General features: G+C 70.5%; 55 protein-coding genes, 2 tRNA genes and 1 pseudogene (2 of these 58 cut by a window edge). 34 read left to right on the top strand and 24 right to left on the bottom strand.

Annotation, left to right across the window (positions count from 1 at the left end; all coding sequences use genetic code 11):
• Window positions 1-331, bottom strand: partial view of an RrF2 family transcriptional regulator gene (locus QSK32_RS18830; RefSeq protein WP_045740016.1) — the 5' portion only. The gene continues 83 nt to the left of window position 1, outside the view; 331 of the gene's 414 nt are visible here — the first part of the coding sequence; it begins with the start codon at window positions 329-331; the stop codon falls past the left edge of the window.
• Between the two features lie 224 nt (window positions 332-555).
• Between QSK32_RS18830 and QSK32_RS18835 the strand changes: the two genes are divergently transcribed.
• The 4 genes from QSK32_RS18835 to QSK32_RS18850 all read left to right on the top strand — a co-directional run bounded on the left by QSK32_RS18835 (window position 556) and on the right by QSK32_RS18850 (window position 5,145).
• Window positions 556-1,863, top strand: coding sequence for a M16 family metallopeptidase (locus tag QSK32_RS18835; RefSeq protein ID WP_045740015.1), 1,308 nt, complete (start codon window positions 556-558; stop codon window positions 1,861-1,863).
• Entirely contained in the window at window positions 1,860-3,191 is a 1,332-nt protein-coding gene (locus QSK32_RS18840; protein ID WP_045740014.1) for a M16 family metallopeptidase, read from the top strand. Before QSK32_RS18835 ends, QSK32_RS18840 begins: the two co-directional genes overlap by 4 nt.
• Window positions 3,188-4,162, top strand: a complete 975-nt coding sequence (gene nudC, locus QSK32_RS18845) for an NAD(+) diphosphatase (protein WP_083448743.1) — start codon at window positions 3,188-3,190, stop codon at window positions 4,160-4,162. The genes QSK32_RS18840 and nudC overlap by 4 nt, the downstream gene beginning before the upstream one ends.
• A gap of 101 nt (window positions 4,163-4,263) precedes the next feature.
• Complete coding sequence (locus QSK32_RS18850; protein WP_045740013.1) at window positions 4,264-5,145, top strand: phytanoyl-CoA dioxygenase family protein; 882 nt, start codon at window positions 4,264-4,266, stop codon at window positions 5,143-5,145.
• 61 nt (window positions 5,146-5,206) lie between these two features.
• Here QSK32_RS18850 and QSK32_RS18855 read toward each other — a convergent pair whose 3' ends face one another.
• Entirely contained in the window at window positions 5,207-5,449 is a 243-nt protein-coding gene (locus QSK32_RS18855; protein ID WP_045740012.1) for a mycoredoxin, read from the bottom strand.
• 83 nt (window positions 5,450-5,532) lie between these two features.
• Here QSK32_RS18855 and QSK32_RS18860 point away from each other — a divergent pair, with 83 nt between their 5' ends.
• The 3 genes from QSK32_RS18860 (at window position 5,533) to QSK32_RS18870 (ending at window position 8,601) form a co-directional block, all read left to right on the top strand.
• Window positions 5,533-7,674: an ATP-dependent DNA helicase UvrD2 gene (locus tag QSK32_RS18860; RefSeq protein WP_285472644.1), complete on the top strand. Its 2,142-nt coding sequence runs from the start codon at window positions 5,533-5,535 to the stop codon at window positions 7,672-7,674.
• A 130-nt stretch (window positions 7,675-7,804) separates the two neighbouring features.
• Window positions 7,805-8,095, top strand: a complete 291-nt coding sequence (locus QSK32_RS18865) for a hypothetical protein (RefSeq protein WP_245673791.1) — start codon at window positions 7,805-7,807, stop codon at window positions 8,093-8,095.
• A gap of 143 nt (window positions 8,096-8,238) precedes the next feature.
• Window positions 8,239-8,601, top strand: coding sequence for a WhiB family transcriptional regulator (locus QSK32_RS18870; protein WP_045740010.1), 363 nt, complete (start codon window positions 8,239-8,241; stop codon window positions 8,599-8,601).
• A 384-nt stretch (window positions 8,602-8,985) separates the two neighbouring features.
• On the opposite strand, the gene QSK32_RS18875 is transcribed toward QSK32_RS18870, so the two are convergent.
• The 4 genes from QSK32_RS18875 to QSK32_RS18890 all read right to left on the bottom strand — a co-directional run bounded on the left by QSK32_RS18875 (window position 8,986) and on the right by QSK32_RS18890 (window position 12,516).
• Window positions 8,986-9,669, bottom strand: a complete 684-nt coding sequence (locus tag QSK32_RS18875; protein WP_045740009.1) for an alpha/beta fold hydrolase — start codon at window positions 9,667-9,669, stop codon at window positions 8,986-8,988.
• Window positions 9,670-9,673: 4 nt separating this feature from the next.
• Window positions 9,674-11,020: an ABC1 kinase family protein gene (locus tag QSK32_RS18880; RefSeq protein WP_045740008.1), complete on the bottom strand. Its 1,347-nt coding sequence runs from the start codon at window positions 11,018-11,020 to the stop codon at window positions 9,674-9,676.
• 39 nt (window positions 11,021-11,059) lie between these two features.
• Entirely contained in the window at window positions 11,060-12,157 is a 1,098-nt protein-coding gene (locus tag QSK32_RS18885) for a hypothetical protein (protein WP_285472645.1), read from the bottom strand.
• A 197-nt stretch (window positions 12,158-12,354) separates the two neighbouring features.
• Window positions 12,355-12,516 carry a DUF5679 domain-containing protein gene (locus QSK32_RS18890; protein WP_169792401.1) on the bottom strand — a complete coding sequence of 54 codons (162 nt, stop codon included), beginning with the start codon at window positions 12,514-12,516 and terminating at the stop codon, window positions 12,355-12,357.
• A 474-nt stretch (window positions 12,517-12,990) separates the two neighbouring features.
• Here QSK32_RS18890 and QSK32_RS18895 point away from each other — a divergent pair, with 474 nt between their 5' ends.
• Window positions 12,991-13,521 (top strand): M48 metallopeptidase family protein, encoded by a 531-nt coding sequence (locus tag QSK32_RS18895; protein ID WP_045740006.1) that lies wholly within the window; start codon window positions 12,991-12,993, stop codon window positions 13,519-13,521.
• A 99-nt stretch (window positions 13,522-13,620) separates the two neighbouring features.
• Window positions 13,621-14,217 (top strand): hypothetical protein, encoded by a 597-nt coding sequence (locus QSK32_RS18900; RefSeq protein WP_285472646.1) that lies wholly within the window; start codon window positions 13,621-13,623, stop codon window positions 14,215-14,217.
• Between the two features lie 299 nt (window positions 14,218-14,516).
• Here the strand turns inward: QSK32_RS18900 and QSK32_RS18905 are convergent, their stop codons facing one another.
• The gene (locus QSK32_RS18905; protein ID WP_285472647.1) at window positions 14,517-15,752 is read right to left on the bottom strand and encodes a zinc-dependent metalloprotease; all 1,236 of its coding nucleotides are present in this window, start codon (window positions 15,750-15,752) and stop codon (window positions 14,517-14,519) included.
• 90 nt (window positions 15,753-15,842) lie between these two features.
• Between QSK32_RS18905 and QSK32_RS18910 the strand changes: the two genes are divergently transcribed.
• The 4 genes from QSK32_RS18910 (at window position 15,843) to QSK32_RS18925 (ending at window position 20,411) form a co-directional block, all read left to right on the top strand.
• Window positions 15,843-16,871 (top strand): YlbL family protein, encoded by a 1,029-nt coding sequence (locus QSK32_RS18910; RefSeq protein WP_045740003.1) that lies wholly within the window; start codon window positions 15,843-15,845, stop codon window positions 16,869-16,871.
• A 127-nt stretch (window positions 16,872-16,998) separates the two neighbouring features.
• Entirely contained in the window at window positions 16,999-19,941 is a 2,943-nt protein-coding gene (locus tag QSK32_RS18915) for a UPF0182 family membrane protein (RefSeq protein ID WP_045740002.1), read from the top strand.
• A gap of 71 nt (window positions 19,942-20,012) precedes the next feature.
• Window positions 20,013-20,086 (top strand) — tRNA-Met (locus QSK32_RS18920).
• Between the two features lie 251 nt (window positions 20,087-20,337).
• Window positions 20,338-20,411, top strand: a tRNA-Met gene (locus QSK32_RS18925).
• 56 nt (window positions 20,412-20,467) lie between these two features.
• Here QSK32_RS18925 and QSK32_RS18930 read toward each other — a convergent pair.
• Window positions 20,468-20,887, bottom strand: a complete 420-nt coding sequence (locus QSK32_RS18930; RefSeq protein ID WP_045746634.1) for a winged helix-turn-helix transcriptional regulator — start codon at window positions 20,885-20,887, stop codon at window positions 20,468-20,470.
• Window positions 20,888-20,997: 110 nt separating this feature from the next.
• Between QSK32_RS18930 and QSK32_RS18935 the strand changes: the two genes are divergently transcribed.
• From QSK32_RS18935 to QSK32_RS18950, 4 genes are read left to right on the top strand one after another with little or no spacing between them, the layout of a single operon-like run.
• Complete coding sequence (locus QSK32_RS18935) at window positions 20,998-21,831, top strand: alpha/beta fold hydrolase (protein ID WP_285472648.1); 834 nt, start codon at window positions 20,998-21,000, stop codon at window positions 21,829-21,831.
• Window positions 21,828-22,724 (top strand): alpha/beta hydrolase, encoded by an 897-nt coding sequence (locus QSK32_RS18940; RefSeq protein WP_285472649.1) that lies wholly within the window; start codon window positions 21,828-21,830, stop codon window positions 22,722-22,724. Before QSK32_RS18935 ends, QSK32_RS18940 begins: the two co-directional genes overlap by 4 nt.
• Before the next feature lie 35 nt (window positions 22,725-22,759).
• On the top strand, window positions 22,760-23,740 hold the full coding sequence (locus QSK32_RS18945; RefSeq protein WP_285472650.1) for a helix-turn-helix domain-containing protein: 981 nt from the start codon (window positions 22,760-22,762) through the stop codon (window positions 23,738-23,740).
• Between the two features lie 13 nt (window positions 23,741-23,753).
• A complete protein-coding gene (locus QSK32_RS18950; protein WP_045746630.1) occupies window positions 23,754-24,215 on the top strand; it encodes a cupin domain-containing protein in 462 nt (153 codons plus the stop codon).
• A gap of 70 nt (window positions 24,216-24,285) precedes the next feature.
• Here QSK32_RS18950 and QSK32_RS18955 read toward each other — a convergent pair whose 3' ends face one another.
• The 3 genes from QSK32_RS18955 to QSK32_RS18965 form a co-directional block, all read right to left on the bottom strand.
• Window positions 24,286-25,503: a helix-turn-helix domain-containing protein gene (locus QSK32_RS18955; RefSeq protein ID WP_285472738.1), complete on the bottom strand. Its 1,218-nt coding sequence runs from the start codon at window positions 25,501-25,503 to the stop codon at window positions 24,286-24,288.
• An 827-nt stretch (window positions 25,504-26,330) separates the two neighbouring features.
• Window positions 26,331-26,558, bottom strand: a complete 228-nt coding sequence (locus tag QSK32_RS18960) for a hypothetical protein (RefSeq protein WP_285472651.1) — start codon at window positions 26,556-26,558, stop codon at window positions 26,331-26,333.
• 272 nt (window positions 26,559-26,830) lie between these two features.
• Window positions 26,831-28,123, bottom strand: coding sequence for a lamin tail domain-containing protein (locus QSK32_RS18965; RefSeq protein ID WP_285472652.1), 1,293 nt, complete (start codon window positions 28,121-28,123; stop codon window positions 26,831-26,833).
• Between the two features lie 388 nt (window positions 28,124-28,511).
• On the opposite strand from QSK32_RS18965, the gene QSK32_RS18970 reads away from it, so the two are divergent.
• Together QSK32_RS18970 and QSK32_RS18975 are read left to right on the top strand one after the other, a co-directional pair.
• A complete protein-coding gene (locus QSK32_RS18970; RefSeq protein ID WP_285472653.1) occupies window positions 28,512-29,177 on the top strand; it encodes a pentapeptide repeat-containing protein in 666 nt (221 codons plus the stop codon).
• Window positions 29,178-29,194: 17 nt separating this feature from the next.
• Window positions 29,195-30,178 (top strand): annotated as a pseudogene (locus QSK32_RS18975) (TerC/Alx family metal homeostasis membrane protein); the annotation flags it as partial.
• Between the two features lie 248 nt (window positions 30,179-30,426).
• On the opposite strand, the gene QSK32_RS18980 reads toward QSK32_RS18975, so the two are convergent.
• Both QSK32_RS18980 and QSK32_RS18985 read right to left on the bottom strand, forming a co-directional pair.
• Window positions 30,427-31,374 carry a translation initiation factor 2 gene (locus QSK32_RS18980; RefSeq protein ID WP_285472654.1) on the bottom strand — a complete coding sequence of 316 codons (948 nt, stop codon included), beginning with the start codon at window positions 31,372-31,374 and terminating at the stop codon, window positions 30,427-30,429.
• Window positions 31,375-31,533: 159 nt separating this feature from the next.
• Window positions 31,534-32,385 (bottom strand): spermidine synthase, encoded by an 852-nt coding sequence (locus tag QSK32_RS18985; protein ID WP_285472655.1) that lies wholly within the window; start codon window positions 32,383-32,385, stop codon window positions 31,534-31,536.
• Window positions 32,386-32,468: 83 nt separating this feature from the next.
• Here QSK32_RS18985 and QSK32_RS18990 point away from each other — a divergent pair, with 83 nt between their 5' ends.
• From QSK32_RS18990 to QSK32_RS19000, 3 genes are all read left to right on the top strand, one after another.
• Window positions 32,469-33,905, top strand: a complete 1,437-nt coding sequence (locus QSK32_RS18990) for a DUF1800 domain-containing protein (RefSeq protein ID WP_285472656.1) — start codon at window positions 32,469-32,471, stop codon at window positions 33,903-33,905.
• 32 nt (window positions 33,906-33,937) lie between these two features.
• A complete protein-coding gene (locus QSK32_RS18995) occupies window positions 33,938-35,212 on the top strand; it encodes a DUF1501 domain-containing protein (RefSeq protein WP_285472657.1) in 1,275 nt (424 codons plus the stop codon).
• 87 nt (window positions 35,213-35,299) lie between these two features.
• Window positions 35,300-35,674, top strand: a complete 375-nt coding sequence (locus tag QSK32_RS19000; protein ID WP_045746625.1) for a hypothetical protein — start codon at window positions 35,300-35,302, stop codon at window positions 35,672-35,674.
• A gap of 7 nt (window positions 35,675-35,681) precedes the next feature.
• Here QSK32_RS19000 and malQ read toward each other — a convergent pair whose 3' ends face one another.
• A complete protein-coding gene (gene malQ / locus QSK32_RS19005; RefSeq protein WP_045746624.1) occupies window positions 35,682-37,802 on the bottom strand; it encodes a 4-alpha-glucanotransferase in 2,121 nt (706 codons plus the stop codon).
• 62 nt (window positions 37,803-37,864) lie between these two features.
• On the opposite strand from malQ, the gene QSK32_RS19010 reads away from it, so the two are divergent.
• Entirely contained in the window at window positions 37,865-38,119 is a 255-nt protein-coding gene (locus QSK32_RS19010) for a hypothetical protein (protein ID WP_045746623.1), read from the top strand.
• Between the two features lie 24 nt (window positions 38,120-38,143).
• Window positions 38,144-39,403 carry a chitosanase gene (locus tag QSK32_RS19015; protein ID WP_285472658.1) on the top strand — a complete coding sequence of 420 codons (1,260 nt, stop codon included), beginning with the start codon at window positions 38,144-38,146 and terminating at the stop codon, window positions 39,401-39,403.
• A gap of 214 nt (window positions 39,404-39,617) precedes the next feature.
• Here QSK32_RS19015 and QSK32_RS19020 read toward each other — a convergent pair whose 3' ends face one another.
• The 7 genes from QSK32_RS19020 to aroA all read right to left on the bottom strand — a co-directional run bounded on the left by QSK32_RS19020 (window position 39,618) and on the right by aroA (window position 46,499).
• A complete protein-coding gene (locus QSK32_RS19020) occupies window positions 39,618-40,865 on the bottom strand; it encodes a family 16 glycosylhydrolase (protein WP_045746621.1) in 1,248 nt (415 codons plus the stop codon).
• 105 nt (window positions 40,866-40,970) lie between these two features.
• The gene (locus QSK32_RS19025; RefSeq protein ID WP_285472659.1) at window positions 40,971-41,729 is read right to left on the bottom strand and encodes a carbohydrate-binding protein; all 759 of its coding nucleotides are present in this window, start codon (window positions 41,727-41,729) and stop codon (window positions 40,971-40,973) included.
• A gap of 76 nt (window positions 41,730-41,805) precedes the next feature.
• On the bottom strand, window positions 41,806-42,363 hold the full coding sequence (locus tag QSK32_RS19030; protein WP_045746619.1) for a DUF5709 domain-containing protein: 558 nt from the start codon (window positions 42,361-42,363) through the stop codon (window positions 41,806-41,808).
• A gap of 29 nt (window positions 42,364-42,392) precedes the next feature.
• Window positions 42,393-43,109, bottom strand: a complete 717-nt coding sequence (locus QSK32_RS19035) for an ATP-binding protein (protein ID WP_285472660.1) — start codon at window positions 43,107-43,109, stop codon at window positions 42,393-42,395.
• A 176-nt stretch (window positions 43,110-43,285) separates the two neighbouring features.
• Window positions 43,286-44,086 carry a histidinol-phosphatase gene (hisN, locus tag QSK32_RS19040; RefSeq protein WP_045746617.1) on the bottom strand — a complete coding sequence of 267 codons (801 nt, stop codon included), beginning with the start codon at window positions 44,084-44,086 and terminating at the stop codon, window positions 43,286-43,288.
• 65 nt (window positions 44,087-44,151) lie between these two features.
• Window positions 44,152-45,243: a ribosome small subunit-dependent GTPase A gene (rsgA, locus tag QSK32_RS19045; protein WP_083449515.1), complete on the bottom strand. Its 1,092-nt coding sequence runs from the start codon at window positions 45,241-45,243 to the stop codon at window positions 44,152-44,154.
• Window positions 45,216-46,499 (bottom strand): 3-phosphoshikimate 1-carboxyvinyltransferase, encoded by a 1,284-nt coding sequence (gene aroA, locus QSK32_RS19050; RefSeq protein WP_285472661.1) that lies wholly within the window; start codon window positions 46,497-46,499, stop codon window positions 45,216-45,218. The genes rsgA and aroA overlap by 28 nt, the downstream gene beginning before the upstream one ends.
• 134 nt (window positions 46,500-46,633) lie before the next feature.
• Here aroA and QSK32_RS19055 point away from each other — a divergent pair, with 134 nt between their 5' ends.
• The 5 genes from QSK32_RS19055 to rsrA all read left to right on the top strand — a co-directional run bounded on the left by QSK32_RS19055 (window position 46,634) and on the right by rsrA (window position 49,676).
• A complete protein-coding gene (locus QSK32_RS19055; RefSeq protein WP_045746614.1) occupies window positions 46,634-47,311 on the top strand; it encodes an SOS response-associated peptidase in 678 nt (225 codons plus the stop codon).
• A 192-nt stretch (window positions 47,312-47,503) separates the two neighbouring features.
• On the top strand, window positions 47,504-47,896 hold the full coding sequence (locus QSK32_RS19060; RefSeq protein WP_045746613.1) for a WhiB family transcriptional regulator: 393 nt from the start codon (window positions 47,504-47,506) through the stop codon (window positions 47,894-47,896).
• Between the two features lie 32 nt (window positions 47,897-47,928).
• On the top strand, window positions 47,929-48,534 hold the full coding sequence (locus QSK32_RS19065) for an alpha/beta hydrolase family protein (protein WP_285472739.1): 606 nt from the start codon (window positions 47,929-47,931) through the stop codon (window positions 48,532-48,534).
• An 86-nt stretch (window positions 48,535-48,620) separates the two neighbouring features.
• Window positions 48,621-49,412: a sigma-70 family RNA polymerase sigma factor gene (locus QSK32_RS19070; protein ID WP_063775579.1), complete on the top strand. Its 792-nt coding sequence runs from the start codon at window positions 48,621-48,623 to the stop codon at window positions 49,410-49,412.
• Window positions 49,413-49,418: 6 nt separating this feature from the next.
• The gene (rsrA, locus tag QSK32_RS19075; RefSeq protein ID WP_045746611.1) at window positions 49,419-49,676 is read left to right on the top strand and encodes a mycothiol system anti-sigma-R factor; all 258 of its coding nucleotides are present in this window, start codon (window positions 49,419-49,421) and stop codon (window positions 49,674-49,676) included.
• 168 nt (window positions 49,677-49,844) lie between these two features.
• Here the strand turns inward: rsrA and QSK32_RS45740 are convergent, their stop codons facing one another.
• Window positions 49,845-49,919, bottom strand: coding sequence for a 50S ribosomal protein bL37 (locus tag QSK32_RS45740; RefSeq protein ID WP_369700219.1), 75 nt, complete (start codon window positions 49,917-49,919; stop codon window positions 49,845-49,847).
• 124 nt (window positions 49,920-50,043) lie between these two features.
• On the opposite strand from QSK32_RS45740, the gene QSK32_RS19080 reads away from it, so the two are divergent.
• Complete coding sequence (locus tag QSK32_RS19080) at window positions 50,044-50,262, top strand: biotin/lipoyl-binding carrier protein (protein WP_045746610.1); 219 nt, start codon at window positions 50,044-50,046, stop codon at window positions 50,260-50,262.
• Between the two features lie 4 nt (window positions 50,263-50,266).
• Here QSK32_RS19080 and QSK32_RS19085 read toward each other — a convergent pair whose 3' ends face one another.
• Window positions 50,267-51,808 carry a tetratricopeptide repeat protein gene (locus QSK32_RS19085; protein WP_285472662.1) on the bottom strand — a complete coding sequence of 514 codons (1,542 nt, stop codon included), beginning with the start codon at window positions 51,806-51,808 and terminating at the stop codon, window positions 50,267-50,269.
• Window positions 51,809-51,971: 163 nt separating this feature from the next.
• On the opposite strand from QSK32_RS19085, the gene QSK32_RS19090 reads away from it, so the two are divergent.
• Together QSK32_RS19090 and QSK32_RS19095 are read left to right on the top strand one after the other, a co-directional pair.
• On the top strand, window positions 51,972-53,006 hold the full coding sequence (locus QSK32_RS19090; protein ID WP_045746608.1) for an SIS domain-containing protein: 1,035 nt from the start codon (window positions 51,972-51,974) through the stop codon (window positions 53,004-53,006).
• A gap of 28 nt (window positions 53,007-53,034) precedes the next feature.
• Window positions 53,035-54,588 carry a sensor histidine kinase gene (locus QSK32_RS19095; protein ID WP_045746607.1) on the top strand — a complete coding sequence of 518 codons (1,554 nt, stop codon included), beginning with the start codon at window positions 53,035-53,037 and terminating at the stop codon, window positions 54,586-54,588.
• On the opposite strand, the gene QSK32_RS19100 is transcribed toward QSK32_RS19095, so the two are convergent.
• Window positions 54,585-55,643, bottom strand: coding sequence for a glycosyltransferase family 39 protein (locus QSK32_RS19100; RefSeq protein WP_045746606.1), 1,059 nt, complete (start codon window positions 55,641-55,643; stop codon window positions 54,585-54,587). The genes QSK32_RS19095 and QSK32_RS19100 overlap by 4 nt on opposite strands.
• Window positions 55,644-55,740: 97 nt before the next feature.
• Between QSK32_RS19100 and QSK32_RS19105 the strand changes: the two genes are divergently transcribed.
• Together QSK32_RS19105 and QSK32_RS19110 are read left to right on the top strand one after the other, a co-directional pair.
• Entirely contained in the window at window positions 55,741-56,115 is a 375-nt protein-coding gene (locus QSK32_RS19105; RefSeq protein WP_285472663.1) for an RHS repeat-associated core domain-containing protein, read from the top strand.
• Window positions 56,082-56,183: the start of a Hint domain-containing protein gene (locus tag QSK32_RS19110; RefSeq protein WP_285472664.1), read on the top strand. 1,092 nt of this gene lie beyond the right edge of the window; only the first 102 of its 1,194 coding nucleotides appear in the window; its start codon is at window positions 56,082-56,084; the stop codon falls past the right edge of the window. Before QSK32_RS19105 ends, QSK32_RS19110 begins: the two co-directional genes overlap by 34 nt.

Genomic DNA, 56,183 nt, shown 5'->3' on the forward strand with positions numbered 1-56,183 from the left:
CCCACACGTCGTGCAGCGCCGTCGCTGCACCGTGGTAGACGGCCGTGGCGGTGGGGAGCCCGCGAACCGTGGTGAGCGCGCCGCCGACGGCGCGGACCACGTCGCCGACGGTGATCTCCTCGGCGGGGCGGGCCAGGGCGTAACCGCCGTCCACGCCGCGGTGGCTGTGCAGCAGCCCGGCGCGGCGCAGGTCGAGCAGGATGCCCTGAAGGAAGCTGAGCGGGATCTCCTGGGCGGCCGCCAGCCCGGCGGCTTTGACCAGGCGGGGGTGCTCGGCGGTGACCGCGAGCATCGCGCGTACGGCGTAGTCCGTGCGGGCCGAGACGTACAACGCGGGCCCCTCCCACCGATTCTTGGCATAACCTATCTGTTGGATGGGAATGATGGATCAGATGGGTTTGGTGCGTCAAGCCCGGGAGGTCGCGGTAAAAGCCACATATCAGGCTTAATGTGAGGGTGATTACCCTCATCGGGTGACGGGATGCTCTGCGTCATCGTGCGGATGGGGCAAGCTGACTGCCGGTCGGAGCCGCTGGAGCACGCTAGATTCGTACCGTGGCGCCCAATATCAAGATCCCCGCGACGAAATATCCGGTCGAGAGGTTCACTCTCGGCAACGGTCTGCGTGTGGTCCTCTCGCCGGACCGCAGCGCCCCGGTCGTCGGCGTGGCCGTCGTGTACGACGTCGGCATCCGCAGCGAACCGGAGGGGCGCACCGGCTTCGCGCACCTCTTCGAACACCTGATGTTCCAGGGGTCGGAGAACCTGGAGAAGCTCGCCCACTTCCGGCACGTGCAGGGCGCCGGCGGCAGCTTCAACGGCTCCACCCACCTGGACTACACCGACTACTTCGAGGTGCTGCCCTCCGGCGCCCTCGAACGGGCCCTCTTCCTCGAGGCCGACCGGATGCGCGGTCCCCGCCTCACCGAGGAGAACCTGCGCAACCAGGTCGACGTGGTCAAGGAGGAGATCCGGGTCAACGTGCTGAACCGGCCGTACGGCGGGTTCCCGTGGCTCAAGCTTCCGCCGGTCATGTTCGAGACCTTCCCCAACGCCCACGACGGCTACGGCTCGTTCACCGACCTCGAGAGCGCCACCGTCGAGGACGCGCAGAGCTTCTTCGACCGCTACTACGCCTGCGGCAACGCGGTGCTCTCGGTGGCCGGCGACTTCGACGTGGCCGAGGCGACCGCGATGATCGAACGGCACTTCAGCGACGTGCCGGCCCGGCCCGCCCCGGTGCTGCCCGACTTCGCCGAGCCCGACCTGACCGGTGAGCGGCGCGAGTCGTACACCGACCGGATCGCGCCGCTGCCCGCGATCGCCGGCGGCTGGCGGGTGCCGGACCCGATCGCCACCTTCGACGACTACCTGCCGTTCGTGGTGCTCGCCGAGGTGCTCACCGACGGCGACGCCTCCCGCCTGGTGGAGCGGCTGGTCCAGCGCGACCGGACGGCCACCAGCCTGGGCGGCTACATCGGCTTCATGGGCGACGAATACCAGGTCCGCAACCCGACCGCGCTGCTGCTGCAGGCGCACATGCCGCCCGGCGGCGACGCCGCCAAGGTGCTGCAGACCGTCGACGAGGAACTGGACCGGCTGGCCGCCGACGGCCTCAAACCCGGCGAACTGGCCCGCACCCAGGCCCGGATGGCGACCCGCGCGCTCAACGAGACCGACTCGGTGCTCGGCCGGGCACTGCCGATGGCCGTGCTGGAGCTGCAGCGCGGCCGGCCCGGCCTGCTGAACGACCTGCCGAAGCTGATCAGCGAGGTGCGCGACGAGCAGATCGTCGCCGCCGCGGCCACCCTGCGGCCCGAGCGCCGCGCCAGTGTCGAAGTGATCCCGGGAGCCTCCACGTGACCAAGACTCTGCCCGATCTCATCCCGGACGCCCCGCTCAACCTGCCGCCGGAGGCGGAGCGGACCCTGCCGAACGGCCTCACCGTCATCGCCATCCGGCGCTCCTCGGTGCCGCTGGTCGAGGTCCGCCTGCGTATTCCGTTCGGCCGGGCCCCACTGGCCCCGGCCACCCTGCTCTCCCAGGCGCTGTTCACCGGCACCAGCACGCTGAGCAGCATCGACATCGCCGCCGAGCTGCAGGCCGTCGGCGGTGGCCTGGCCGCGGGCCTCGACCCGGACCGGCTGCAGATCTCCGGCAACGCCCTGGCCGGCGGCCTGGACCGGACGCTGGAACTGCTCGCCGGCGTGCTCACCGACGCCACCTACCCGACCGAGGAGGTGGCCACCGAACGGGAGCGCCTGGTCGACCACATCCAGGTCGCGCTCAGCCAGCCGGCGCACCTGGCCCGGGTGGCGCTGCTCAAGAGGATGTTCGGCGACCACCCGTACGCGGTGCAGACCCCGGCGCCGGACGCGATCCGCCCCGTCGACTCCGGCGCGCTGCGCGACCTGCACGCGAGCCGGGTCCGCCCGGACGGCGCGGTGCTGGTACTGGTCGGCGACATCGACCCGGAACAGGCGATCCTCAGCGCCGAGAAGATCCTCGGCGGCTGGACCGGCGCCGCGGCCGACGGCCTGGTCCCGCCGGTGCCGGAGCTGAAGCCGGGCGCGCTGCTGCTGGTCGACCGTCCCGGTTCGGTGCAGTCGTCGATGCGCCTGGCGCTGCCGGCGCTGCCCCGGACACACCCGGACTACGCCGCGCTCAACCTGGCGAACATGGTCTTCGGCGGCTACTTCTCGTCGCGGTGGGTGGAGAACATCCGCGAGGACAAGGGGTACACGTACGGCCCGCACTCGGGGATCGAGCACTTCGTGGCCGGTTCGTCGCTGCTGGCCGCCGCCGAGGTGGCCACCGAGGTGACCGGGCCGGCGCTGCTCGAGACGCTCTACGAGCTGGGCCGCATCGCCAGCCTCGCGCCCGGCGAGGAGGAGCTCGAACAGGCCCGCCGGTACGCCCTCGGCACCCTGCGCCTGGGCATGTCGACCCAGGGCGGCCTGGCCGGGCTGGCGAGCATGTACGCCGGTTTCGGCCTGCGGCTGAACCACCTGCCGGAGTACTCCGCCGCGCTGGCCGCCGCGACACGCGAGGACGTGGCCGCCGCCGCGGCTGAGCACCTGGCCCCGTCCCGGGCCGTTACCGTGGTCCTCGGCGACGCCGACAAGATCGAGAGCCAGCTGGCCGCCCTGACCAGCGTGGAACGAGCAGCAGTGGAGCGCAGCACAGAGTGACCGATTCTGAACAGCCCGACCTGGGCGAGCAGCCCGGCACGCCGCCGCTGGCGCGGACCACCCTGGACCGCGCCGCGCACCGGCGCAAGGACGACGCCTGGCTGGCCGGGGCCTGGTCCCGCGGCCGGGTCCTCGTCGTCGACGTGGCGAAAGGCGGCCGGGCCCTGGTCGCCGACCGCCCGGACGGCGGGGTGGCACTCGTGCTGGTGCCGTCGTCCGAGGCACCGGAGGCCGAGCGCTGGTTCCTGGGAACCGACGCCGACGAGGCGGAGACCCCGCTGTGGATGGTGGACGCCGCGTTGCCGGAGATCGGCGACACGCGGGCGTCCACCCTGCGCGAGATCGGTCATCTCCTCGACGCCCGGGACGCCGGACTGTTCACCGCGGCCGCCGCGCTCGGCAACTGGCACGCCAGCCACCGCTTCTCGCCGCGCAGCGGCAAGCCGACGGTGGCGGTGGAGGCCGGCTGGGCGCGGTCGGACGACGAGGGCCAGTTGATGTGGCCGCGGACCGACCCGGCGATGATCGTGCTGGTGCACGACGGGGTGGCCGGTCCGGAGGGGCGCTGCCTGCTCGGGCACAACGCGGCCTGGCCGGCCGGCGCCGACGGCGTACGCCGGTTCTCCTGCCTGGCCGGTTACGTGGAGCCCGGCGAGTCGGCCGAGGCAGCCGTGATCCGCGAGGTCCGCGAGGAGGTCGGCATCCCGCTGCTCGCCCTGCGGTACGAGGGGAGCCAGTCCTGGCCGTACCCCGGCTCGCTGATGCTCGGGTTCCACGCCCAGGCCTCCCCGGCGGAGCCTCTGGTCCTCGACCCGGAGGAGATCGACGAGGCGCACTGGTTCACCCGGGACACGATCGCCAAGATGATCGCCGGGGGCTATGTGGACCCGGAGTCCGGTGTGCCGATGAGTCTTCCGATGCGGTCCTCCATCGCGTTCTACCTGGTCGACCGCTGGTTGAGCGGGAACTGATGAAGGTCGTGTGAGAAACCTAAGAAGAAAAAATCTCTCCTTAGGCAACCAAACCCCTGGGTCACCGCGTCTTGGCTATCAAAGACGAAGAGGGGGAACCGATGACCCAGGTGGAAGCACCGGCGTGGACGCCGATGTCCGCGGAAGAGCGGGAGGCGTTCGACCGCGATGGATACCTCATCGTGCCGTCGGTGCTGAGTGAGAGCGAGGTCGAGGTCGGTCGGGCCGCGATCCTGGGGTACTACGAGAAGGCGAAGGCCGAGGGCAAGCTCAACGCCTCCGGTGCCCTGCACCAGCTCTCCCCGATCACGCACGTCCCCGAGCTGGCCTTCCTGCTCGACCACCCGAAGTCGTTCCGGTACATCTGGTCGCTGCTCGGGTGGAACCTGCACGTGTACCACTCGCACATCGACGTGCACCCGCAGATCCACGAGAAGCAGAAGGACTGGTGGCACTGGCACCAGGACGGTGGCCGTCAGAACCGGGAGATCGAGACCGACCCGCGTCCGATGCTGTCGGTCAAGCTGGCCTACTGGTTCTCCGACGTGAGCGAGACCGGCCGGGGCAACTTCACCATCCTGCCGGGCAGCCACAAGAGCAACTGGCTGCCCGGACCGCCGAGCCGTGGCGTCCCGTGGCCGCAGCCCGAGGGTGCGATCCAGGTGACCGCGAACCCCGGCGACCTGGTGGTCTTCGACCGCCGCATCTGGCACGCCCGGTCGGACAACTACTCCGACATCACTCGTGTCGGCGCGTTCTTCGGTTACACCCCGCGGTGGATCCAGATCCGCGACGAGAACCAGGACCTGCCGAACCGCCCGGAGTGGGACACCCTGAACGACGTGCAGAAGCAGCTGCTCGGCGCGTTCGGCAACGGTGACGGTGACCACCAGTGGGGTCACTACCCGGAGACCGTGCCGCTGTACGGCGCGCTCAAGGAGCGCGGCCTGCTCGACTCGAGCATCCCGGCTCTGATTCCGTGATCTGATTTCGTGATCTGAGAAAGGAGGGCCGTCCCGGTCTCGGGACGGCCCTCCTTTCTCTTTACGCTGAGATCGCCGCGAGGTGCTGCTTCACCTGCACGATCGACGGGTTGGTCAGCGCCGACCCGTCATCGAACTTGAGAGTGGGGACCGTCTGGTTGCCCCCGTTGACACTGCGCACGAACGCGGCCGACTCCTCGTCCTGCTCGATGTCGACGACCTCGTAGGCGATGCCCTCCCGGTCGAGCTGCGACTTGAGGCGGTGGCAGTAACCACACCAGGACGTCGAGAACATGGTCAGCATCGGTCAGGGCTCCTTCGATACAGGTCACACGGTGGTGCGGCTGACAAGCACAACACCCCGCCCGGGTGTCATGATTCCCTACCGTGCGGACTGATGGGGTGCTGTCCGGGCTAGACCCGGAGCAACGGACGGCGGTGACGGCTCCCGCGGGCCCGGTCTGCATCCTCGCCGGCGCCGGGACCGGCAAGACCCGGGCGATCACCCACCGGATCGCCTACCGGACCCAGTCCGGCGAGATCAGCCCCCGGCACGTGCTGGCCGTGACGTTCACCGCGCGGGCCGCCGCCGAGATGCGGGCCCGGCTCACCTCGCTGGGCACCTCGGCCGTGCAGGCCCGCACGTTCCACGCGGCGGCCATGCGCCAGGTGCGCTACTTCGCGCCCCGGCTGCTGGAGGGCCGGCAGATGCCCGAGCTGGTGGAGAGCAAGGCCCGCCTGGTCGGCCTGGCCGCCGCCCGCGCCGGTGTCCGCGCCGACCGTGCCGTGGCCCGTGACCTGGCCGGCGAGATCGAGTGGGCGAAGTCGTCGCTGGTCGAGCCGGGGGAGTACGCGGTGGCGGCCGCCAAGGCGCTGCGGGAGCCGCCGCACGAGCCGGCCCGGGTGGCTGAGGTGTTCGCCGCCTACGAGTCGTTGAAGCGCCGCCAGGGCGTGATCGACTTCGAGGATCTGCTGCGCGCCGCGGTCTGGGGCATCGAGGAGCATCCGGACGTCGCCGACCAGATCCGCGCGCAGTACCGGCACTTCGTCGTCGACGAGTACCAGGACGTCAACCCGCTGCAGCAGCGTCTGCTGGACGCCTGGCTGGGCGACCGCGACGACCTGACGGTGGTCGGTGACGCCAGCCAGACGATCTATTCGTTCACCGGGGCGACCGCCGGCTATCTGATCGACTTCCCGCGGCAGCGCCGCAACGCGGTGGTGGTCCGGCTGGTCCGCGACTACCGCTCGACGCCGCAGGTGGTGGGCCTCGCCAACGCGGTGATCAAGCAGGCACGGGGCACCGAGGCGAAGCTGCGCCTGGAACTGGTCGGTCAGCGCCGGCCCGGTCCGGAGCCGGAACTCAAGATCTTCCCGGACGAGCAGGGCGAGGCGGCCGCGGTGGCGCGGCGCTGCCGGGAGCTGATCGCGGGTGGCATGCCGGCGAACGAGATCGCGGTGCTCTTCCGGATCAACGCGCAGTCCGAGTCCTACGAGGAGGCGCTCGCCGAGGCCCAGGTGCCCTACGTGGTGCGCGGCGGCGAGCGGTTCTTCGAGCGTCCCGAGGTGCGGCAGGCGATGGTCGCCCTGCGTGCCGGGGTGCGGTCCATCCCGGGTGAGACTCCGCTGGTGGAGGCGGTGCTGGAGGGCCTCGCGGCGACCGGCTGGCACCGGGACAAACCCCCGCCGGGAGGTGCGGCACGCGAGCAGTGGGAGGCGCTCAACGCGCTGGTCACCCTCTCGCAGGAGTACGCGTCCGCGCCGGAGTTCCTGCCCATCGGTGAGGCCGGGAGCGTCCAGCGGCAGGTGACGCTCGCCATGTTCAACGACGAGCTGGCCCGTCGCGCCGAGCAGCAGCACGCACCCACGGTCGCCGGTGTGACGCTCGCCTCACTGCACTCGGCGAAGGGGCTGGAGTGGGATGCGGTGTTCCTGGTCGGGCTCGCCGACGGGACGCTGCCGACGACGTACGCCAAGACGCCCGACCAGCTGGAGGAGGAACGCCGGCTGCTCTACGTCGGGGTGACCCGCGCCCGGCGGCAGCTCTGGCTCTCCTACGGTCAGTCCCGGTCCACGGGTGGCCGTCCCCGGCGCCCGTGCCGTTTCCTGCCGCAGCTGGACCGGTCCACGGCGGCCCCGGAGCGGACGGTCGTGGACCGGAGTCGGAAAACCGACCGTCGTCGTGTTCAGGTGGCTCTCTGCCGGATCTGCGGGGCCACCCTGCTGGCCGGTGCCGACCGCAAACTGGGCCGTTGCCCGACCTGCCCGTCGGACCTCGACGAGGACCTTCACGAGCGTCTGCAGGTGTGGCGTGCGGCCACCGCGGCGGAACTCAAAGTCCCTGCCTACGTGGTGTTCACCGATGCGACGTTGGTGGCCATGGCGGAGCGCCGCCCGGCGGAGCCGGCGCAGTTGCTGGCCATCGCCGGGATCGGCCCTCGCAAGCTCGGCCAGTACGGCGAGGCGGTCTTCGCTCTGGTGGCCGGTGCGAGCCCCGAAGAAGTCGCTCAGAAAAACTTCGAAAACTAGTCCGTTAATTCGTTTGCCCTCCCCTGGAGGGCAGGCATAGCCTCAGGACACACCTTGGCGAGCAGCAGTTCGCCGGGGTCGAATGTCCGTAGTAACGCTGAGTGCAGTGCATATGGAGGAGGTGACCCCGATGAGGCTCGTAATCAACGCCCCAATTGCTCCGTCGATGTCGCTGATCCCTGCCTGGACTCTGTCCGAGTCCGCCCTGCTGCCCGTCGCCGCCGCACCGCTGGCGCTGATGGCTGCTGAGCGGGTCGCGGCACCGCGGGCGCACCAGGCCCACGTCCAGGCCGAGCTGGGCGAAGCGGTTCTGATGCTCGACAGCAACAAGGGCACCACTGGGTTCGAGGGCAGCAATGTCTCCGTCAAGCGTCGCTACACGGATGGCAGCGGTGTCCCGCCTCGAGGAAGGCCGGTCTGACAAACAGACCTCCGGCTCACCTCGAGGCCGCGGAACCCCTAACCGGGATCCGCGGCCTTAATTTTTTGCCGGCTCACCAGCCGGTGCACCACCCGGACGACGATCCAGAAGATCGCTGAAGAAGAGAGAGGTGACCGGGCTTTATGAGTCTGGCGCTGGCCCCACTCGACGTGAGCGTCGAGGTCGAGGCAAACCTGCCCTGCCGCAAGTTCGACCCGGACCTGTGGTTCTCCGACTCCCCGGCCCAGCTGGAGCTGGCCAAGTCCCTCTGCGGCGACTGCCCGCTGCGGGTCGAGTGCCTGGCCGGTGCGGTCGAGCGGAACGAGCCCTGGGGTGTCTGGGGTGGCGAGATCTTCGAGCGCGGCGCCGTGGTCCCGCGCAAGCGGCCGCGTGGCCGTCCGCGTAAGGCGGACGTGGCTCGCGACGCGGAGCTCGCCGTCGAGGTCGAGGAGCGGCTCGCCGCTAACGGTCTCGAGTCCCGCAACTCGGTTCGCCTGGCGGCCTGAGATGACTACCCTCCCCACCCCCGTGATGGAAATCAGAAAGTCGAGCAGCGAAATGAACCCCACTGGAGCGAAGATGAGACTTCTCCAAGAGGCACTCTCGAGAGCCCGAATGCCTCGGCCTCAGCGTGACCGTGCACCTGAGGCTTACCGTTCCGCCCGGCAGATCGCGATCGAGTCCCGCCACCGCGCGGCCCGTGAGCTCAGTGTCTGACCCGGAGTACCGCTGAACCCGCTACCTGGGAGATGAAAAGGCCCGTCCGTGATCTCACGGGCGGGCCTTTCCCTTTTCACGGCTTCACAGCTTCACCGCGGCTGCGGGGGTCGTCGGCTTTCACCGCGACCGCGGATCATCGGCTATCGCCGTGAGTGCGGATCGTCGGCTTTTTACAGCGGTCGCAGGAAGTCGGCGACCGCTGCGGTGAACTCGGCGGGCTTGTTGACGTGGGCGCGATGCCCGCCGCCGATCGTGACGAACGTGCTGCCGGGGATCTCCGCGGCCATCCGTCGCAGGGTGTCCTGATCGAGGAAGCTCTCCGGTCCACCGGCGATCATCAGGGTCGGCACGGTGATCCGGCTCAGGTCGTCCCACCAGGACGGATCCGGGTTGTTGACGACGTCGAGCACGGCCTGCCGTGCCGCCCAGTCGTAGGGGATCGGACCTGTCGGCGGTGGCGGATCGAGCCGGTGCGGCACCGGTGGCGGCGGCTCCTCCAGGATCAGCGCGGTGAACCGGCCGGGATGGGCGAGCGCGGCCCGCCAGGCGACGACACCGCCCGCCGAGTGGCCGGCCAGAACCACGCGGTCAAGACCGAGGGCGTCCAGCACGGCGATCACGTCCTGCTGGGTGATCTTTATGCCGTACGCCGAAGCGCGGCTGCTCGCGCCGTAACCCCGCAGGTCGAGCGCGTACGACCGGAGCGGCAGCGCCGCGGCGACCGTCTCCCAGGAGGTGCCGTCGCTGGAACCGCCGTGCAGCCAGACGACCGGCCGGCCGTCCCCCGGACCGTCCACCGGGCCGTGCACCCGGTAGGCGATCCGCGCGCCGGGCACGTCGACGACATCGATCATCGTCTCAGGATACCGGCGCGAACCCGGGTAGCCATTTCTGCAGGATCTCGCGGTACGGCGCTTCGGCCTCGAGCTGGCAGAGCACCCCGATCGAACCCAGCGTCACCCGGTGGATCAGCAGGTAGGACGGCGGCAGGTTGAGTTTGCGGCTCAGTTGGAAAGCCGGCGAACGCGGGCTGCTGATCCGGGTCGCCTCGCCGCGCAGCCAGCCCCGGGTGAACCGGAAACTGTCCACCGCGACCGGTTCGATCATCGGGCGCAGGAACTTGAGGATGGCCTCCGCGTCGATGTCGTCGTCCCGCTTGATGAAGTTCTCCTCGCGCAGGCCCTCGGTCACCCCCGCCGCGTCGCCGTCGAGTGCCAGCCGGACCAGGCGGCCGATCGGTTCCGGGTGGCCGTCCGGGAGCCGGGCCACCGCCCCGAAGTCGATCACGCCGAGCCGGCCGTCGGGCAGGATCCGGAAGTTGCCGGGGTGCGGGTCGGCGTGCAGCAGCCCGGCCCGGGACGGCGCGGAGAAGTGCAGGATCGCCATCAGGCGGCCGGCCTCGTCGCGTTCCGCCACGGTGCCGTCGGTGATCACGGAGGCCAGCGGGGTGCCGTCCACCCATTCGGTGACCAGGATCTGCGGCGCGGAGGCGATCACCCGGGGCACGAAGATCTCCGGATCGTCCTGGTACGCCGTGGCGAAGGTCCGCTGGGTCTCCGCCTCCATCTCGTAGTCGAGCTCCTCGACCACACGTTCGCGCAACTCGGCGAGGAGCGGCTTCATGTCGATGCCCGGCTGGATGATCTTGAACATGCCGGCCAGCCGGCCGAGCTGCTTGAGGTCGGCGACCAGTGCCTCCCCGGCCCCCGGGTACTGCACCTTGACCGCGACCGGCAGCAGTTTGGGCTTGCCGCCCCGCCGGGCGGGCGGAAGTTTCCACACCGCCCGGTGCACCTGGCCGATGCTCGCGGCGGCGGCCGGGCTGTCGTCGAACTCGGCGAAGTTGTCCCGCCAGTCCGGCCCGAGCTGCTCGGCGAGCGCCTTGTGCACGTTCGCCACCGGCATCGGTGGAGCGGCTTCCTGCAGTTTGGTCAGCGCCTGGCGATAGGGCCCGGACATCTCCTCGGGCATCGCGGCCTCGAACACCGACAGCGCCTGCCCGAACTTCATCGCACCGCCCTTGAGCTGTCCGAGGACGCTGAACAGCTGCTCGGCGGTGCGTTGCTGGATGTCCGCGGAGATGACGTCGGAGGCGATCCCGACGGCACGCTTACCCAGGCCCAGCGCGGTGCGCCCGGCGAAGCCGAGCGGAAGCGCGGCAAGCCTGGCCGTCCGGGAGGCCGCGCGGCGCGGTATGTCCGTCACCAGATCATTGTGACCGACGGATGGCGGTTACTCCGCCCGTCACGAGGTGGTTTGGTGTTTATGCGGTGAAGGTCTGGTGAAGGTGGCCCGGTTGCGCCCGCAGGGACAGTCGGGATGTGGTGGCCAGGTCCTCCGGCGGATCCGCCCCGGCGCGCTGATCTCCACCGACGAACCCGTCGTCCCGGGTGTGCCGCCGTCCAGGAAGGCGAGCGCCTCGGCGACCGCGTAGGCGGTGGCGGCCAGCAGGGTGGTGACCGTGCACGGTTCGGCGGTGTCCGCCGCGCACCCGCCGGGCCGGCCCGGATCCCGGTCCAGCCGGTGCAGGTCGAGACAGCGCAGGCAGGGCTCGCCGGTCACGGGGACGAACGGGCCGACGACCGCGGTGCCGTCCCGGATGCCGACGGCCAGATGCGGCTGCCGCCGGGCGGCGTGACCGGCGGCGATCAGGGCGGTCGGCTCGTCGTGGGCCAGCTGGACGACCAGGGTGGGCGGACGGCGTACCGTGCGGGTCTCGGTGACCGGCGAGGCCCGCAGGATCGCGGCGGTCACCGCGGTGCGCCGGGGACTGCCCGCGTCGGTGGCGAGCAGCGGGCTGCCGGTGATCTCACTCGGCCCGACCGCACCGGACAGATCCGGGTGTACGTGCCCCACACCCGCCTCGGCCAGCGCGACCGCGATCGTGGCGCCGAGCCGGCCCCGCCCGCTGATCACCACCCGGGAGGCGCGGCGACGGCGCAGCACCCGGGCGGGCGAGGGGCCGGCCGGAGCGCGCTGTGCCGGACCGGCCGTCTCCAGGGCCATCGCGGCAGCCTCGCAGAGCAGCAGCTGGCGGGCACGGTCCGGCAGGGCGGCCGGCATCAGCGACCCGGCGGGGATCACCAGCCCGGCCGCCTGGAGTGTGCCGAGCAGCGTGAGCGCGTCGTCGACCGGCACGCCCTGTTCGGCGGCGCGGAGCAGGACGAGTCGTTCGGAGAGCCGGCCGTCGAGCAGATCGAGGACCAGAGCGGTGCGCGGGTCGGCGAGTTCGAGCACGATCGCGTGCGGCGGGCCGAGGCCGAGCTGCAGGTGGGTGGCGGTGCGCCAGACCCGGGCGAGGCCGGGGACAAGGGTCGGACGCGGCAGTGGTGTCCGGTTCATGGATGACAGGTTGTCATCGCCGCGTCGCGCAACGGGGTCGTTATCCACAGCCGCGGGGGCGCCCGACGCTGGGTTGTCCACAGCTTCGGGCTAGTTATCCACAGGCAGCCCGTTAACTCAACGTGCTGGATCCAGCACGGTTACGGCGTACCCGGTAAACGCACCGGGGAGGGCGACCGCCCTCCCCGGGCGGGAGATCACGCCTTGGCCTTGCCCAGGATGCGGTTCATGGTGGTGCCGCAGACCGGGCACTTGCCCTTGGCCATGTTCATGCCGGTCTTGGAGACTTCCACGTTGCCCTGGAAATCGCGCTTCTCCTTGCACTTCACGCAGTAGCCGTTGTACGTGGTGTCGGCCACGGTTCCTCCTACTTAGTCGTATCGTCGGCCGCCCGGCCCGGTGCCTCGTTCGCGGAGCGGGCGCGAACCTTGTCTGCGGCGCTGGGCCCCTGCGGCCACGCAGATGTGGCCACGCTGCCCCGGGGCGGACTCTTACCCAGGTCAGACGGGTTCCATGTCAACGCAGCGTCGGCGGTGTCACCGACGACGTGAGTGTGCCGGTACGAACTATCCTTTTCCGCCAGGTTTGCCGGGACACGCCGATTAATCCTATCATAAAGGCATAAAACGGACGAGTGGGTAGCTGATGGGCTGCGTCGGCGATGGTCTAGGTTGGCGGTTGTCTCGGATGTTGCGGCTGAGGAAAATTTTTTCGGGAATATGCGGTCGAAGTGCGCATATTCCCGACCGTCATCGGCCGTACTCTTGCGGTGACAGGGGTCCGGCGGATTAGCGTCTCAACGTGAACCCGAATCTGGGCCGCGCGAGCCGGTAATGGCCCGGACGCGCAAGCCTGTCGTCGAAGTGCGGCGCAGTCAGCGCCGCCGCCGGACGGTGTCCGCGTATCGCGACGGTGAGCGAGTCGTGGTCCTCATCCCGGATCGTTTCTCCCGGGCCGAGGAGATCGAATGGGTGGAGCGCATGCTCGCCCGTCTCGCCGCCCGCGAAGAACGCCTGCGGTGCACCGATGCCGAGCTCCTGGCCCGTGCCCGTCGCCTGACAGCCCGTTTCCTCGCCGATCACGCCGACCAGGTCGCGCCGGTCAGTGTGCGCTGGGTGACCAACCAGAACGGCCGCTGGGGTTCCTGCACCCCCGACGACGCGACCATCCGGATCTCACACCGGATACAGGAGATGCCCGACTGGGTGATCGACTACGTGCTCCTGCACGAACTCGCGCACCTGGTCGTGCCCAGCCACAACGCGGAGTTCTGGGAACTCGTCAGCCGCTTCCCCAAAGCCGAACGGGCCCGGGGCTATCTGGAGGGCATCGCCGCCTCCCACAGTCTGGTGATGGCGGACTAGTGCCCGTTCGTAGGGCGGACCGGATTCTGTCCGGGGAGTGACGGCCTGGCCACACCTCGGTCCTGCCTCCCCGACGGCACAGGCGCTAGGCTGACGGGTGTGCTGCGGCGGGTGGTGATCGTCCTGTTGGTCCCGGTGCCGTGGAGTCCCCCCGGGGTGGACCTGCGGACCTGGCGCACCGCCCTGGCCGAGGACGTGGTCGACCTGCTCGCCCGGCTGGCCCAGGCCGAAGCCGCCATCGCGGCCACCGCCGCCGACCGTGACCTGGCCGAGGAGATCGCCTGGCCGGGCACCCGGATCTACGAACTCCCCGAACCGACCGTCCTGCCGGCGCTCAAGGCCGCCGCCGCGGACGGATTCGACCAGGCCGCGGTGATCGCCGCGGACGCGCCGGACGTGCCCGGCATGACCCTCGGCAAACTGCTGAGCCCACTGGACACCAAGGCGGTCACGGTGTCACCGGGCGGCGCTTCGGGCGGCCTCTTCGGCATGGCGACGAGCCTGCCCGCGCCGGACTGGCTGGTCGACCACGACCTGGACAGCGCCTCGGCACAGCTCCTGCGGCGCACGGCGCCCCGGCCCGGAGACGTCACGACCACGCCGCCGTGGCGTCGCCTGCGCGGCCCGGCCGACCTGGCGACGCTCGACGTGGCCCTCGAGGGCTGGGAGAACACCCGCACGCTCCTGGGCGGCTGACCAGCCTGCCACCCGCCTGCTCCGACCGAGCGGGCCTCGGCCGGAGCGCTGTCAGCCGACGTGAGTCAACGGTTCGCCCCGGCTGTCCGGAGCGTTACCGGACGGTGGCGCCTGCGTGCTGGCCGACGATGGCACCTGTGGTGTGCGACGGTGCGGCACGGTGACGCGGGGCGTGTGGAGCGGTCGGCGTGGCGTACGAAATCTGGCTGGTTCGGCGGTGTGGGAAAGCAATCACTGTGGGAAAAGCAAATCGCCGTGGAGGACGGACGCGCCCTCCACGGCGACTGACGTTTCCGGGATCAGTCCTCCTTCGGGCCGTCCTCGAGGCCCTCCAGCTCACTGATGTCCCAGTCGGTGCGGCCCCGGGCGAACGCCGCCGGATCGGCGAAGTCCTCGTCGGTGGGCAGCAGGTCGGGGTGGTCCCAGAGGGCGTCCCGGCCCGCGGTGCCTCGCTGCTCGGCCACCGCCGTCCACAACGCTCCGGCCTCGCGCAGGCGGCGCGGACGGAGTTCCAGACCGACCAGGGCGGCGAAGGTCTGCTCGGCCGGACCACCGGCGCCCCGGCGGCGGCGGAACGCCTCGCCGAGTGCGGACCGCGACGGCAGACGGTCGCCGGCGGCGCTGTCCACCACCTGGCCGACCCAGCCCTCGACCAGCGCGAGCGCGGTCTCCAACCGGGCCAGGCTGGCCTTCTGCTGCGGGGTGTCCTCCGGCGTGAAGATGCCCTCGAGCGCCATCGCCTGCATCGATTCGGGGTCGCTCGGGTCGACCCGGCTCATCGCCTCCTCGATCGCCTCGCGGTTGACGGTGATGCCGTTGGCATACGTCTCGACGGCGGTCAGCACGTGCGAGCGCAGCCACGGCACGTGACCGAAGAGCCGCTGGTGGGCCGCCTCGCGGAGAGCCACGTACAGCCGGACCTCGTCCTCGGGGAGTTCGAGACCCTCGCCGTACTTCTTGATGTTGGCCGGGACGAGTGCGGCGGTGCCGGCCGGTCCGAGCGGGAGGCCGATGTCGCCGGCCGAGAGCACCTCGGCGGCGAGCTGGCCGAAGGCCTGGCCGAGCTGACCGCCGAAGAGCGCGCCACCCAGGGTGGCCACCATCGACTGCATCGGGCCGAGCTGGGCGCGGGCCTCCTCGGGGACGAGGTCACCCATCGCGCCCACCATGCGGCCGGCGATCGGCTCGCACAGTTTCTTCCACACGTCGAGGGTGTTGTAGATCCACTCGTTGCGGTTCCAGGCGACGGCCTTCTGTATGCCGCTGGGCAGGGCGGTCACCGGGTCGAGCCAGAGGTCGGCGAGCCGCAGAGCCTCCTCGACCTGATGGCGTTCCAGGATGTTCACGGCGGGGTCGCCGGTCGCCGAGAGCTGGCTGGCCGCGACCTGACGGGCCAGGTCCCAGTTCACGGGGCCGCTCCCGGGCGCGGCGAACATCTGCTGCAGCTGCGCCATGAACTGCTGCATCTGCTGCGGGTCGGAGGGGTCGGGCGGCTGAGCGCCCGGCAGGGAGAAGCCGAACGGGATATCAGGCACGTCCCCAACGGTACGCGGGAAAACAAGGAAGCGGACCGAGGGAGGTATCAGCTCAGAGAGAACTCAGGGTGAGTTGGTACGGTCACGCGCATGAGACGTCGCGGTGTCACCGTCATCCTCGGCGCCCTGATCACCGCTCTGCTGGCAGCCGGTGTCATGGTCGCACCCCTGCCCTACGTGGTGCTCAAGCCGGGGCCGACGGTCGACACGCTCGGTTCCGCCGACGGCACCGAGGTCATCCAGGTGGAGAAGGGTGAGACCTCGAAGTCGGCCGGTCAGTTGCGCCTGACCACGGTGAACGTGCAGTCGCAGGTGGAGTTGGTGTGGGCGATCCGCGGCTGGCTCAGCGGCGAGCAGGCGGTCGTCCCGCGTGAGCTGATCTACCCGCCGGACCAGAGCGAGAAGCAGGTCCAGGAGCAGAACGCCCAGGAGTGGAAGCAGTCGCAGAGCAGCGCCGAGAAGGTCGCTCTGCAGAAGCTGGGCCATCCCCTGCAGACCTTCGTGTCGAAGGTCACCGACGGGGGTGCGGCGGACGGGCTGCTCAAGGCGGGTGACCGGCTGACCAGCGTCGACGGGACGACGATCACCAAGTCCAGCCAGGTCACCGAGCTGGTCCGGGCCAAGCCCGCGGGCAGCAGGCTGACCTTCGGCTACGAGCGGGACGGCACGGCCGGCAGCGTGGGGATCACCACGAGGACGGTGGACGGCGACGACACCCCGCGGATCGGGATCGAGATCACCGCCGAACCGGAGGACCCGTTCGGCATCGAGATCGATCTCGACAAGATCGGTGGACCGAGCGCGGGTCTCATGTTCACCCTGGGCATCATCGACAAACTCACGCCGGAGGACCTGACCGGCGGCAAGATCATCGCGGGTACGGGAACGATCAGCGACAGTGGTGAGGTCGGCCCGATCGGGGGTATCCCGCAGAAGCTCGTCGGCGCCAAGGACGCCGGGGCCCAGCTCTTCCTGGTTCCCAAGGACAACTGTGCCGAAGCGCTGCGCAACGCGGTGCCCGGTCTGCCGATGGCCGAGGTGGCCACGGTGGACGACGCCCTCACCGCACTCAAGACATTCACCACCGGCGGCACGCCCAAGGCCTGCGCGGCCTCGTGACGCCTCACCGGTCGTAACGAGACCGTTCTGCCGCGTATCGAAGCTGGATGCGACATCGTAAGGTGAATCACCGGCCAGACGAAGTGTGGAGCCAACGTTGGTCATGCGTAACAGTCCTCTACCGAGGATGAGCCGGCGCGGTCGCGTCACCGTCGGCGTCCTGGTCGGGGTCTTCCTCCTTTTCACGCTGCTCGGATGGGGCATCGACGCGTACACCGACTATCTGTGGTTCTCCGAGGTCGCCTTCACGAAGGTCTTCTCCGGGGTTCTGCTGACCAAGGTGCTCCTCTTCCTGGTGATCGGCGCCGCGATGGGCCTCATCGTCGCGGCCAACCTCTATCTCGCCTACCGGATGCGGCCGCTGCTGCGCCCGCACTCCCCCGAGCAGGCCACCCTCGAGCGTTACCGGATGATCCTGGCGCCCCGCCTGGGCACCTGGATCACCGTGGTCAGCCTGGTCATCGCCTTCTTCGCCGGCCTGTCCGCACAGGTTCGGTGGTCCGACTGGATGCTGTTCCGCAACGGCGGCTCGTTCGGAGTCGAGGATCCGCAGTTCAAGGTGGATATCTCGTTCTACATCTTCGAGTACCCGCTCTGGCGTTACCTGCTCGGCGTCGGCTTCACCGCCGTCGTCCTGTCGGTGCTCGGCTCCCTCGCCGTGCACTACATCTTCGGCGGGGTACGCCTGCAGGGCATCGGTGACCGGATGACCACCGCGGCCCGCGCGCACCTGACCACTCTGGTCGCCGTGTTCGTCCTGCTCAAAGCGGTGGCGTACATGCTCGACCAGCGCGCGCTGCTGCTCGAGCAGCACGTCTCCCCGGGGCTGTACGGCGCGGGTTACACCGACGTCAACGCGCTGCTCCCGGCCAAGGAGATCCTGGCGTACATCTCGGTGCTGGTGGCGATCGCGATCATCGTGTTCTCCAACGCGGTGATGCGTAACCTGGTCTGGCCCGGTGTCTCGCTGGCACTGCTGGCGATCTCCGCGGTGGCGATCGGCGGCATCTACCCGCTGGCCGTGCAGAACTTCCAGGTCAAGCCGAGCCTGTCGGACAAGGAACGGCCCTACATCGAACGGTCCATCGAAGCCACCCGGGAGGCGTTCGGGCTGGGGGAGACCGAGATCAGCCAGTACTCGGCGAAGAGTGGCATCCCGCCGGCGACCCTGACCCAGGACACCAGCGCGCAGAACGTCCGGCTGATCGACCCGCAGCTCGTGTCGGAGGGCTTCACCCAGTCGCAGCAGTCCCGCGGCTTCTACGACTTCGGCGAGAAACTGGACGTCGACCGCTACACGATCGACGGCAAGACCCAGGACTACGTGGTCGGCGCCCGGGAGATCAACGACGAGAAGCTGACCGCCCAGCAGCGCAACTGGCTCAACCGGCACACCGTCTACACCCACGGCTACGGCCTGGTGGCGGCGCCGGCCAACCAGAAGTGCGAGACCGGTCTGCCGATCTTCGCCTCCGGCCTGATCGGTGACAGCGAGCGCAGCTGTGTCACCCCCACCACCGCACTCGAGGCCGAGCAGCCGCGGATCTACTACGGCGAGCAGTCCACCGAGTACGCGATCGTCGGCCAGGGCTCCGGCGGCCAGCCCGTCGAGTTCGACCGGCCGCAGGAGGCGAACAAGGACGCGTCGGTCCTCTACACGTACGACGGCAAGGGCGGCGTCGAGATCGGCTCGTTCTTCCGCCGGCTGGTCTTCGCGATCAAGAACACCGAGAGCAACTTCCTGCTCTCCGACCGGGTCAACGAGAACAGTCGCCTGATGTACACGCGGGAGCCCCGCGAGCGGGTGGAGAAGGTCGCACCGTTCCTCACCGTCGACGGCGACCCGTACCCGAGCGTCGTCGACGGCCGGATCGTCTGGATCCTCGACGGCTACACGACCGCGCAGACCTACCCGTACGCGCAGAAGATCAACCTGGCCACCGAGACCCGCGACGAGCTGACCGGTCAGGGATCGTTCGCCCTGGCCCGCGACGACGTCAACTACATGCGCAACTCGGTGAAGGCGACCGTCGACGCGTACGACGGCACGGTCACCCTCTACGAGTTCGACGACCAGGACCCGGTCCTCAAGGCGTGGAACAAGGCGTTCGGCGGCGATCTGATCGTCCCGAAGGAGAAGACCCCGCCCAGCCTGTCCGCGCACTTCCGGTACCCGTCCGACCTGTTCAAGGTCCAGCGGAACCTGCTCACCAAGTTCCACGTCACCGACCCGGGCACGTTCTTCTCCGGTGACGACTTCTGGCAGGTGCCGAACGCCCCCGACTCGCCGCAGAGCGGGGTCAAGCAGCCGCCGTACTACCTGAACGTGAAACTCCCCGAGCAGGACGAGAACCGCTTCCAGCTCACCGCCGGCGTCACACCGGCGAACCGGGAGAACATGGCCGCCCTGATCTCCGCGTCGTACATCGACGGCCAGCCCAAGCTGGAGATACTGGAACTCCCGGACGACACGGCGGTGCCCGGCCCGGTCCAGGTGCACCAGCGGATGGTCAACAACTACAACATCTCGCAGCAGCTGGCCCTGCTCAGCCGCGGCGGCCAGGCGACGGTCCTCTACGGCAACCTCATCTCGTTGCCACTGGCCGACGACATCCTCTACGTCGAACCGGTCTACGTCCGGAGCAGCCAGGCCAACGCCGCACCGCTGCTCCAGAAGGTCCTGATGTCCTACGGCGACGGCGGCCAGTACGTCGTCCTCGAGGACAACATCACCGAGGCGCTCGAAGCCCTGGTCGATCTCGGCAAGGCCGCACCGCCCACCTCGGGCAACACCGGCACCACGCCGACGACACCGACCACGCCGACCACACCCCCGGACCAGGTCAGCACCCAGCTGTCCCAGGCCGCGGCCGACGTCGACAAGGCCATCGAAGACCTCCGGGCCGCCCAGCAGGCCGGTGACTTCGTGAAGCAGGGTGAGGCGCTCAAGGCCCTCGACGAGGCCATGACCCGCTTCCAGAACGCCCAGAACACCCAGGCACCCGCTAGCGGCAACCCGGCGCCGTCCGCCTCGGCCGCCGTCAGCCCAGCCGCCTCACCAGGCAGCTGACCTGCAGTAACGCACACATCGGGGGCCGCTTTGCGGCCCCCGATGTGCTTGCGCTAGTCTTTACCTACCGACGCGGGGTGGAGCAGCTCGGTAGCTCGCTGGGCTCATAACCCAGAGGTCGCAGGTTCAAATCCTGTCCCCGCTACGAGTGGGTGAGGGGCTTGTGTTCGCGGAAAGCGCGAACGTGGGCCCCTCTTCGCATTTCTGCTCCGGGGGCCGAGCCCCCGGAAACCCCGCGGTGCGGTGGAGGCCTGGGTGACTTGCTGCCGGCTTCTTGTCTTGTACGTGTGAAGTGGCGTCTCCTTTTTCTCCCGTTATTCGTGTGCCGGCTTCGGGGGTGGGTTTGTGGGGACGATTTGGTTACTGGGGGCGGACGCGTTAGGCTTTGTTTACCGACGCGGGGTGGAGCAGCTCGGTAGCTCGCTGGGCTCATAACCCAGAGGTCGCAGGTTCAAATCCTGTCCCCGCTACTTGTGGGAAGGCCCGGTATTCGCTTTTGCGAATGCCGGGCCTTTTTTTTTTGGGTTCAGTGGTTGGTGGCGTCGAAGGTGCGGGCGTTGTCTTTGACCACGGGGATGTAGCGCTCGGCCCACTCGCGTAAGGCGCGTAGCGGACCTATCAGGGTCGTGCCCAGGCTGGTGAGGCTGTAGTGGACCCGGGGTGGCTTGCTTGCCTCCACGCGGCGGGTGACCAGGCCGTCCCGTTCCAGGGATTTGAGGGTCTGCGCGAGCATCTTCTGGGAGATGCCGGTCATCTCGCGCTTCAGTTCGGCGAAACGGAGCTCGCCCTCGGCGTTGGCCAGCGAGAGCACTGCCATGGTCGTCCAGCGGGATCCGACCCGGTCGAGCAGCAGTCGTGTGGGGCACAGGGGGTCGAACAGGTCGCCGGGTGAGGTGGTCACCCCGGCGTTACCTGGTGTGGGGAAAGTGCCTTCTTGCCCGGTCATTGGAGGTTTCCTACGGTTACCACGTTCCGGATGGTAACCGTTGGAGGTTGGCCTTGCGTCAATCGAAGTTGACCCTTCTCTCTCATGTTCGTGGGGCCACCGCGCGACGCGTGCCGGTCGACGGCGTCGAACTCGCCGTGGAGACGGTCGGGCAGGGGCCGGCTGTCCTGTTGCTGCACGGCTTCCCGCACACCCGCGCCATCTGGCGGGACGTCGCTCCCCGGCTGGCCGATGCGGGTTTTCAGGCGATCGTGCCGGATCTGCACGGGCTCGGCGACAGCACACCGGCTCTGCGGGGCTATGAGGCGCCGGCTGTCGCTGCGGATCTGCTTCGTGTTCTGGATGCCCTCGGTGTCGTCGAGGCGCACGCTGTCGGCGTCGACCTGGGTGTCGGCCCGGCATTCGCCCTGGCTGCGGCGTGCCCTGAGCGGGTGGCGAGCTTGACGCTGTCCGAAGGGCTGCTGGGGGTCCTGCCCGGGGCCGAGGAATTCCTTCGCCAGGGGCCGCCGTGGTGGTTCGGGTTCCATCAGGCGCCCGGTGGCCTGGCGGAGGACGTCCTGGAGAACTCGGCGGAACGTTACATTCGCTTCTTCCTCGCCGCGGGCAGCCGCCACGGACTGCCGGACGATCTCACCCGGGTGCTGGTGGAGGCGTACCGGAGCCGGACGAGTCTCGCCAACGCCTTCGATCACTACCGTGCGATGCCGGCCACCGCGGCATGGATCGAGACTTGGGCCCGGGACCGGAGACTGGGCATGCCGGTCCTCGCCGTCGGCGGTGGTGCGATCGCCGGAGCCACCGCCCGCCAGCTGGAACCGATCACCGACCGGCTCACCCGGCACGTGCTCGAGGACTGCGGCCACATCACCCCGATCGACCAGCCGGGCGCCTTCGCCGAACTGCTCGTGGACCATGCCCGCTCGGCCGGCCGGGACCGGACGTGAGCCGGGAGCAGCGGGAGGCCATCCGGCAGCGTCGTGCGGCGTCACCCCTCGATCTGGGCGGTGAGGTCCATGAGCAGCGCGCCCTGTTCGAGCAGCTGCTGTCGCACAGTCCCGTCCCGCCGGACGTCGTGGTCACGCCGACCCACCTCGACACGGTGCCCGGCCTGGTGGTGGAGGTCGCAGACAGGGCCAGCGTCGGCACTGTCCTGTACTTTCACGGCGGGGCGTACGTCTTCGGGTCGGCGCGAAGCTCGGTGGGGATCGCCGCCGACCTCGCCCGACGGTCGCAGACCCGGGTGCTCACCGTCGACTACCGCCTGGCACCCGAACATCCCGCGCCGGCTGCCACCGACGACGCGGTGCGTGCCTACCGGGCGTTGCCGGCCACCGGCGTCGACCCGCGACGGGTCGTGGTGGCGGGCGAGTCGGCCGGGGGCGGGGTCGCACTGGGCCTGCTCCAGCGCATCGTCGCCGCCGGGGAGCCGCTGCCCGCCGCGGCGCTGCTGTTCTCGCCGTGGATCGATCTGACCCTCAGCGGTGACTCGATGCGGACCAGAGCCGAGGCGGACTTCATCGTCAGCCGTACGGCGTTGCGCCGGCGGGTGCGTGATTACGCGGGTGATGACGAGGCTGCGGTGCGGCGGCACAGCCCGCTGTTCGGAGACCCGCGCGGGCTGCCCACGACACTGATCCAGGTCGGTTCCCACGAGGTGCTGCTGGACGACTCGACCAGGTTGGCGGCGGGACTGGTGGCGGCCGACGTGTCGGTGACACTGGACGTGACCGCGGAGGCGACGCACGTCTTCCAGTCCTTCGCCGGGTCGTGGGACGAGGCCGACGAGGCGATGAACCGGGCGGCAGCGTTCGTGCACACGGCCTGCGCGGCCGGCTGAACCAGATGATCGAGGTGCGTGCCTATCTTTGATGGGTGATCGGCGACCTTGACACGTTTCGGGACGAGCTGGCGGCCAGCGGGATTCCGCCGCTGGCCAACAGGATGGCCGGGGCCGACTTCCGGGCCGGGATCGCCACGCGTGACCTCGGGCCGCTTCGGATGATCTCGCTCGACACGCCTGCCAGCGCGTGCGTCGGGAGGGAACGCGATGCCCGGGACGGCGCGAACCTGGCGGTCAAGGTGATGATGCGCGGGCGTACGCGGATCGAGCAGGGCAACGGTGCTGCCGACCTCGGGCCGGCCGACCTGGTGCTGCTCGACCCCACCCGTACCGTCCGGTTCGAGAGCACGGCCTCCGCGCACGTCACCATCCTGGTTCCGCGCCGGGAACTCCGGATCCGGCCCGCCCAGATCGACCGGCTCGTCGGCGTGCGCATCGACGGCGGTCACGGCCCGGGCGCTCTCGTCTCGGCGCTGGCCCGGAACGCGGCCGTCTCCACTTCGGCCCGGAGTGCGGCCCAGGCGGTGACCGGCTTTCGCGCGGGCGAGGCGCTCCGGTCGGCGGCGGCCGTCGTCGAGCTGATCGCCGTTGCGCTCGAGGCCCGGCTGGGCGACGAACGGCCGGCCCCGGACGAGCGGCTGCGCGACCGGATCGTCGGCTACATCGAGGCCCGGCTGGCCGACCCCGACCTGACCCCGCCCGGCATCGCCGCCGCCCACCACATGTCCGTACGCCGGCTGCACAAGCTGTTCGAGGACCAGCCGCTCACCGTCGCCGCCCTGATCCGGCACCGCCGTCTGGAACACTGCCGGGCCGAACTGGTCGCCAGTGGACGGACGGTCACGGCGGTCGCCGCGCGGTGGGGATTCCCGGATCCCACCCATTTCAGCAAACTCTTCAAGTCGACGTACGGCTACAACGCCCGTGCACTGGTGACCAACAACCGTGCGCGGACGACCAGGACGGGCACGGCCGGCGCGGAACAGGATGGTGGTCACCACAGCACGGCATAGCAGGGAGAAACTCATGGCGAAGGTGTCCATCGTCCGTCCCGGCGAGGGCGAGATCCTCGGCAGCGGGCCGGCGCAGGTCCGGATCCTGGAGAACGGCGAGCACACCGACCACCGGCTGGGCTTCGCCGAGATCACCGTTCCGCCGGGCTTCCCGAGCCCGTTGCAGCACCGCCACGCCCAACACGACGAGGGCTTCTACGTGCTGTCGGGGACGATCCGGTTCACGGTCGGCGAGGACGAGCACGACGCCGGGCCCGGCACCTGGGTCATCGTGCCGACCGGGGCACCGCACACGTTCGCCAACCCGGGCGACGAGACGGCGGTCATGCTGAACACGTTCACGCCGGACCTGTACGTGCAGTACTTCCGCGACTTCAAAGCCATGATCGATTCCGGGCAGTCGGTCAACGCGGACACCATGACGCCGCTCTGGAAGCGGTACGCCACTGAGATCTCCAACGAATACGCCTCGTGAAGCACCGCTGACACGCCCGGCACGAAGCCCCAGAGCCCATGCCACCACGCGGGGCGTGCCGGGCGCCGTCTCAGACTCCGACTCCCATCTGTTCGGCCAGCTCCGCGATGGGAGCCGGTGGCGTGCCACGGGTGCGCCGGAGCACGTCGGAGAGGACCTCATGAGCCAGTGGCCGGCAGCGGATCTCGGCGGGGGCGGCCCGGTCGCTCTCGAGGAGCATCTCGCCGGCCTTCTCCATGTCGCCGACCTGGGTGTAGGCGCGAGCGATGTCGAGGTAGTGGCGGGCGCGGCGTTCCGGGGGCAGGTCGTTGAGGTCCGGCCGGCTGATCCGCTCATAGGTGTTCACGGCGGTGTGACCGTCGCCGAGTTCGACAGCGGAAGCCACCCGGTGCAGCTGCACGTTGGTCGGGCCGAAGCAGGTCCAGTAGTGGTTGATGTCGCCGCCCAGTTCCTGTGAGGCCTGATCGGCGTTGTGAAGCAGGTCGCGCATGGTCGACTCCTTCCCGGCCCGGGCGGCTGCCATGGCCCCGTTGAGCAGGAGCATGCCGTAGACCGAGAGGTGGCCCCCGTGGCGATGCTCCGTCCCGGAGGCCAGCCGGTCGGCGATGTTGACGTTGACCTCGAGTGCGGGACGGACCCGGCCGAGCGCGAGCAGCGCGCTGCCCACCCGGTAACTGGCCAGACTGGCCAGCAGTTGGTCGCCGGCCCGCTGCGAGACCGCGATGGAGCGGTCCGCCGCCAGCCAGGACAGCTCGTGTTCGCCGACCTTGCGCAGTGCCGACGAGGCGATCTGGTAGATCTGCCCGAGCAGATGCGCCGCGGTCGACGCCTCGTCGCTGTTCGCGTAGGCGCTGTCCGCAGCCTGCGCGTCACGCAGCAGCTTGGGCAGGGTGCATGCCAGGACGCTGTACCTCGCCTGCTGATAGGTCATCCAGGCATGCCTGACGGCCCGGCGGAGTGCAGACAACGGCGATGCGGATGTCGGCCTCTCGAAGAACACACTCATCTGGTCATAGCGTTCCAGCGCCGCGCGGATCTCCTCGACGGCCAGCGGGTCCAGGTGATCCCAGGTGCCGGTTCCGTGCTCGGCGCTTCCATCCAGCAACAGCTCGACATCGACCTGCAGCACATCCGCGATGTCGTAAACGACCGAGAACCTGTCGATCCGGCGGACGCCCCGTTCCACCTTGTCGACCCAGCTCCTGGACTTGCCCAACCGCTCCGCGAAGACCTGCTGGGACATTCTTCGCCGACCCCGCCAGTACGCGACGCGACGGCCGATCGGCAGCCCGCCGAGAGAGCCGGACGACGGGGCGAACCGTGTGGTGGCGGTCGGGGCACTGGTCGATGCCCTCCGGGGCGAGGCACGCGGTGCGTATTTCGCCGGGACGACGCCGAGGATGTCCAGGCACGATGCGGGGACGCCGCAGATCGGGTCGGCCAGATCCTTCGTCAGGCAGGCTCCCGGCCACAGCATGGGCCCGAGCCGTCCCCGTGACAGCCGGGTGTTCCACATCCGTAGCCAGTCGTCGTCCTCCGCGCGTTGAAAGAGCAGAAGCCGGCGTAGTACGGCGCTGAGTGCCTCTCGGTGGGCGGCGGACAACGAGGGAACCGGTCCGGGTGCCGGATCAAGGATGATCGTGGTCTTCGCGCCGGGCCGGAGACCGAACGCCTCACGCAGGGCTTCCCAGGAGCAGTTGAGCGACACCACGCCGGGAATGCCGGGCGTGGTCATCGACAACTCGCGGCCGGCCTGCGGGGTTATCGCGAGGCCGTGCACCGGCAGCCGGCCGGCGGGATTCTCCGGGCCGGTCGTGAGAGAGCCGGCAAACAGAGCCTCGGCGCCGGACGGGACCACGATCGTCACACTCGTCGGCGTGGGCCGGACCGACCGGATCCCCAAGGCGTTCGTCGATGACGGTGAGAACGGCCGCCGGGCCGGCCCGAGTAGGAGGCGGTGCAGGATGGCAGCCTCGGTTCTCTGCTGGGCATCGTCGGGCGCGTCCGGGATCAGGCGTCCGGAGAGTGCGGCGATCTCCTGGAGAGCCTGCTGGTGGAGTTCGCCGGTCCGTCTACGTCGCTGGTGGATGGGCGCTTTGCGGGGTACCTGACTCCTCATCGCCGCCGTCGCCCGCCGGTCGCGCGGATCACGTCATGGCTCCAGGCGTGCAGCTCGCGCACCAGATGCAAGCCGAGCCGGCCGTGGGTGGCGGGTCGCCACACGGCCACCATCCACACCGGAACGGTGTAACAGGCCAGGATCACGATGGGGATGTGGGCGACCGCCACGATCAGCGCGCGGACGACGGAGGCGGGCAGCGCCATGAGGTCAAACGAGGGCACGATAATCTCCAGCCGCAGCCCGGCCCGCGGTGCTCGAGATCTGCTGGACGTCTGACAGTCAGTTCGTCTCGTGCTGCGGGAGCGGATGACGCTGTTCGGCCGCCATGCGGGGAACCCGTGCCCGGGGAGTTCCCGACGGCCTGGCCGCCGCAACGGCCATGACGACATGGTACTCACGCCTGCCACCTGTGTCGTGCCGTGTGCTCGTTCGGCGTACACATAAGAAGAGCGGCCCGCCGTAGGGCGAGCCGCTCTGTCCGTCGATGCTGCTGTCAGCAGGTGGTGTAGCCCTTGCCGGCCTTGGTCCACTTGCAGGAGTCGATGGTCTTGTTGGCGTTGGTGCGGAGGGTGGCCGCGTCGCCGCCGTTGTTCCAGATGTGCTTGGCCTTGCCCCAGTAACGCTTCGTGGACGAGTTCGTGCCCTTGCCGGTGTGGACGGTGACCGACTTGCCCGCGGCGAGGTTGTAGGTGCCGGAGAACTTGTAGGTGTTGCCGGCCCGGTCGCGGACGGTCCAACCGTTCAGGTTCACGGTCTTCTTCGTCTTGTTGGTGAGTTTGAAGTACTCGCCGTTGATGCTCTTGTTGGTCTTCTTGTCGGCGCCGGGGGCGTTGTACTGGATCCGGGTGAACTGGATCGCGCCGACCGCCGGGACGGGCGTGGCCGTGGGCTTCGGGGTCGTCGGCTTCGGCGTCGGGCTGGTCGTCTTCGGCGGGGTGGGGGTGGGGCTGCTGGTGGTGCGCGACGGGGTCGGCGACGGGGTCGGCGACGGGCTGGTCGTCGTGCGTGACGGCGTCGGCGACGGGCTGGTCGTGGTCCGGGACGGGGTCGGCGTCGGCGAGGAGCCGGGCGTCGGGCCGTCGGAGCCGCCCGAGCCGGCGACCGTGATGCGGCTGGAGAAGCTGTTGCTCAGCAGCAGGTTGTCGGAGGAGGCGTAGTCCGGCTTGGCGGTCTCGGCGAGCACGGCACGGTAGGTGTGCTGGCCGGCGGTCTGGCCGGTGACCGTGGCCGAGAAGCTGGCGACGGTGCCGTCGCTGGTGATGCCGGCGGCGACCTGGGACCAGCCGCTGCTGGTGTAACGCTGGAAGCTCACCGGGATGCCGGGCTGGTCGGGCGATGCCCGCACGGTGAGCGACACCGAGTTGGCCGACGACGACGTCGCCGAGAACTCGGCGCCGACGCGGAGCGGGGCCTGCACGATCGGGGAGTACGCCCCGCCGGACTCGACGGCGAAGACGAAGCCGGAGTCCATGGTGCGGGTGATCGACCAGCGGCCGCTGCTGTTGGCGGTGGCCGACGTGGGGTATTCCCACGGGGTGGCCGCTTCGAGGTCGGACGCCCGGGTGACGTCCCTGCCCCACATGTAGGCGCGTTCGTGCAGCTGGACGGTGGCGCCCGCGGTGGCGGTGCCGGTGAGGGTGATGTTGCCCCAGCCGACGCGGAGTTCCGGCGTGTCGAAGGTCGGGCCGGCGGCGGACGCGGGTGAGGCCACCAGCACGCCGGTCGCGGTGAAGATCCCGACGAGGGCGACGCTCGCGCCGAGAATCGATTTCGGTCGACTGTGCATGAAGTGGTCCTCCGTGATGTGGGCAGCCCGAATGCCGCTCCCGCATTGAACGCCGACGCTAATCGAGGATTCCTCCGGCGGTCATCGTTCGTATCGTCGGGCACATTACCTGCTGGTGCCAATGGTTGTGGTCCCCGTGGAGCCGCTGTGATCCGACTACCAGGCCGAATGCGTTTCCGGAGCGTGTCCGGCATGTGACTCTGCGGGTTCCAGCGCTGGTGTTCGGTGTTGATTTCGGGCGGTGGTCCGATTTGGTCCATGCTTATCCGAAGTGGCGGACCGTACTGAGAATGAAACGGATGAAATGATCGAACTCACTGCTGATTGCTCCCGGTGTGCGGCACTCTGTTGCGTGGCTCCCGCTTTTGCCAGATCATCCGATTTCGCCGTGGACAAGCCGGCGGGACGCCCGTGCCGCAATCTCGGCGACGACTTCCGGTGCACCGTCCATGAGGAGCTGCCGCAGCGCGGTTTCCGCGGATGTGTCGTCTTCGACTGTTTCGGCGCCGGGCAGCGGATCACCCAGGACACGTTCGGCGGACGGGACTGGCGGTCGTCGCCGGAGATCGCCGGGGACATGTTCGCGGCACTCCCGGTGGTCCGCCAGTTGCACGAACTGATGTGGCTGCTGACCGAGGCGCTGAAGCTGGACGAGGCCCGGTCGCTGCACCCGAAGCTGCGGGCCGCGCTGGCGGAGACCGACCGGCTGGCCGCGGGCGACGCCGGCGCGCTGCGGGAGGTCGATGTGGACGCGTACCGCGCCCGGGTGAATCCGATGTTGCGACGCGCCAGCGAACTGGCCCGGGCCCGGGTCGGCGGTCGCCGGGCGGACCACAGCGGGGCGCATCTGATCGGCCGCCGGATGCGCGGCGCCGACCTGCGCGGGGCGAGTTTCCGCGGAGCGCTGCTGATCGGGGCGGATCTGCGCGGGGCCGACCTGCGCCGGGCTGATTTCACCGGAGCCGACCTGCGCGGCGCGGATCTGCGGTCGGCCAATCTGGACGGGGTGTTGTTCCTGACGTTGTCACAACGGAGATCCGCATCGATGGGATAAGGACCTAGGATGGGCGTATGCAGCAGGTGACCGGCATGGTGTGGGTCCTGACCGTCCTCGGCATCGTCGGTCTGTTGGTGTTCGACTTCTTCTTCCACGTTCGGCGTGCCCACGTGCCACGGCTGCGTGAGGCGGCGGCGTGGACCGCGGCGTACGTGTCGATCGCCGTCCTGTTCGGTGTCGGCGTGTGGGTGTTCGGCGGCTCCACGATGGGCGCGGAGTACTTCGCGGGCTACGTCACCGAGGAGGCGCTCTCGGTCGACAACCTGTTCGTCTTCCTGCTGCTGCTGAGCAGTTTCAAGGTGCCGCGCGCCGACCAGCAGAAGGTGCTGTTGTTCGGGATCGTGGTGTCGCTGCTGGCCCGGACCGGTTTCATCCTGCTCGGTGCGGCGCTGATCAACTCGTTCGCCTGGATCTTCTACATCTTCGGCCTGATCCTGCTGGTCACCGCGGGCAACCTGCTCCGCGGCAAGAGCGAGGAGGAGGAGACCCCGGACAACGTGGTGATCCGGCTGGCCCGGCGGTTCCTGCGCACCTCGGACACGTACGACGGGGACAAGCTGTTCACCGTCGTCGACGGCCGCCGGGTGCTGACCCCGATGCTGCTGGTCATGGTGGCGATCGGCGGGACCGACATCCTGTTCGCGCTGGACTCCATCCCGGCGATCTTCGGGCTGACCCAGAACGTCTATCTGGTCTTCACCGCCACCGCGTTCTCCCTGCTCGGGCTCCGGCAGCTGTACTTCCTGATCGACGGCCTGCTGGATCGTCTGGTCTACCTGTCCTACGGGCTGGCCGCGATCCTGGCGCTGATCGGCGTGAAACTGGTCCTGCACGCCCTGCACGAGAACAACGTGCCGTTCGTCAACGAGGGCGAACCGGTCGACGTGGTGGAGATCCCGACCGCGCTCTCCCTGGCACTCATCGTCGGCCTCCTGGTGATCACCGTGGTGGCGTCGCTGCTGAGCCCGCGGGGGCGCGCCCGGACCTACGTCTCGGCGGCCCGCCGGCACGCCACCGAGTTCCTCGACATCGAGACCGACGCGGCGTACTGCGACGAGATCTATCACCGGCTGCTGGTGGAGGAGGCCAACCTGCGGAGCCTGCCGGCCCGGCACCGGGAACGGATCCGGCGCGAGGAGGACCTGATGGAGCTGCTGAACCGCGCCCACCGGGAACACGAGGATCGGGTCGCCGACGGCCGCTGCTACGTGCCGTCGACGACCTGAGAGAACCGGGAGGGAGACCCTCAGCGGTTCTGGTCGCGCGAGTTGAGGTACGCCGAGAGGTTGTTGGACTGCCCGTCCAGGAGCCCCCGGTCGGGGTTGTCCGGGGCGTCCGACAGCAGGCTGGCCACCCGTGCCGCCAGGGTCGCCGCGCGGGACGCCAGATCCGGCTCGGCGTAGCGGCTGTCCTGCTCGGCCCGCATCGCCTGCTCGGCCCGTATCGCGTCGGCGGCCGCGCCGGGCCGTCCGGGGTAGCCCATACCGGCCGAGGTCGGCACCGCGGACACCGGCTGCTCGTAGACCGGCTCGGCCTCGTAGACGGTGTCGTCGTACGCGTGGTTGTCGTAACCCGACTCGTCGTAGGAGGTGGTGGCCTCGGCGTAGACCGGCGCGGTCTCCGGCCCGGGCACCGGCACGGCGCCGAGCAGGTTGACAGTCTGGCCCTTGCCGCCCACGTAGTTGTTGAACTCCGGGCCGATCACCAGGCGCGACAGCATGCGGGACTGGACGGCCGGCACGCCGATCTCGTTGGCGTTCTCCACCCGGAACCGGGCGATCGCCTGACGCATCACGTTGGCGAGCCGGTCGGCCTCACCGACCGAGGTGACACTGCCGCCGGCGAAGACCAGAGCCGGGTAGCTGCCGTCCGGGCCGGTGCAGACCAGTTGGATCTGCGTGACCGTGGCGTTGCGTCCGGTGTCCCGGTTGCCGGGCTGCACGCGCAGGTGCTGCGGCCACAGCCAGAACAACTCACCGCTACTCAGCGTCGTGTCGTCTGCATACGTATAGCGAACCCGGCGGTCGGTGACCACGACTTCGGTCTCCTCGGGCAGGGTCCATCGCGGCAGCGAGGACGCCTCGTCGAACGCGTACTCGGCGACCGCGCAGCGGCCCTGCCAGAGCACACGTTCCCCGGTGTCCAGCGGCCCGAGATCGACTCCCGTCGTGGACAGGAAGTGCTGGTGGAACATGGTTGCCTTCCCCGTGCTCGCCGCGATCGGAAAACACGCGGCCGTGACGATTACAGCCTGGAGTCGCCGAGGCCGCTAGTCACTGGACGCGAATCACACACCAACTTTGAAAATCGACACAGGACGGTGATCAGAGTTGTACCAACGGCCGCTCGATCATTACTTTCTGTTACCAAAAAGCCCGTCCGGTGGTGCCGGGGAGGCTACCGCGCTCGCGTCCGGTACGGGGGGCGCGCCACCGGTGAAGCGGTCGAGATCCGTCTCCACCCGGCCGGGAAACCAGTCACCGGCCGCGCGACGGGACAACTCGGTCACCGGGGGAGGAGTCCGGCCGGCGACCACCACCAGGTTGCCGAACCGGCGTCCGCGCAACACCCCCGCGTCGGCGACCAGGCAGGCCTCCGGCAGCGCCGACCGGATGGTGGCGACCTGGGCGCGGGCGTGCCGCAGCGGCGGGCCGTCGGCGACGTTGGCGATCAGCCATCCGGCCGGGTCGAGCACCCGGGCGACCTCGTGCATGAACTCGGCCGAGGCCAGGTGTGCCGGGGTCCGGGAACCGGCGAACACGTCGAGCACCACCAGGTCGTACCCGGCGTCCCGCATGCCTTCGACGGCGGTGCGCGCGTCCGCGACGCGTACCCGGATGGAGGATTGTGAAGTGAGCGGAAGCTCGCGACGGACCAGTTCGACCAGGGGACCGTCGACCTCGACGACCCGCTGCGGTGAACCGGGCCGGGTGGCGGCGACATAGCGGGGCAGCGTCAACGCCCCGCCGCCGAGATGCAGCGCGCGCAGCGGCCGCCCGGCCGGGGCGGCCAGGTCGATCGCCGCGGCCATCCGGCGGACGTACTCGAATTGCAGATGGGTGGGGTCGGCGAGGTCGACGTGCGACTGGGGTGCGCCGTCGAGCAGCAGCGTCCAGGCCGTGTCCCGATCAGGATCGGGCACCAGCTCCGCAACGCCCGATGCGACCGTCTCCACCCGCCGCCGGGACGTCCTCCGCTGTGCCATCGGCACATTGTGCAGGTAGCAGATCGGGAGCACGGCGCGGGTTACCCACCGGAGAGGGCGGTGCTGTCCGACGTATTACCAGCGTGAGCGCTGCCATCCTTCCCGCCGACCCGTTGCTGCATCTGCTGCGCCGGGCCACCTACGGCCCGACCCCCGCCTCGATCACGGAGATCCGCAGGCTGGGGGCGAAGGCGTGGCTCGACCGGCAGCTCGCACCGGCGTCGATCGCGGACCGGACCGCCGAGGGGCTGGTCGCCCGGCTGCCGCTGAGCACCCTGAGCATCGCCGGCATCCGGGCACGCGTCGCCGAGGGCACCTTCAAGGAGTACGACTGGGAGGCCATGTGGCATCTCGGGTTCGCCGCGGTGGTCCGGGCCGTCTGGAGTGAACGCCAGCTGCTCGAGGTGATGGTCGACTTCTGGGGCAACCACCTCAACGTGACCTGCCCGCACGGCGACGTCTGGGACAGCCGTCCCGACTACGACCGCACGGTGATCCGCAAGCACGCCCTGGGCACCTTCGCTGGGCTCCTCAAGGCGTCCGCCCGGCACCCGGCGATGCTGACCTACCTGGACAACCGGTTCTCCACCAAGGACGCGCCGAACGAGAACTACGGCCGGGAACTGCTCGAACTGCACACCGTCGGCCTGGCCTACGGCGAGGCGGACGTGAAGGCGGCGGCCCGGTTGCTCACCGGACTGACCGTGGACGAGGAGACCGGGCGTTACCGGTACGACGCGGGCGCACACGCCGTCGGCGCGGTCCGGATCCTGTCCTTCCGGCACGCCAACAACTCCGCCGCGGGCGGCGAGGCGGCCGCCCTGGCCCTCCTCGACCACCTGGCCCTGCACCCGCTGACCGCCCGCCGCATCGCGACCAAGCTGTGTGTCCGGTTCGTCGCCGACGAGCCACCGGACAGCCTGGTCACCAAGCTGGCCAAGGTCTACCTGGACAACCGGTCGGCGATTGCGCCGGTGCTGCGGGCGTTGTTCGCCTCGGCCGAGTTCGCCGCCGCGGTCGGTGCGAAGACCCGAACCCCCTTCGAGGACCTGGCCGCCACCGTACGCACGCTGGGATACCGGCCGGCGAAGAGCGGCAACTCGTACGCCGAGAGCCTGTTCTGGATGGCCCGTGAGGCGGGCCAGGGGCCGATGGGGTGGGCGCCGCCGAACGGCTATCCGGACGTGGCCGCGGCCTGGTCGTCGCCGTCCGGTCTGCTGGTGCGCTGGAACGCGCACCTCAACATCGCGGCCGGCTGGTGGCCGAACACGCTGGGCCGGCCGTCGTCGCCGGTGACCGACATGATCGGCCCGGTACCGGCGACGTACGGAGCGCTGATCAAGGCGGTCGCGGTCCGGCTGACCGGGGCCGCCCCGCCGGCCGCGCAGGTGACCGCGCTCGCCGAGTTCTTCGGCAAGTCGCCGGCTTCGCCGTTGAAGGCCACCGACCCGGCCGTCGGGCGGATGTTCCCCTACCTGCTGGGGATGGTGCTCAACTCTCCAGCCTTCTCCCTGAGATGAGCACTGAGATGAGCACTGAGATGACCACTGAGATGAGCACTGAGACGACCACCGAGGTGACCATGGATGTCTGTGGGTGCGAGGTCTCCCGCCGCGGGCTGCTCGCCGGCACGGTCGCCGCGGCCTTCGCCGGACTGGCCGGGACGCAACTGGACACCGGTCTGGCCTTCGCCGCCGACCCGTCCTACGCCGGTGACGTGTTCGTGCTGCTCTCGCTGCGGGGCGGGTTCGACGGCCTGTCGGCGGTGGTGCCGGCCGGCGACCCGGCGTACTACGCGGCGCGTCCCGGGATCGCGGTGCCGAAGAGCAGGCTGATCGGCGGTGACGCGTTCTTCGGGCTGAACCCGGGCCTCGCGCCGCTGCTGCCGTACTGGACGGCCGGGCAGCTGGCGGCGGTACACGCGGTGGGGCAGCCGGCACCCAACCGGTCGCACTTCGCCGCGATGGAGGACCTGGAACGGGCCGCCCCGGGCACCTCGATCCGGACCGGATGGCTGAACCGGATGCTCGGCGTGCTCGGCGCGAGCGACCCGTTCCAGGCGGTCATGGTGGGCAGCGCGATGCCGGCCCGGTTGTTCGCCGGTGCGGCGCCCTCGCTGGGGCTGACCGGGGTCGACGACCTGAAACTCGCCGGCGACGGACCGGGGGCGCCGCTGGCCGCCACGATGGCGAAGATCTATCAGGGCGCCCCGGACGCGCTGGCCCACCCGGCGGCCCGGCTGGCCGGCGCGCTGACCACCGGCGCCGGCCTGCGCGCGGAGGGCTACCGGCCGTCCAACGGCGCGGTCTACCCGGATACCGAGCTCGGCGCGGCGCTGCGCGACGTGGCCCGGCTGATCAAGTCGGATGTCGGCCTGCTGAGCGCGGCGGTCGACTCCGGCGACTGGGACATGCACGAGAACCTCGGCACCGCGACGGCCGGCGGCCTGATGTTCGACCACCTGCGGGCGCTGGCCACCGCCCTGGCGGCGTTCGCGGCCGACCTGGGACCGGCCGGGCTGAACCGGGTCACGCTGATCACGATCAGCGAGTTCGGCCGCCGGGTGACCGAGAACGGGTCGGGCGGGCTGGACCACGGTTACGGCAACGCCATGTTCGTGCTGGGCGGCAACGTCAAGGGCGGCCGGGTGTACGGGAGATGGCCCGGGCTGACCGAGAACCGGCTCCGCGACGGGGACCTCGCCGTGACCACGGACTACCGCTCGGTGATCGGCGAGATCCTGCGGGACCGGTGCGGACTGGCCGACCTGAACGGGGTGTTCCCGGGCGCCCGCCCCTCGGCGCTGGGGATCGTCCGCAGTCGCTGAGGACGGGAGTATTCGGCAAAACGGCCATCCGGCACGTCAAGGTCGATCCACACTGAGAACCCCTGTTCCGGAACACGGAGGTTCCCGGTGTCGAGCAACGTGCTGGCCCAGCTGATCGGTGGACAGCGGCAACCCTCGGGCCCGCCGCCGGACGGCGCGATGCCCGCGATCCTGATGGCCGCCCGGCATCGCGCCGGGCCGCCGCTGCGCATCCGCCGGTACCCCTCCGACGAGGGCCTGCCGTTCTGGCGGTGGGACTGCACCGGCTGCGGCGAGTACGGCGGTGGCCGCCACCACGTCGACGCGGTGGCCCGGGCGCTCCGCCACTGCAAGGAACACCCGGGTCACCGTTCGTCACTGCTGCCGCCGGCCCGGTGCCGGCAGCCGGACACCTACCTGCCGCTGCACCCCATGCTGTACGCGGTCGACGACGACCCGCCGCCGGAGCCGCTGGCCCTCTGACCTGCGGTCAGGCCGGCCGGGTGTTCTCCGGTCCGGTGCGCTTCTGCGCCTCGTCCACCGCCCGGTCGATGTGCGCGGTGTGCTTGCGGTCGGTCCGCTTGTCCACCTCGTCACCGATCTTCTCGATCGCGGCGTCGACCTTGTCCTCGTGCTTGTCCACGAATTCCTTGGCCTTGTCCAGGAAGCCCATGACCGTCCCCCTCTCGTTGGCGACCTTCCGCTTACCCAGAATCGCGGCAACCTTGCGGAACAGCGGGTCACCGGTCACATCGGCGAGCGTGGCGCGCAGCGGAATCCGCCAGTTGGGGTACTCCTCGAAGGTCCCGGGCAGGTTCGGCTGCCGGATCTCCAGCAGGACGTCGTGCAGCGAGGCGGTGACCAGGCGGCACGGGGTACGGGCGAGGAACTCGTGCATCGCCAGGACGATCTGCTCGGTGGTCGGGTCGGCGTCGAGCAGGCCCTCGGCGCCCAGCCGCTCGAGCAGCTGGGCGCGATCCGCACGCCAGCCGGCGCGCTCCTGCTCGACCGGGGCGGCCAGCTGCTTGAGCTCCGCGCGTACCTCCACCTGCTCGCCGGCCAGGAAGCCGGCGGCGGTCGGCAGGTCATGGGTGGAGATGCTGGCCAGGGCGTTGCGCGGATAGCCGGCCGCGGGCCGGTAGCCGCCCTCGTCGTCGCGGGTGAACCAGAGCACCGCCGAACCGAGCATGTTCGTGCGCTCCAGGCCCTCGGTGACCGTCGGCAGGACGGTACCGAGGTCCTCGCCGATCACCACCGCACCGGCCCGGTGCGCCTCCAGCGCCAGGATGCCGAGCATCGCCTCCGGGTCGTAGTGCACGTACGTGCCCCCGGCGGCGCCCAGGCCGTCCGGCACCCACCAGAGCCGCCAGAGCCCGGCCACGTGGTCGACACGCAGCCCGCCGGCATGCTGGAAGATCCGCCGGAGCATGTCGCGGTAGGCCGCGTACCCGGTCTCGGCCAGCCGGTCCGGCCGCCAGGCGGAGAGCCCCCAGTCCTGGCCGAGCTGGTTGAACGCGTCCGGTGGCGCGCCGATCCGGACGCCCGGCGCCAGCACGTCCTGCAGCAGCCACGCGTCCGCACCGGCCGGGTCGATGCCGACGGCCAGGTCGTGCACGACACCGACCGGCATGTCCGCGGCCGCCTCGTTCGCCGCGTGCAGCTGCTCCTCGGCCAGCCGCTGCACCCAGCAGTGGAAGGCGATCCGCTCGTCGCCCTCCTCGAGGACGGCCGGCGAGTCCGGCCGGCGCAGCTCCTCCGGCCACTGCCGCCAGTCCGGTCCGTGCTTCTCGGCCAGCGCGCAGAAGCGGGCGAAACCGGTCAGTCCCGGGTCCCGGTCCAGGTCGACCGCCTCGGCCAGCGGCCAGAGCAACTCCAGGGCGGCGAGTTTGGCCGACCAGACCGCGGTGTAGTCGATCAGGCCGTTCGCCGGTGCCGCGGGGCGCAGCGCGTCCACCCGGGCCCGCAGCTCCGGGTCCGCCCGCTGGTATTCGGCGGTGTCCGCCACCCGCAGGTAGACCGGGTTGGCGAAGCGCCGGCTCGACGGGGAGTACGGCGACGCCGGCACCGGCGTGGTCGGGGTGATCGCGTGCAACGGGTTGAGCAGCACCAGGCCCGCGCCGGCCGAGTCGGCGACGAAGGTCCGCAGATCGCCCAGGTCACCCATGCCCCAGGACTGCGGTGAGTGCATCGTGTAGAGCTGCAGCATCCAGCCCCACGTCTCCGGCGGCTCGGGCAGCGTCACCGGGACGACGACCAGGGTGCTCTCCCGCCCACCCGAGGTCAGCCGGTGCCAGCCCAGCGGCAGATCCGCCGGGAGAGCGTCGACGTTGCGGACCCCGCCGTCCTCCAGGACGATCTCGGCGGGGCCGGGCAGTGGTCGGCTCCGGCCGGCGGGCAACACGATCGTGCCGGGCAGCCGGTCGGCGCGATCCCGGAGGCGAACCTCGGCGAGCGCCCGGGCCACCGCCGCCGGCGTGCCCGCGTCGACCCCCAGCACGGCCAGCACCCCGATCACCGATTCGGGTGAAACCTCGGTACGCCTCCGCTGCCAGTTCTCGTACCACGTCGCCACGCCGTGCGCCTCGGCCAGCGCCACCAGATCCGGATCCATTCCCTGTCCTTCCATCGGTACCGCTTCCTTACCCGTTGCTTACACCGGTCAGCATGGGACATATGGCAGACATGACGAAGTGGTGGAGACGGATGGCCGCGGCACTGACCGGAGCAGCGCTGTCCCTGGTGGTGCCGGTGCATGCCTGGGCCGCGAGCAACGGCACGGCGGACCTCGTGGTGGAGGCGGCACGGCGGCGGAGCGGGCGGGGATTCCTCGGCGGACTGGGGATCTTCGGGCTGCTCTGCTGCCTGATCGTGGTCGGTGGCATCGTCCTGGCGGTGGTGATGATTTCGCGCAACCGCAGGCGACGCTGATCCACGCCTCTCTAGCGTAGATGTATGTGGTTATGGGGCGAGTCGTATCGTTCGGTCCTTCTGGGCGGTGGGATCGCCGTGGTGCTGTGCATCCCGCCGGCCGTGTCGGTGGTGACCGGCGTGGTCGCTGACGTGCTGCTCACCCGGGGACGGCCGGTGCTCGCCTCGTCGACCCAGGACGCCACGGTGCCGGCCGCGGGCGTGGTCGACGACGACCCGGTCACCCGGTGGGCCAGCGCGGCGGGATCGCGTACCGAGTGGATCCGGGTGGACCTGGGCGCGGCCCAGCAGGTGCGGCGGGTCCGGCTGAACTGGGGTGACGACCACGCGACGGCGTACCGGGTGCAGATGTCCGACGACGGGGCGACCTGGGCCGACATCCGCCGGGTGACCGGTGGCACCGGCGGCGCCGACGATCTGCACAACCTGGACGGGACCGGGCGCTATCTGCGGGTCCTGGCCACCCGCCGGTCCGGCGAGGCGGGCTACTCGCTCTTCGGGATCCGGGCGTACGGGCCGGGCCCGGCCGCGCCGGTGCCGGAGGCGGGACGGTCGTCGGCCGGCGTCGCGGTACCGGACGTGGCGGCGGACCTCACCGACGAGGTGAAACGGGAGACCGCGTTCCGGCTGGTGTCCAGCGCCGAGAACTCGACGCTGGACTGGCGGCACGAGTACGCGTACATCGAGGACATCGGCGACGGCCGGGGCTACACCGGTGGCATCATCGGGTTCTGCTCCGGCACCTCGGACATGCTCGCGGTGGTGTCCGCGTACACCCGGCAGGTTCCGGGGAACCCGCTGGAGCGCTTTCTCCCGGCTTTGCGAGCGGTCGACGGATCCGACTCGCACGACGGCCTGGATCCGGGCTTCACGGCCGCCTGGCGGGCCGCCGCGGACGATCCGGCTTTCCGCTCGGCCCAGGACGACGCCCGCGACCGCGTCTACTTCAACCCCGCGGTCCGCCTCGCCGTCGCCGACGGCCTCCGCGCGCTGGGCCAGTTCGCCTACTACGACGCGGCCGTGATGCACGGCCCCGCCGGCCTCCGCAAGATCCGTGCCCGGGCCATGGCCGCCGCCCACACCCCCGCCACCGACGGCGAGGAGATCACCTACCTGAACGCCTTCCTGGACGCACGCTCCGCCGAGATGAGAACCGAAGAGGCCCACAGCGACACGAGCCGAGTGGAGACCGCCCAACGCCTCTTCCTGAGGGCGACGAACCTGGACCTGGCGGCCCCCTTGACCTGGAAGGTCTACGGCGACCGCTACACGGTCACCCGGTAGCCGCCCTCCCCGCCGAACCGATCGCGGCCACGAGCCACTCCGAAACCTCAGTCGCTCCGCCGGGCCGGGATCGCGTCCGCTGGCACCCGAACAATCCCCTCGATTGCTCAGCCGGCCGGGATCGCGTCCGCTGATCTTGGGACGCCTGCTCTTTGGGCGTCCCAAGATCAGCTCCCGGGCGCGATCCCCGCCGAGCGAAGCGAGGCCAGCCAGCTCAGCCCCGGGTCCACTTCTGGTTGGCGGTTCCCGCGCAGTCCCACAGTTGGAGTTCGGCCCGATTGGCCGAGTTGTTGTCCACGATGTCGATGCACTTGTTCGCGGACAGGTTCACCAGGTCGCCCGCACCGGACAGCGTCCACCGCTGGACCGGGTTGCCGCTGCAGTTGGCCAGCTGGATCCGGGTGCCGTTGGTCAGCGCGCCACCCGCCGGGTCCATGCACTTGCCCATGCCGCGCAGCGTGCCGTCACTTTCGAAGGTCCACTTCTGCGGGTCGAGCCCGTTGCAGTCCCACATCATCAGGCGCTGGCCGTCGGCGTTGTTGCCGCCGGGGATGTCGATGCAGCGGCTGTTGAGGTTGCTCTTGAGCGCGGTGCCGCCGGTGCTGGGCGGGGTGGTGGTGTCGTTCCAGGCGGAGACGCGGACGTAGTCGACCAGCATGGTCTGCGGGAACGAGGTACTGGCGTCGGGGCTGCCGGGCCAGTTGCCGCCGACCGCGACGTTCAGAATCATGTAGAACGGGTGGTCGAAGACCCAGGTGCTGCCGCTGACCGTCGCCGGGGTGACCCGGTAGTACTCCACGCCGTCCAGCTGCCAGACGATCAGGTTGGGTGACCATTCGACGGCGTACGAGTGGAAGGCGTCTCCCAGCGGGGCGCTGATGGTCTTGCCGCCGCTCTTGCCGCCACCGCCGGAGTAGCCGGGGCCGTGGATGGTGCCGTAGACGGTGTTCGGTTCCTTGCCGACGTTCTCCATGATGTCGATCTCGCCGGACTGCGGCCATCCGACGCTGCCCAGGTTGTCGCCGAGCATCCAGAAGGCCGGCCAGATGCCCTGGCCCTTGGGGATCTTGATGCGGGCTTCGAAGCGTCCGTACTTCTGGGTGAACTTGCCGGACGTGAGGATCCGTCCGGACGTGTAGGTGCAGGTGCCGTACCAGCACTGGTAGTTGGAGGGGTTCTCCTTGCGGGCGGTGATCGCGAGGTTGCCCGCGCCGTCCTGGCGGACGTTGTTCGTGGAGCTGGTGTAGTACTGCAGCTCGTTGTTGCCGAAGCCGCCTCCGCCGATGTCGAAGTTCCACTTCGAGGTGTCGACGGCGGCGCCGGCCGCGCCGTTGAACTCGTCGGACCAGGTGATGGCGCCGACCGCCGCGTCCGCGGTGTCGCTGCGGGAGGCGATCGTGAGGGCGCCGGCCAGCGTGGTGGCGATCACCGCCGCGGCCAGCAGGGCTCGTGCCTTGCGCATGGGGATCCTCCGGGGGAAGGGAGACCGTAACTCGTAACAGTCTTAAAAATTCGACTGCCGTGGGTCAATGGAGACGAGTTGCGGAACCCCGGATAACAGAAGTCCTCAGATTTTCTGGAAGACGCCCGGGACCCGGTCGGGCTGCCAGCCGGGCAGGGCCGTGTGCGGCTCCTTCACCCTGTACGTGACGCCCTTGAACTTCACGAACTGACCGGCCTGATAGGTGGTGTACGCCTTCCACGCCGGGGCGGGCGGCGGCGTGACGGTCACCGGGACCGTGACCCGCACGCTGTCGAGCCGCATCCACGCGCCGCCGCGGCGGTCGCCGCCGGAGGTGGTGTTCAGGGCCAGGCCGAACGCCTGCCCGGGCGTCTCCGGGGTGAACCGGAGGACCTGGCGGCCGTCGACCGTCCAGGTCATCGTGGTACGCGTCCAGTCGATCGCGTAGGTGTGGAAGTCGTCGCCGTCCACCTGGTCGTCGCCGAGCACCTCGACCCGGCCGGCGGGCAGTGCCCCACCGGCGTCGAGGACGCCCAGCGCGCGCCAGGCGCCGCCCGAGCGCCACATCCTGATCCGGGCCTCGACCCGGCCGGAGGCCTGCGCGAACGTCGCCTTCGACCGGAGCAGGCCGGCCACCGACAGGTGTCCCTGGCCGTCCAGCCGGGCGCCGCGGCGACCCGACTCGATCAGCCACCTGCCGTCGTCGGGGGTGCTGCCGGCCGCGCCGTCGAAGTCGTCGCTGAGCACCGTGCGCGTCACCGTCTCGGCGGCGGCGGTGCCGGGGCGGCCGAGGACCGCCGCCGGAACTCCGGAGACGATCAGTACGGCCGCGACCGCCGACCGCAGCAGACCTCGCCCGTTCACACGCCCCACCCTTCGTCGACCCGCGCAGACACTCTGCTGAAGCCGCGACGCTAAGGCAAGAACGTGACGGTAACGTTTAGTCGTATTCCGGGGCGCGGGTCTCGTGCATCGCCAGCTCCTCGGCGCTCGCGCCGCCGCCGGCCGCGCCCGCGTCGTACGCCACGCTGTCGCGTTCCTCGTCGTAACCGGAGCCCTCGTCCGGGGCGACCAGGCGGCCGACCAGCTCCGGGTCGTCCTCGTCGAGTTGGCCGTCGTCGTACAGCGAGACCGGCGAGTTCGGGTCGGAGGTCGGGCTCTCGCCCCAGACGTCGCGGTCGATGCGGCGCTGTTCCGGGTCGTCCACCGTCTCGTCGTCCGGGTCGCGGACCGGCGGCAGGGCCGGCTCGGCGCCGAAGTCGGGCTCCTCCTGGCGCAGCCGGCGGTCCAGGGACTCGCCCTGGCGCGCCTCCTCGGGCGTCTCGCCGAACCGGTTCGCGCCGCCGGGGCCGGTACCGGCCAGTGCCGACGGGTCCGCCCCGTCCGCCCAGCGGGAACTGTTCACCTCGTCGTACGCGGTGGAGTCGTCATCGGCGGTGTCCGGGAGTCCGGCGGCCTCCGGGTCGCTGACCTCGGCCGGGTAGTCGTTGTCTCGCATGACCGGGGACTACCCACTCAGGTGGCAGGTCATACGCCCGGTTCGATCAGGGCCCAGACCACCTTGCCGTCGTCGAGCGGAAGGTGGCCCCAGCGGGTCGCGACCGCGTCGATCAGGAGCAGTCCGCGGCCGCCGTACGACGTGACCGGAACCGGCCCGGTGAACCGTGGCGTCGCCGTCGAGTGGTCCCGGACCGCCACGCTCATGCGGTCGCCGTCGAGGGCCAGCAGCAGGGTCATCGCGGTCCGCGCGTGCGCCACCCCGTTGTTGACCATCTCGGTGACCACGATGCAGGCGTTGCCGATCAGTTCCGGCTGGTCCCAGCGGCCGCACGCGTCGGTGATGATCTCCCGGCAGGCACGGGCCGCGCCGATCGCCGGCTCCAGTTCGGCGGTCAGCCGGTGCTCGGTGTCGGGGGTGCCCAGGGCGGCGAAGGCGTGTTCCGGATCGGGCCAGACCGGCCAGCCCGCGGTCTGCCAGGGGGCCGCGTCGGCGGCGCAGAGTGCGAGCTGTGCGCCGGGCCAGTCGCGGGTGTCGGCGAGGACGTCGCGTAGCACCGCGAGAGCGTCGGCGTGGGACACCCGGAGGCCGGTCACGTCGACCACCACGGCCTGCGGCTGGGTGGCCAGCACGCCGAACAGCGTCGAGCGGATCGGCCCGGCGGTGTCGCCGTCGAGCACCCCGGTCAGCCGGACCAGAGGATGGGTCTGGCCGCGGTCCACCAGGTGACGAACCTCGCTCGGCATGATCGCTCCATTGTGCATAATGCGTGCCCTCTTCGCATTTCGGCGAGGGAGGATCGGTCACGGTGACCGCTGCTGCGGAGCCGGCCGGAACCGACAGCGGGTCAAAATTGGTGCATATGCCTCGCGGGCATGCTGGGTAAGGTACCCCGTCCGGGTGGTGTCATGCGCGCTGAGGGTCAGGAACGCCGGGCCAGCGCGGACAGGACACTCTCGTGCAGCAGGCCGTTGGTGCCGACGACCGAACTCTGGTCGGCGGTCGGGCGCCCGTCCAGGTCGGTGATCCGGCCGCCGGCCTCGGTGACGATCGGGATCAGCGCGGCCATGTCCCACAGGGACAGTTCCGGCTCGGCCATCGCGTCCAGGGCGCCCTCGGCGAGCAGCATGTACCCGTAGAAGTCGCCGTAGGCCCGGCTGCGCCACACCCCGAGAAGGACGTCGGTCAGCTGCGGGAGCAGGCCCCGGTCGGCCCAGCCGTTCAGGCTCGCGTAACAGAAACTCGCGTCGCTCAGGTCCCGCACCGAGGAGACGCCGATCCGGGTGGCGGAGTGCTGGTTGCGGCCGGCGAAGGCGCCCAGCCCGCGCCCGGCCCACCAGCGGCGGCCCAGCGCCGGTGCGGAGACCAGGCCGACGACCGGGGTGTCGCCCTCCATCAGCGCGATCAGGGTCGCCCAGATCGGCACACCGCGGACGAAGTTCTTGGTGCCGTCGATCGGGTCGATCACCCAGTGCCGGGTGCCCGGCCCGGCGGCCGCCGTGGACCGGCCGAACTCCTCGCCCAGCACACCGTCCCGCGGCCGGGCGCGGGCCAGCTGGGAACGGATCGCCGTCTCCACCGCGGTGTCCGCGTCGGACACCGGCGTCAGGTCCGGCTTGCTCTCGACGCGCAGGTCCAGAGCGCGGAACCGGGCCGTCGAGATGGCATCGGCGGTGTCCGCGAGCAGGTGGGCAAGGGCGAGATCATCGGCATATCCGGCCATGGACGAAAAGCTAGTGCATACCGCGTCGCTCGGTGTCGCTGACCACTACCGGTCTCAACCCGCGATCAGGCGCTTTCCCCGGTTCTTTCTCGCGAGTCGAGCTCTCCTGCCCTCGAGCTCAGCAGCCTTCGGTACGAGGTGAGCCGGCGAATATCCGCATGGCCCTCACGTACCCACGCGTCCAGGTGGCAGTCCACGTCCGTGGCGGTGTGCTCGCAGTTCGGCTGGTCCTCCAGCGTGCCCTCGACCAGGTCCGGGAAGCCGTGCAGCAGGCTCTCGGCGCTCACGTGTGCCAGGCCGAAACTGCGGATGCCAGGGGTGTCGACGATCCAGCCGGGATCCTTGCGGGACCGGCCGACGACCGGCAGCCGCAAGGCCACGGCGCTCGTCGACGTGTGCCGGCCCTTGCCGATCGCGCTGACCGCGCCGACCGCCCGCAGCGCGTCCGGCACCAGACGGTTGACCAGCGTCGACTTGCCCACCCCGGAGTGCCCGACCATGACCGAGATCCGGCCGGCGAGCCGCCGGCGCAGTTCGGTCAGGTCGCTGTCCGGCTGCAGGGCCACCCAGGGCAGGTCGAGCTCGGCGTAGTAGTCGAGCACCTGTTCCGGGCCGGCCAGGTCGGCCTTGGTCAGGCACAGCAGCGGTTCGACCCCCGCGTCGTACGCCGCGACCAGGCACCGGTCGATGAAACCGGTGCGCGGCGGCGGGTCGGAGAGGGCGCTGACCATGACGAGCTGGTCGGCGTTGGCCACCACCACCCGTTCCAGGCGGCCCTCGGGGGTGGTGTCGTCGTCGTCCGCGGTGCGGCGCAGCACCGAGGAGCGCTCGGCGATCCGGACGATCCGGGCCAGCGCGCCCGGTGCCCCGGAGACGTCGCCGACCAGCGCCACCCGGTCGCCGACCACCACCGACTTGCGGCCCAGCTCCCGGGCCCGCATCGCGGTGATCACCTCGAGTTCGGCGGCGTCCTCGCGGACACAGCCGTAGCGTCCCCGGTCCACCGTGATGACCAGCGCGCCGACGGCGTCGTCGTGTTTGGGCCGCAACCGGGTGCGCGGCCGGGACGCCCGGCCCGGCCGGATGCGGACGTCGTCCTCGTCGTACTCCCGCTTACGGCCTGGCAGTTCTAGCTCCTCGTCACGAGTTCCGACCAGAGTTCCGGGAACTCGGGCAACGTCTTCGAGGTACAACCTACGTCGGCGAGGTCGATGCCCGGCACGGCGAGTCCGATAACCGCCGCGGCGTGTGCCATCCGGTGGTCCGCGTACGTCTCGAAAGTGGTCCCGTGCAGCGGCCCGGGCACGATGCGCAGACCGTCCGGGAACTCGGTCACGTCGGCGCCGGCCTTGCCCAGCTCGGTGGCGAGCGCGCTGATCCGGTCGGTCTCGTGGCCGCGGATGTGCGCCACGCCGCGCAACTCGGACGGTCCGTCGGCGAGGGCGGCCAGCGCCGCGATCACCGGGGTGAGCTCGCTGACCTCGGACAGGTCGGCGGTGATGCCGCGCAGTGTGCCGGTGCCGGTCACGGTCAGGCCCTCGTCGGTGCGGGTGACCTCGGCGCCGAGCGCGGTGAGCAGCTCGGAGAGGCGCTCGGCCGGCTGCCAGCTGTCGGCCGGCCAGCCGGCCAGGGTGACCGCGCCGCCGGTGACCATGGCCGCGGCGAAGAACGGTGCCGCCCCGGAGAGGTCGGGCTCGATGGTCCAGGTGCGCCCGCGCAGCGGTCCGGGTTCGACCCGCCAGACGTCCGGCACACTCTCGTCCACGCCTGCGCCGGCCGCGCGCAGCATGTGCGTGGTCATCCGCAGGTGCGGCGCGGACGGCACCGGCGGGCCCTCGTGCCGCAGGGTCAGGCCCTTGGTGAAGCGGGCGGCGGAGAGCAGCAGGCCGGAGACGAACTGGCTGGAGCCGGAGGCGTCGATGACCGCCTCGCCGCCCTCGATCAGCCCGGCGCCGCGGACGGTGAGCGGCAGGCCGCCGGTGGCCGAGGCGTCGATGTCCACGCCCAGCGCGCGCAGCGCCTCGACGATCGGCTTGAGCGGGCGGTTGCGGGCGTGCGGGTCGCCGTCGAACTCGACGACACCGTCGGCCAGGGCGGCGGCCGGCGGCAGGAACCGCATGATCGTGCCGGCCAGGCCGACGTCGATCCGGGCCGGCCCGCGCAGCACGCCGGGCTCGATCACCCAGCGGTCGTCGTCGGTGGTGTCCACGCCGACGCCGAGGGCGCGCAGGCCGGCGGCCATCAGGGTGGTGTCCCGCGCGCGCAGCGGGGCCTCGATCACCGAGGGCCCGTCGGCGAGGGCGGCGAGCACCAGGGCGCGGGCGGTCATCGACTTGGAGCCGGGGAGCCGCACGGTCGCGGTGACCGGTTCGGTGGCGGGCGGGGCTGGCCAGGGGCGGGGTTCAGCAGTCACTTCGCCATTCTGCCGCCGCCCGGCGCCATTTCCCGCCTCCGTTCCCGTTCGCCGGGATGAACAGGCTCGCGGATCACCGGAATGGTGGTGTCGCGGGCTGCGGCGCGGGGTTGTCGCGGCGTACCGTGCTGCCCATGTGCGGGCGATACGCGACCACTCGGAGCAACGCCGACCTCAGCACGTTCTTCGAGGCGGTGGATGTGGCCGAGCCGTTGCGCCCGAGTTGGAACGTGGCGCCCACCGGGTCGGTGCCGCTGGTGCGGATCTCGTCGAGTCGTGGGGCGCGGGTGCTCGACACCGCCCGCTGGGGTCTGGTCCCGCCGTGGGCGAAGGATCTCCGGGCCGGCGCCCGGATGATCAACGCGCGGGCCGAGACGGTGGCGACGCTGCGCTCGTTCGCGCCGTCGTTCGCGAAGCGCCGTTGTCTCGTGCCGGCCGACGGCTGGTTCGAGTGGGTGCGCTCCGGCCAGGAGAAGCAGGCGTTCTACATGACCCCGGCGGACGGTGCGCCGCTGGCGTTCGCCGGTCTCTGGTCGGCCTGGGGCCCGGAGTCGGTGCTGACCTGCAGCGTGATCACCACCGGTTCGCTCGGCCCGTTGGCGCAGGTGCACGACCGGATGCCGCTGATCCTGCCGGCCGACCGGTGGGCCGGTTGGCTGACCGGTGGCGGTGAGCCGGAGGAACTGCTGAGGCCGCTGCCGGAGCGGGAATTGGCGGCGATCGAGGTCCGCCCGGTCGGACCGGATGTCGGCAATGTCCGAAACAATGGTCCCGAGTTACTGGAGCGCGCCCAGCAGGTGACGCTTTTTTGAACGACGAAAGATCAACGATGGTCTTTGTCGCGGAATATGGCAATTCTCTTTTAACAACTTTGTTTCAAGATTGATCACCCCCTTGTTCTGATCTTGTACGGTGCGGTACAAACCAGCGCCGGAGTGGTGCCGGACCGTAAGGTGCGGCCTGGCCGCCACACGCAGTTCCGGTCCCACGGGGGAGGTGGGCTGATGACACGAGCACGCATGCCGCGTCCGCACGAGGTGGCCATCGCGCGACGCGACCCGCGGCTGCTCGAGGCAATCGCGCAACGGCAGACCGACGAGGCGTGGCGCACCCGCGGCGTCTGCCGCAGCGTCGACCCGGAGACGTTCTTTCCCGCACCGAACGAGCCGTCCGGCGGCGCGGTCGCGCTCTGCGGGACCTGTCCGGTCCAGGGTCCGTGCCTGGCCTGGGCGCTCCAGGTCGGTGACTGCCACGGCGTCTGGGGTGGCACCACGCCCCGCGAACGCCGGGCCATGCTGGTCGCCTGGCGCGAACGCATCCAGCCGGACGGCGAGGCGGTCGACGACGCCCCGGACGAGGAACGCCGGTTCCTGACGCTCACACCGGTCAGTCGCTGATACAAAAGGACCTTGTGTCCCGTGCCATCGCGATCAACGAGTCCCTGACCGTCGAGACCCCACGCGGTCCCGCCGCCGTCCGCGTCACCGGCCCCACCGGCCCGGCGCTCAGTCTGCTCGTCCTCGGCCACGGCGCCGGGGGCGGGATCGACGCGCCGGACCTGACGGCGGTGCACGACGCGGCGGTGGCGGCCGGCGTGCGGGTGGCGCTGGTGACCCAGCCGTACCGGGTCGCCGGCCGGCGTGCGCCCGCGCCGGCCGGCCAGCTCGACGAGGCGTGGACGGCAGTGGTCGGCGCGCTGCGCGTACCCGGCATGCCGTTGATCGTGGGAGGCCGGTCGAGCGGTGCGCGGGTCGCCTGCCGGACCGCGCCCACCGCCCAGGCCGCGGGGGTCCTGGCTCTGGCCTTCCCCCTGCACCCGCCGGGCAAGCCGGAGAAGACCCGGGTGGGCGAACTGCCGTCGGCGCTCCCGACGTTGGTGATCAGTGGCGAACGGGACCCGTTCGGGGTGCCCGAACCGGCCGGGCCGGTCGAGGTGCTGATCCGTCCCGGCGCGGTGCACGACCTCCGCAAGGGCGTCACCGAGACGGCCGACCTGGCCGTCGGCTGGCTGCGCCGCAACGGCTGGGCGCGCTGATCGACAGTGGCCGGACCCGGGAATTCCGTCGGCGGGTTCCGGCGTTGCAGCCCACGGGAGTTGGTTCCGTGGGAAGGGGATTTCTGGTGGGTACCGGTGCCGAGTGCGTCGAGCGTGACGGGCGGGAGGCGAACCGGGTGCGGACACTGCTACGTTCTCCGGAATGGCCCGCGGTCGGAACGCCGTCGGTGAGCGTCAGCACACCCGGAGTTTTCGCAGGCGTCTCACGGGCAGTACCCGTATCCTCGGCGGGGCGGTCGAGGGGAGAATCCAGGGTGGCCCAGAAGGAGCGGACTGACGAGCGCCGCGCGCGTTTCGAACGAGACGCGTTGCCGTTCGTCGACCAGTTGTACGCCGCCGGCCTGCGGATGACCCGTAACCCGGCCGATGCCGAGGATCTGGTGCAGGAGACCTTCCTGAAGGCGTTCTCCGCCTTTCACCAGTTCGAGGAAGGCACCAACCTCAAGGCCTGGCTGTACCGGATCTTGACGAATACGTACATCAATTCGTACCGGCGCAAGCAACGGCAGCCGGTGCAGGCGCCGACCGAGGAGATCACCGACTGGCAGCTCGCGTCCAGCGAGTCGCACACGTCGCAGGGCCTGCGGTCGGCTGAGACCGAGGCGCTGGACCGTCTGCCGGACAGCGACGTCAAGGAAGCGCTGCAGTCCCTGCCGGAGGACTTCCGGCTCGCCGTCTACCTCGCCGATGTCGAGGGTTTCTCGTACAAGGAGATCGCCGACATCATGGGCACGCCGATCGGCACCGTCATGTCCCGGCTGCACCGTGGCCGGCGCAACCTGCGCAACCTGCTCGAGGGTTACGCCGTGGACCGGGGCATCACCCGGACCGCGACGTCCGGGCCGCAGGGAGCCTGACCCGCGATGACGATCGACGACAGCGAACACGAGACCGACTGCACCCTGGTCCTCAGCGAGGTCTACAACTACCTCGACCTGGAGTGCAGCGAGGACCGGCGCCACCTGATCAAGAAGCACCTCGACGAGTGCCCCGGCTGCCTGCGCGAGTTCGGCATCGAGCACGAGGTGAAGGCCCTGGTGAACCGCTGCTGCGGCGACGAGCGAGCCCCGGCGGAACTGCGCGAGCGCCTGCGGACCAAGCTGGACCAGCTAGAGCGCTGACAAGAGACATGAAAGAGCCCGGCAGCTTCAAGCTGCCGGGCTCTTTCATGTCTCAACGGCCCCACCGCTAGGGATCGCGTCCGCTGATCTTGGGACGCCTGCTCTTCGGGCGTCCCAAGATCAGCTCTGTGGCGCGATCCCCGCCGAGCGAAGCGAGGTAAAGCCAGCTCAGCTGTTGGGGCGCTTGCCGTGGTTCGCGCCGCTCTTCTTGCGGGCCTTCTTCTTACGGGCCTTCTTCGCCATGGCCGACTCCCTTCTCTGGATACGGTGCCGATCGTAATGGGCGCTTCCGGTCGCCTGAGACCTACCCGGCCACGATCCGTGATTTGATGGCTGTCTCGACAGCTGGGACAGGAGGCATTCGACGATGGCGGATGAGATCCGGGCCGAGATGGTGGCCAATGTGTGGAAGGTCGTGGCCAGTGAGGGTGACGCCCTCGCGGAGGGCGACACTCTGGTCATTCTCGAGTCGATGAAGATGGAGATCCCGGTGCTGGCCGAGGCCGGTGGCCGGCTGGCGCGGCTCGCCGTGCACGAGGGTGACGTGGTCCAGGAGGGTGACCTGATCGCCGTCGTGGGCGACTGACCGGTCAGTCGCGGCGCCAGCGCAGCAGGGATCGGCCCTTCTGCCGCTGGCGCGGAACCTCCGGCACCCGGATGGTGGCCGCGGCGAGTTCCCGTGCCGGACGGTCCAGGCCCGGTGCGGCGAGGGCGATCTCGGCGACCGCGCGGGCGGCCGGCCCGGATGCCGTCTCGGTGAGCCGCCCGGCGACCACGGCGGCCACGTCGGCGCGTGCCTCCGGGTCGACCCAGGCGTAGGTGACCAGCGCGAACAGTGCGGCCTGGCTCACCCGGTCGGGGTCGCCGTCGAGCAGGCCGAGCAGCAGCCGCCGGCGGTCGGAGTCGAGCCACGGCTGTTCGGAGCCGTGGTGCAGCAGTCCCAGGCAGGCCCAGATCTCCAGGCTGCCGGGCTCGCCGGAGCCGGTCACCACCGGGTGGCCGAGCATGCCCAGCAGTTCCCCGGGTTGGACCAGGACCAGGCCGAGTGCCCGGTCGTACGCCGCAGGCGGGTGCGCCCAGTCGGTGGTGGCGACGCGCAGCAGCCGGTTGAGGGCGTCCGCCGACGGTTCGGCGCCGGCCGGTCCGCGGCCGGCGGGCAGCGGGGCGCCGGCCGGCATGCCCCCCAGCCACGCGGTGTTGCGGCAGCACTCCTCCAGGTCGGTGTGCTCGTGGGCGTCGTCGGGGTGGTCGCGGACGAAGTCGGCGAGCGACACCAGGTGGTTGATGTCCCCGTCGGCACGGAACCGCAGCCGGTGCGCGGTGTGCACGACGCAGTCGAAGGCCGGGTCGCGTTCCAGGGCGAGTTCGGTCCAGCGCAGGGCCTCGTCGAGACGGTCCAGGTCGGCGAGGGTGGCGGCGACGTCCGCGTACACCGAGAGGTCGTCGGGGTCGTAGGCGACGGCCCGGCGCAGGGCGGCCAGTGCTTCGGGGGTGCGGCCGGCGCTGCGGAACGCGTACCCCAGCCAGATCTCGCCGAGTTTGGACGGCTGGGCCCGGGCGCCGCGGCCGGCCCAGTCGACGGCCAGGTGTACTTCGCCGAGGCGGCGGGCCAGGGCGGATCCGGCGCCGAGGAGCATGCCGTGTTCGCCGTGCGCGGCGACGGCGTGCCGGACCACGGCGAGGTAGGGCTGTAGCGCGGGGACGGCGTCGGCGGGTGCCGGGTCGCCGATCGCGGTGCACAGGCGCATCACCGTGCGGGCCAGCACGTCGGGTTCGATGCGCAGGCCGAGGGCCGGGTCGGCGACCCAGGGCAGCCCGGCCCAGTCGGTGGCCGGTGCGTGGCCGCTGGCCGCGGCGAGCAGGGGCAGCGCCTCTTCGGGGCGGCCGGCGGCGGCGAGCAGGTGGGCGCGGGCGGCGACGTGGCCGACCGGGGCGTGTGGCGCGGCGGGGAAGAGGTCCAGCCCGCCGCCGGAGCGTGCCGCCAACCGGCTGAGCAGCTCGTGGATCTCGGGCAGGGTGGGTGCGATGGCCAGCGCCGCGGCGAGGGGACCGGCTGCTTCGGCTGGTGAGCCGCTGTCGAGAGCGGCGCGGGCGAGCGCGAGGTCACGGCGAACCGAGGGGTGGGAATCCACGAGAGAAGACCCTAGGGGAACCGCACAACATATGTCAGTCCTCAGTCTTGCGCACTTCTGCTCGAAACCTTGACCTAGTAAGCTCAATATTGCAAGACTGCGCATCGGATGCGCGAAAATCTGGACATCAGGGGAGGAAGACATGTCGGAGCGAGGCCACGGGATGGCAACGGACATCGCGGAACAACCAGCCGGATTCGCACGCCTGCTCGAGGACGGGCCGTCCGCCGCGATCGCTGAGGTGGCCGCCGAGGTGGCCCGCCGCAAGCCGCGCCACGTGCTCTTCGTCGGCCGCGGCACCTCCGACCACGCGGCGCTCTACGGGGCATACCTCACCGAGATCCGGCTCGGCCTGCCGGTCGCCAGCTCCTCGCCGAGCGCGATCACGCTGTACGGCGCCCGCCCCGACCTCACCGGGACCCTGGTCGTCGGCGTCAGCCAGAGCGGCGGCTCCCCCGACCTGACCGGGGTGATGGCGGTGGCCCGGGAGACCGGCGCGCTGACCCTGGCGGTCACCAACAACCCCGGCTCGCCGCTCGCCGAGGCCGCCGAGCTCTCCATCGACGTGGCGTCCGGTCACGAACGGGCGGTCGCAGCCACCAAGACGTACACCGCGGAACTGCTCGCCCTGCTCATGCTGGTCGAGGGCATCCGGGCCGGCGACGGCGCACTGCCCGCCGACGAACGCGCCGCCCTGGCACGACTGCCCGAGCTCGCCGAGCAGACCCTGGCCGACCCGGCCGCCGCCGAACTGGCCCAGCGCTACCGGTTCGCCTCCAGCATCGTCACCACCGGCCGCGGCTACGCCTACCCGACCGCCCGGGAGACCGCGCTCAAGCTGATGGAGACCTCCTACGTGCCCTCGCTGGCGTTCTCCGGCGCCGACCTGCAGCACGGCCCGCTGGCGATGGCCGACCCGGACGTGCCGGTCCTCGCGGTCGTCGGTGAGGGCCCCGGCGGGCAGTCGATGCGCGACGTGGTCGCCCGGCTCGGCGAACGCCGCGCCGACGTGGTCACGATCGGCGCCACCGACGTCCCGGGCGCCTCGGCCCGGCTCGCTGTCCCCGCGGTCGACGAGCGGCACAGCCCGCTGCTCGACATCCTGCCGCTGCAGCAGCTCGCCCTGGCCCTGTCCCTGGCCCGTGGGGAGGACCCGGACAGCCCCCGCGGACTCAAGAAGGTCACCGCGACCCTCTAGGGAAACAAGTCCGTGGCAGGCTTGGGCCGTGTCCACCCTGCGCGACCTCGTCCAAGAACACACCAGCCTGAGCCCGGTCGACATCGACCACCTGCACCGGCTCGCCGGAGACTGGCAGTTGCTGTCCGACCTCTCCTTCGCTGACCTGCTGCTCTGGGTCCCGATCAAGGGAGAGCCGAGGAAGCCACGGGAGTTCCTCTGCGTCGCCCAGGTCCGGCCGGTGACCGCGCCCACGGCGTACCAGGACGACCAGGTCGGCAAGATCGTGGGCGGGCCGGAGGTGGCGCACCTCGACGTGGCCATCACCCAGGAGCGCATCTGGCGCGAGGGCGACCCGGTCTGGTACGGCGACACCCCCGCCCGCCACGAGGCGATCCCGGTGCGCCGCCGTGACGCCACCGACGTCGAGGAGGGGTACAGCGAGGTGATCGCGGTGATCGGCCGCGACACCAACCTGAGCACCGCGCGCACCCCGAGCCAGCTCGAACTGAACTACCTCACCACCGCCGACGACCTGGCCCAGATGGTGTCCGACGGGACGTTCCCGCCGGCCCGGCACCCGGGGGAGACCACCTCGGCACCCCGGGTCGGCGACGGCCTGATCCGGCTGGACGCGTCCGGCAAGGTCACCTACGCCAGCCCGAACGCGCAGTCGGCGTACCGGCGGCTCGGCTTCAACTCCCACCTCGTCGGCGAGGAACTGGCGAAACTGGCCAGCCGGCTCTCCGCCGACCCGCTGGAGGGCAACGACGCCGCGGAACGCATCCTGGCGTCGCTGCGCGGCGAGTCCCCCGCCCGGATGGAGGTGGAGGCCCGCGGCGCCATGGTGCTCACCCGGGCGCTGCCGCTGCTGCCGGCCGGGGTGCCGATCGGCGCGCTGGTGCTGGTCCGTGACGTCACCGAGGTGCGCCGCCGGGAACGCGCACTGATGACGAAGGACGCCACCATCCGGGAGATCCACCACCGGGTGAAGAACAACCTGCAGACGGTGGCGGCCCTGCTGCGCCTGCAGGCCCGGCGGGTGGCCGCCCCGGAGGCCAAGATGGCGCTGCAGGAATCGGTGCGCCGGGTCGCGTCGATCGCCCTCGTCCACGAGACACTGTCGATGTCCAGTGAGGAGGCCGTCGAGTTCGACGGCATCGTCGACCGGGTGGCCACCGCCGCCACCGACGTGGCCGCGACCAGCTTCCCGGTGCGGATGCGCCGCGAGGGCACCTTCGGGATACTCCCGGCCGAGATCGCCACGTCACTGGTGATGGTGCTCAACGAACTGCTGATCAACGCGGTCGAGCACGGGTTCCCGGCCGACGAGGACGACGACGCCCCGGTCGTGGAACCGGATCCGGACCAGTTCGGTGAGGTGGTCGTCTCGGCGTACCGGTTCCGCAAACAGCTGCACGTCACGGTTGCGGACACCGGGAAGGGACTGCCGGACGGCTTCAAGTTCGAGGGCGGCAACCGGCTCGGCCTGCAGATCGTGCACGCTCTGGCGACCGGGGAACTGCGCGGCAGCATCGAACTGCGCAACCGGGCCGGCGGCGGGACCGAGGCCGTGCTGGTCGTGCCGTTGGAGAAACGCTAGAGAGCGGCCACCACGGCGAGCACCAGCAGGGCGCGCAGCCTCAGGCCACGTAGGGCGGCCGCCGCGCAGAGGGTGAGCGGCACCAGGGCGAGGAGCACGTGCCGCGGGTGCCACACCGGGGTGGCCAGCAGGAACGAGGCGATGATCAGGGCGAGCGGCGGCACCAGGGCCAGCGCCGCCAGCTCGCGGATCAGGGCCCGGTCCGGCCACCGTGCGGCGAACGCCAGTCCGATGACGATCAGTCCGCCGAGTGAGCCGGTCAGCGCCTCCGGCGCCGCCCTGGCGAGATCCCAGACCGGATGCGGGTGCCACCCGAGCTGATCGGCATGCTGCCGGGCCGCGAGAGAGATCAGGGGCGCCGGGGGTACGAGTGACAGCACGGTCACCGGGAACCACCAGAACAGCGCCTGCTCCCGGCTGAGCCGCCACCGTGAATAGATCGTGTACGCGTGTCCCGCGAGCATGAGCAGTGCCGCGACGTGCAGCAGCGCGGTCAGGCAGACCAGTAGTCCGTACCCGGTCCAGCGTCCGGCGCCGGGCCGGTCCAGCGTGCGGTAGAGCTGGAGGGTCGCGGCGGTGGCGGTCAGGAACGCGAACGCGTACGGCGTCGCCTCCTGGGCGTAGCGGCCGACCGTGGGCAGGACGGCCAGCAGCAGGCCGGCGAGCAGTCCGGTGCCGGGCGCGAGCAGACGCCGGCCGAGTTCCCCGGCGAGACCGGCGCCGATCGCCATCGCCACCACCGAGGGCAGGCGCAGCAGGAGCAGTGAGTCGCCGGCGACCGGCGACCAGTAGTGCAGGAAGACGTGGTGCAGGGCGTCGACGGCGTCGTCGTCGCGGAACCGTTCCAGGATGGCGGCGGGCCCACCGGGCACCGGGATCTCGGCGGGGGCGAGAGCCGGGCCGGTGACGCCGATCAGCGCGATCGCGGCGGTGACCACGGTCGGCACCAGGAACGGCGCGACGGTCCAGAACAGGGTGCGCGGCCCGCGCGGCCGGGTACGGCGCGAGCCGGACAGTGGTCGGGTCGGGGAGTTGTCGGACGGCTGAGCGAGCATCGCGGCCCCCAGTGGTGATCCCTGTGGCCGAGTGTGTCAGTGCATAAGCGGAGAGTGAATAACTTCTCGGTCATCGGTCACTACCCGACCGGCTCGGGTGGAGACGGTCAAGTACAACGACCCGTACGGCAACGCCCGCAGCAGCATCGCGACTCCGCAGTGGCCTTCCGGACAGAAGGGCTTCGTCGGCGGCGTCGCCGACCCGACGGGCCTGACCCTGCTCGGTGCGCGGTTCTACGACCCGAGGATGGGTTCGTTCATCTCGGTCGATCCTGAGATCGACGAGTACGACCCGCAACGGATGCACCCGTACGCGTACGCCAACAACAACCCGACCACCTTCAGCGACCCGGACGGCCTGTTCTGGGGCTCGATCAAGAACGGTCTGCAAAGGTCGGCAGCGCGGTGGCGAGCGGCGCAGCAACAGCCGCGAAGGCCGTGGTCGACAACGTCGGAACCATCTCGGATGTAGCCGGCGCTGTGGCCATGGTGGCTGCGGTCCTTCCTCCGCCGGCCCAGGTCGTCGCGGCCGCCGCAGGA

Source organism: Actinoplanes sp. NBRC 101535, assembly GCF_030269225.1.
GTDB lineage: Bacteria > Actinomycetota > Actinomycetes > Mycobacteriales > Micromonosporaceae > Actinoplanes > Actinoplanes rectilineatus.

Coding starts and splice junctions, on each gene's coding strand:
- QSK32_RS18850 (WP_045740013.1), top strand. CDS start 4,264: ATGACCCAGGTGGAAGCACCGGCGTGGACGCCGATGTCCGCGGAAGAG.
- QSK32_RS18855 (WP_045740012.1), bottom strand. CDS start 5,449: ATGCTGACCATGTTCTCGACGTCCTGGTGTGGTTACTGCCACCGCCTC.
- QSK32_RS18865 (WP_245673791.1), top strand. CDS start 7,805: ATGAGGCTCGTAATCAACGCCCCAATTGCTCCGTCGATGTCGCTGATC.
- QSK32_RS18870 (WP_045740010.1), top strand. CDS start 8,239: ATGAGTCTGGCGCTGGCCCCACTCGACGTGAGCGTCGAGGTCGAGGCA.
- QSK32_RS18875 (WP_045740009.1), bottom strand. CDS start 9,669: ATGATCGATGTCGTCGACGTGCCCGGCGCGCGGATCGCCTACCGGGTG.
- QSK32_RS18885 (WP_285472645.1), bottom strand. CDS start 12,157: ATGAACCGGACACCACTGCCGCGTCCGACCCTTGTCCCCGGCCTCGCC.
- QSK32_RS18895 (WP_045740006.1), top strand. CDS start 12,991: ATGGCCCGGACGCGCAAGCCTGTCGTCGAAGTGCGGCGCAGTCAGCGC.
- QSK32_RS18910 (WP_045740003.1), top strand. CDS start 15,843: ATGAGACGTCGCGGTGTCACCGTCATCCTCGGCGCCCTGATCACCGCT.
- QSK32_RS18915 (WP_045740002.1), top strand. CDS start 16,999: ATGAGCCGGCGCGGTCGCGTCACCGTCGGCGTCCTGGTCGGGGTCTTC.
- QSK32_RS18930 (WP_045746634.1), bottom strand. CDS start 20,887: ATGACCGGGCAAGAAGGCACTTTCCCCACACCAGGTAACGCCGGGGTG.
- QSK32_RS18950 (WP_045746630.1), top strand. CDS start 23,754: ATGGCGAAGGTGTCCATCGTCCGTCCCGGCGAGGGCGAGATCCTCGGC.
- QSK32_RS18965 (WP_285472652.1), bottom strand. CDS start 28,123: ATGCACAGTCGACCGAAATCGATTCTCGGCGCGAGCGTCGCCCTCGTC.
- QSK32_RS18980 (WP_285472654.1), bottom strand. CDS start 31,374: ATGTTCCACCAGCACTTCCTGTCCACGACGGGAGTCGATCTCGGGCCG.
- QSK32_RS18985 (WP_285472655.1), bottom strand. CDS start 32,385: ATGGCACAGCGGAGGACGTCCCGGCGGCGGGTGGAGACGGTCGCATCG.
- QSK32_RS18995 (WP_285472657.1), top strand. CDS start 33,938: ATGAGCACTGAGACGACCACCGAGGTGACCATGGATGTCTGTGGGTGC.
- malQ (WP_045746624.1), bottom strand. CDS start 37,802: ATGGATCCGGATCTGGTGGCGCTGGCCGAGGCGCACGGCGTGGCGACG.
- QSK32_RS19010 (WP_045746623.1), top strand. CDS start 37,865: ATGGCAGACATGACGAAGTGGTGGAGACGGATGGCCGCGGCACTGACC.
- QSK32_RS19015 (WP_285472658.1), top strand. CDS start 38,144: ATGTGGTTATGGGGCGAGTCGTATCGTTCGGTCCTTCTGGGCGGTGGG.
- QSK32_RS19020 (WP_045746621.1), bottom strand. CDS start 40,865: ATGCGCAAGGCACGAGCCCTGCTGGCCGCGGCGGTGATCGCCACCACG.
- QSK32_RS19030 (WP_045746619.1), bottom strand. CDS start 42,363: ATGCGAGACAACGACTACCCGGCCGAGGTCAGCGACCCGGAGGCCGCC.
- QSK32_RS19035 (WP_285472660.1), bottom strand. CDS start 43,109: ATGCCGAGCGAGGTTCGTCACCTGGTGGACCGCGGCCAGACCCATCCT.
- hisN (WP_045746617.1), bottom strand. CDS start 44,086: ATGGCCGGATATGCCGATGATCTCGCCCTTGCCCACCTGCTCGCGGAC.
- QSK32_RS19055 (WP_045746614.1), top strand. CDS start 46,634: ATGTGCGGGCGATACGCGACCACTCGGAGCAACGCCGACCTCAGCACG.
- QSK32_RS19060 (WP_045746613.1), top strand. CDS start 47,504: ATGACACGAGCACGCATGCCGCGTCCGCACGAGGTGGCCATCGCGCGA.
- rsrA (WP_045746611.1), top strand. CDS start 49,419: ATGACGATCGACGACAGCGAACACGAGACCGACTGCACCCTGGTCCTC.
- QSK32_RS19080 (WP_045746610.1), top strand. CDS start 50,044: ATGGCGGATGAGATCCGGGCCGAGATGGTGGCCAATGTGTGGAAGGTC.
- QSK32_RS19090 (WP_045746608.1), top strand. CDS start 51,972: ATGGCAACGGACATCGCGGAACAACCAGCCGGATTCGCACGCCTGCTC.
- QSK32_RS19100 (WP_045746606.1), bottom strand. CDS start 55,643: ATGCTCGCTCAGCCGTCCGACAACTCCCCGACCCGACCACTGTCCGGC.